57 protein-coding genes, 2 tRNA genes and 2 pseudogenes (1 of these 61 running past the window's edge) are annotated in these 54,570 nt (G+C 59.1%); 31 read left to right on the top strand and 30 right to left on the bottom strand.

Annotated elements, in window-relative coordinates; all coding sequences use genetic code 11:
* On the bottom strand, positions 1 to 1,309 hold the 5' portion of the coding sequence (locus BFP89_RS15130) for a VapE domain-containing protein (protein ID WP_065886250.1). Its footprint begins 1,034 nt before the window's first position; 1,309 of the gene's 2,343 nt are visible here — the first part of the coding sequence; the start codon lies at positions 1,307 to 1,309; the stop codon falls past the left edge of the window.
* 9 nt (positions 1,310 to 1,318) lie between these two features.
* Complete coding sequence (locus BFP89_RS15125) at positions 1,319 to 1,528, bottom strand: Cro/CI family transcriptional regulator (RefSeq protein WP_065886249.1); 210 nt, start codon at positions 1,526 to 1,528, stop codon at positions 1,319 to 1,321.
* A gap of 155 nt (positions 1,529 to 1,683) precedes the next feature.
* Between BFP89_RS15125 and BFP89_RS15120 the strand changes: the two genes are divergently transcribed.
* The 6 genes from BFP89_RS15120 to BFP89_RS15095 all read left to right on the top strand — a co-directional run bounded on the left by BFP89_RS15120 (position 1,684) and on the right by BFP89_RS15095 (position 4,858).
* A complete protein-coding gene (locus tag BFP89_RS15120; protein ID WP_083208063.1) occupies positions 1,684 to 2,439 on the top strand; it encodes a S24 family peptidase in 756 nt (251 codons plus the stop codon).
* Positions 2,440 to 2,583: 144 nt separating this feature from the next.
* Positions 2,584 to 2,778 carry a hypothetical protein gene (locus tag BFP89_RS15115; RefSeq protein ID WP_065886247.1) on the top strand — a complete coding sequence of 65 codons (195 nt, stop codon included), beginning with the start codon at positions 2,584 to 2,586 and terminating at the stop codon, positions 2,776 to 2,778.
* Positions 2,779 to 2,825: 47 nt separating this feature from the next.
* Positions 2,826 to 3,089: a pyocin activator PrtN family protein gene (locus BFP89_RS15110; RefSeq protein ID WP_065886457.1), complete on the top strand. Its 264-nt coding sequence runs from the start codon at positions 2,826 to 2,828 to the stop codon at positions 3,087 to 3,089.
* A gap of 10 nt (positions 3,090 to 3,099) precedes the next feature.
* Complete coding sequence (locus tag BFP89_RS15105) at positions 3,100 to 3,414, top strand: hypothetical protein (RefSeq protein WP_065886246.1); 315 nt, start codon at positions 3,100 to 3,102, stop codon at positions 3,412 to 3,414.
* On the top strand, positions 3,411 to 3,626 hold the full coding sequence (xisR, locus tag BFP89_RS15100) for an excisionase family protein (RefSeq protein WP_065886245.1): 216 nt from the start codon (positions 3,411 to 3,413) through the stop codon (positions 3,624 to 3,626). The genes BFP89_RS15105 and xisR overlap by 4 nt, the downstream gene beginning before the upstream one ends.
* Positions 3,623 to 4,858: a tyrosine-type recombinase/integrase gene (locus tag BFP89_RS15095; protein WP_065886244.1), complete on the top strand. Its 1,236-nt coding sequence runs from the start codon at positions 3,623 to 3,625 to the stop codon at positions 4,856 to 4,858. Before xisR ends, BFP89_RS15095 begins: the two co-directional genes overlap by 4 nt.
* A 21-nt stretch (positions 4,859 to 4,879) precedes the next feature.
* Here BFP89_RS15095 and BFP89_RS15090 read toward each other — a convergent pair whose 3' ends face one another.
* From BFP89_RS15090 to dapA, 6 genes are all read right to left on the bottom strand, one after another.
* Entirely contained in the window at positions 4,880 to 5,431 is a 552-nt protein-coding gene (locus BFP89_RS15090; protein WP_065886243.1) for a YfbU family protein, read from the bottom strand.
* A 248-nt stretch (positions 5,432 to 5,679) separates the two neighbouring features.
* Positions 5,680 to 5,769, bottom strand: a tRNA-Ser gene (locus BFP89_RS15085).
* 83 nt (positions 5,770 to 5,852) lie between these two features.
* Positions 5,853 to 6,566 (bottom strand): phosphoribosylaminoimidazolesuccinocarboxamide synthase, encoded by a 714-nt coding sequence (purC, locus tag BFP89_RS15080; RefSeq protein ID WP_065886242.1) that lies wholly within the window; start codon positions 6,564 to 6,566, stop codon positions 5,853 to 5,855.
* Positions 6,567 to 6,593: 27 nt separating this feature from the next.
* Positions 6,594 to 7,352 carry an MBL fold metallo-hydrolase gene (locus BFP89_RS15075; RefSeq protein ID WP_065886241.1) on the bottom strand — a complete coding sequence of 253 codons (759 nt, stop codon included), beginning with the start codon at positions 7,350 to 7,352 and terminating at the stop codon, positions 6,594 to 6,596.
* Positions 7,353 to 7,356: 4 nt separating this feature from the next.
* The gene (gene bamC, locus BFP89_RS15070) at positions 7,357 to 8,472 is read right to left on the bottom strand and encodes an outer membrane protein assembly factor BamC (protein WP_065886240.1); all 1,116 of its coding nucleotides are present in this window, start codon (positions 8,470 to 8,472) and stop codon (positions 7,357 to 7,359) included.
* Positions 8,473 to 8,489: 17 nt separating this feature from the next.
* Positions 8,490 to 9,368, bottom strand: a complete 879-nt coding sequence (dapA, locus tag BFP89_RS15065; RefSeq protein ID WP_065886239.1) for a 4-hydroxy-tetrahydrodipicolinate synthase — start codon at positions 9,366 to 9,368, stop codon at positions 8,490 to 8,492.
* A gap of 262 nt (positions 9,369 to 9,630) precedes the next feature.
* Here dapA and BFP89_RS15060 point away from each other — a divergent pair, with 262 nt between their 5' ends.
* Together BFP89_RS15060 and BFP89_RS15055 are read left to right on the top strand one after the other, a co-directional pair.
* A complete protein-coding gene (locus BFP89_RS15060; protein WP_003189463.1) occupies positions 9,631 to 10,191 on the top strand; it encodes a glycine cleavage system protein R in 561 nt (186 codons plus the stop codon).
* Between the two features lie 10 nt (positions 10,192 to 10,201).
* On the top strand, positions 10,202 to 10,675 hold the full coding sequence (locus tag BFP89_RS15055; protein WP_065886238.1) for a peroxiredoxin: 474 nt from the start codon (positions 10,202 to 10,204) through the stop codon (positions 10,673 to 10,675).
* An 18-nt stretch (positions 10,676 to 10,693) separates the two neighbouring features.
* On the opposite strand, the gene BFP89_RS15050 is transcribed toward BFP89_RS15055, so the two are convergent.
* On the bottom strand, positions 10,694 to 10,933 hold the full coding sequence (locus BFP89_RS15050) for a sulfurtransferase TusA family protein (protein ID WP_065886237.1): 240 nt from the start codon (positions 10,931 to 10,933) through the stop codon (positions 10,694 to 10,696).
* Positions 10,934 to 11,028: 95 nt separating this feature from the next.
* Here BFP89_RS15050 and BFP89_RS15045 point away from each other — a divergent pair, with 95 nt between their 5' ends.
* On the top strand, positions 11,029 to 12,462 hold the full coding sequence (locus BFP89_RS15045) for a M48 family metalloprotease (protein WP_065886236.1): 1,434 nt from the start codon (positions 11,029 to 11,031) through the stop codon (positions 12,460 to 12,462).
* 64 nt (positions 12,463 to 12,526) lie between these two features.
* Here the strand turns inward: BFP89_RS15045 and BFP89_RS15040 are convergent, their stop codons facing one another.
* The 4 genes from BFP89_RS15040 to rpoE all read right to left on the bottom strand — a co-directional run bounded on the left by BFP89_RS15040 (position 12,527) and on the right by rpoE (position 16,378).
* Positions 12,527 to 13,966 carry a DegQ family serine endoprotease gene (locus BFP89_RS15040; protein WP_065886235.1) on the bottom strand — a complete coding sequence of 480 codons (1,440 nt, stop codon included), beginning with the start codon at positions 13,964 to 13,966 and terminating at the stop codon, positions 12,527 to 12,529.
* A 234-nt stretch (positions 13,967 to 14,200) separates the two neighbouring features.
* Entirely contained in the window at positions 14,201 to 15,160 is a 960-nt protein-coding gene (locus BFP89_RS15035) for a MucB/RseB C-terminal domain-containing protein (protein ID WP_065886234.1), read from the bottom strand.
* A gap of 16 nt (positions 15,161 to 15,176) precedes the next feature.
* Complete coding sequence (locus tag BFP89_RS15030; RefSeq protein WP_057723059.1) at positions 15,177 to 15,764, bottom strand: sigma-E factor negative regulatory protein; 588 nt, start codon at positions 15,762 to 15,764, stop codon at positions 15,177 to 15,179.
* Between the two features lie 32 nt (positions 15,765 to 15,796).
* Positions 15,797 to 16,378, bottom strand: a complete 582-nt coding sequence (rpoE, locus tag BFP89_RS15025; RefSeq protein ID WP_003172477.1) for an RNA polymerase sigma factor RpoE — start codon at positions 16,376 to 16,378, stop codon at positions 15,797 to 15,799.
* A gap of 461 nt (positions 16,379 to 16,839) precedes the next feature.
* Here rpoE and nadB point away from each other — a divergent pair, with 461 nt between their 5' ends.
* Entirely contained in the window at positions 16,840 to 18,456 is a 1,617-nt protein-coding gene (gene nadB / locus BFP89_RS15020; RefSeq protein ID WP_065886233.1) for an L-aspartate oxidase, read from the top strand.
* On the opposite strand, the gene BFP89_RS15015 is transcribed toward nadB, so the two are convergent.
* Together BFP89_RS15015 and BFP89_RS15010 are read right to left on the bottom strand one after the other, a co-directional pair.
* Positions 18,425 to 18,871, bottom strand: coding sequence for a protein YgfX (locus BFP89_RS15015; protein WP_065886232.1), 447 nt, complete (start codon positions 18,869 to 18,871; stop codon positions 18,425 to 18,427). The genes nadB and BFP89_RS15015 overlap by 32 nt on opposite strands.
* Positions 18,855 to 19,109, bottom strand: coding sequence for an FAD assembly factor SdhE (locus BFP89_RS15010; RefSeq protein WP_065886231.1), 255 nt, complete (start codon positions 19,107 to 19,109; stop codon positions 18,855 to 18,857). Before BFP89_RS15010 ends, BFP89_RS15015 begins: the two co-directional genes overlap by 17 nt.
* Positions 19,110 to 19,249: 140 nt before the next feature.
* On the opposite strand from BFP89_RS15010, the gene BFP89_RS15005 reads away from it, so the two are divergent.
* Both BFP89_RS15005 and BFP89_RS15000 read left to right on the top strand, forming a co-directional pair.
* Complete coding sequence (locus BFP89_RS15005) at positions 19,250 to 20,191, top strand: CAF17-like 4Fe-4S cluster assembly/insertion protein YgfZ (RefSeq protein ID WP_065886230.1); 942 nt, start codon at positions 19,250 to 19,252, stop codon at positions 20,189 to 20,191.
* A 37-nt stretch (positions 20,192 to 20,228) separates the two neighbouring features.
* Entirely contained in the window at positions 20,229 to 21,050 is an 822-nt protein-coding gene (locus tag BFP89_RS15000; RefSeq protein WP_065886229.1) for an HDOD domain-containing protein, read from the top strand.
* On the opposite strand, the gene BFP89_RS14995 is transcribed toward BFP89_RS15000, so the two are convergent.
* On the bottom strand, positions 21,044 to 22,435 hold the full coding sequence (locus BFP89_RS14995) for a sensor histidine kinase (RefSeq protein WP_065886228.1): 1,392 nt from the start codon (positions 22,433 to 22,435) through the stop codon (positions 21,044 to 21,046). The two genes, BFP89_RS15000 and BFP89_RS14995, sit on opposite strands and share 7 nt — an antisense overlap.
* Positions 22,428 to 23,099 carry a response regulator gene (locus tag BFP89_RS14990; RefSeq protein WP_057723066.1) on the bottom strand — a complete coding sequence of 224 codons (672 nt, stop codon included), beginning with the start codon at positions 23,097 to 23,099 and terminating at the stop codon, positions 22,428 to 22,430. The genes BFP89_RS14995 and BFP89_RS14990 overlap by 8 nt, the downstream gene beginning before the upstream one ends.
* A 230-nt stretch (positions 23,100 to 23,329) precedes the next feature.
* Here BFP89_RS14990 and BFP89_RS14985 point away from each other — a divergent pair, with 230 nt between their 5' ends.
* The 5 genes from BFP89_RS14985 to BFP89_RS14965 all read left to right on the top strand — a co-directional run bounded on the left by BFP89_RS14985 (position 23,330) and on the right by BFP89_RS14965 (position 30,784).
* Positions 23,330 to 24,313 carry a Bug family tripartite tricarboxylate transporter substrate binding protein gene (locus BFP89_RS14985; protein WP_065886227.1) on the top strand — a complete coding sequence of 328 codons (984 nt, stop codon included), beginning with the start codon at positions 23,330 to 23,332 and terminating at the stop codon, positions 24,311 to 24,313.
* A 148-nt stretch (positions 24,314 to 24,461) separates the two neighbouring features.
* The gene (locus tag BFP89_RS14980; protein WP_065886226.1) at positions 24,462 to 24,920 is read left to right on the top strand and encodes a tripartite tricarboxylate transporter TctB family protein; all 459 of its coding nucleotides are present in this window, start codon (positions 24,462 to 24,464) and stop codon (positions 24,918 to 24,920) included.
* 1 nt (position 24,921) lies between these two features.
* Complete coding sequence (locus tag BFP89_RS14975) at positions 24,922 to 26,436, top strand: tripartite tricarboxylate transporter permease (RefSeq protein ID WP_065886225.1); 1,515 nt, start codon at positions 24,922 to 24,924, stop codon at positions 26,434 to 26,436.
* Positions 26,429 to 27,457 carry an AbrB family transcriptional regulator gene (locus tag BFP89_RS14970; protein WP_065886456.1) on the top strand — a complete coding sequence of 343 codons (1,029 nt, stop codon included), beginning with the start codon at positions 26,429 to 26,431 and terminating at the stop codon, positions 27,455 to 27,457. The genes BFP89_RS14975 and BFP89_RS14970 overlap by 8 nt, the downstream gene beginning before the upstream one ends.
* Positions 27,458 to 27,625: 168 nt before the next feature.
* Positions 27,626 to 30,784, top strand: a complete 3,159-nt coding sequence (locus BFP89_RS14965; RefSeq protein ID WP_065886224.1) for a hypothetical protein — start codon at positions 27,626 to 27,628, stop codon at positions 30,782 to 30,784.
* Positions 30,785 to 30,939: 155 nt separating this feature from the next.
* Here BFP89_RS14965 and BFP89_RS14960 read toward each other — a convergent pair whose 3' ends face one another.
* From BFP89_RS14960 to ung, 5 genes are all read right to left on the bottom strand, one after another.
* Positions 30,940 to 31,227: a chitin-binding domain-containing protein gene (locus BFP89_RS14960; protein ID WP_065886223.1), complete on the bottom strand. Its 288-nt coding sequence runs from the start codon at positions 31,225 to 31,227 to the stop codon at positions 30,940 to 30,942.
* Between the two features lie 151 nt (positions 31,228 to 31,378).
* Positions 31,379 to 33,577, bottom strand: coding sequence for an autotransporter outer membrane beta-barrel domain-containing protein (locus BFP89_RS14955; RefSeq protein ID WP_242527088.1), 2,199 nt, complete (start codon positions 33,575 to 33,577; stop codon positions 31,379 to 31,381).
* A 292-nt stretch (positions 33,578 to 33,869) separates the two neighbouring features.
* Positions 33,870 to 35,834 carry a hypothetical protein gene (locus tag BFP89_RS14950; RefSeq protein ID WP_065886221.1) on the bottom strand — a complete coding sequence of 655 codons (1,965 nt, stop codon included), beginning with the start codon at positions 35,832 to 35,834 and terminating at the stop codon, positions 33,870 to 33,872.
* A gap of 314 nt (positions 35,835 to 36,148) precedes the next feature.
* Complete coding sequence (locus BFP89_RS14945) at positions 36,149 to 38,092, bottom strand: hypothetical protein (protein ID WP_065886220.1); 1,944 nt, start codon at positions 38,090 to 38,092, stop codon at positions 36,149 to 36,151.
* A 190-nt stretch (positions 38,093 to 38,282) separates the two neighbouring features.
* A complete protein-coding gene (gene ung, locus BFP89_RS14940) occupies positions 38,283 to 38,975 on the bottom strand; it encodes a uracil-DNA glycosylase (RefSeq protein ID WP_065886219.1) in 693 nt (230 codons plus the stop codon).
* A 135-nt stretch (positions 38,976 to 39,110) separates the two neighbouring features.
* On the opposite strand from ung, the gene BFP89_RS14935 reads away from it, so the two are divergent.
* Positions 39,111 to 40,223 (top strand): enoyl-CoA hydratase/isomerase family protein, encoded by a 1,113-nt coding sequence (locus BFP89_RS14935; RefSeq protein WP_065886218.1) that lies wholly within the window; start codon positions 39,111 to 39,113, stop codon positions 40,221 to 40,223.
* A 4-nt stretch (positions 40,224 to 40,227) separates the two neighbouring features.
* Here the strand turns inward: BFP89_RS14935 and BFP89_RS14930 are convergent, their stop codons facing one another.
* Complete coding sequence (locus BFP89_RS14930) at positions 40,228 to 40,662, bottom strand: DUF3757 domain-containing protein (RefSeq protein ID WP_065886217.1); 435 nt, start codon at positions 40,660 to 40,662, stop codon at positions 40,228 to 40,230.
* Between the two features lie 144 nt (positions 40,663 to 40,806).
* Positions 40,807 to 41,160, bottom strand: coding sequence for a hypothetical protein (locus tag BFP89_RS29365; protein WP_082632001.1), 354 nt, complete (start codon positions 41,158 to 41,160; stop codon positions 40,807 to 40,809).
* Positions 41,161 to 41,443: 283 nt separating this feature from the next.
* Here BFP89_RS29365 and BFP89_RS29735 point away from each other — a divergent pair.
* The 8 genes and pseudogenes from BFP89_RS29735 to BFP89_RS14895 all read left to right on the top strand — a co-directional run.
* Positions 41,444 to 42,208 (top strand): annotated as a pseudogene (locus tag BFP89_RS29735) (MCP four helix bundle domain-containing protein); the annotation flags it as partial.
* Complete coding sequence (locus tag BFP89_RS29730) at positions 42,203 to 43,066, top strand: methyl-accepting chemotaxis protein (protein WP_370671218.1); 864 nt, start codon at positions 42,203 to 42,205, stop codon at positions 43,064 to 43,066. The pseudogene BFP89_RS29735 and the gene BFP89_RS29730, both read left to right, overlap by 6 nt.
* Positions 43,067 to 43,138: 72 nt before the next feature.
* On the top strand, positions 43,139 to 43,351 hold the full coding sequence (locus BFP89_RS14920) for a cysteine-rich CWC family protein (protein ID WP_065886215.1): 213 nt from the start codon (positions 43,139 to 43,141) through the stop codon (positions 43,349 to 43,351).
* Positions 43,341 to 44,033 (top strand): pseudouridine synthase, encoded by a 693-nt coding sequence (locus tag BFP89_RS14915; protein WP_065886214.1) that lies wholly within the window; start codon positions 43,341 to 43,343, stop codon positions 44,031 to 44,033. The genes BFP89_RS14920 and BFP89_RS14915 overlap by 11 nt, the downstream gene beginning before the upstream one ends.
* 126 nt (positions 44,034 to 44,159) lie before the next feature.
* Positions 44,160 to 45,044 carry an alpha/beta fold hydrolase gene (locus BFP89_RS14910; protein ID WP_065886213.1) on the top strand — a complete coding sequence of 295 codons (885 nt, stop codon included), beginning with the start codon at positions 44,160 to 44,162 and terminating at the stop codon, positions 45,042 to 45,044.
* A gap of 135 nt (positions 45,045 to 45,179) precedes the next feature.
* Positions 45,180 to 45,253 (top strand) — tRNA-Gly (locus BFP89_RS14905).
* A gap of 231 nt (positions 45,254 to 45,484) precedes the next feature.
* Positions 45,485 to 45,790: a DUF6482 family protein gene (locus BFP89_RS14900; protein ID WP_065886212.1), complete on the top strand. Its 306-nt coding sequence runs from the start codon at positions 45,485 to 45,487 to the stop codon at positions 45,788 to 45,790.
* Positions 45,791 to 45,928: 138 nt separating this feature from the next.
* Positions 45,929 to 46,429, top strand: coding sequence for a methylated-DNA--[protein]-cysteine S-methyltransferase (locus BFP89_RS14895; RefSeq protein WP_065886211.1), 501 nt, complete (start codon positions 45,929 to 45,931; stop codon positions 46,427 to 46,429).
* Here BFP89_RS14895 and BFP89_RS14890 read toward each other — a convergent pair whose 3' ends face one another.
* Complete coding sequence (locus BFP89_RS14890; RefSeq protein ID WP_065886210.1) at positions 46,430 to 47,212, bottom strand: GNAT family N-acetyltransferase; 783 nt, start codon at positions 47,210 to 47,212, stop codon at positions 46,430 to 46,432. It lies immediately after the preceding gene.
* A 180-nt stretch (positions 47,213 to 47,392) separates the two neighbouring features.
* Here BFP89_RS14890 and BFP89_RS14885 point away from each other — a divergent pair, with 180 nt between their 5' ends.
* The gene (locus tag BFP89_RS14885) at positions 47,393 to 47,818 is read left to right on the top strand and encodes a low affinity iron permease family protein (protein ID WP_065886209.1); all 426 of its coding nucleotides are present in this window, start codon (positions 47,393 to 47,395) and stop codon (positions 47,816 to 47,818) included.
* 55 nt (positions 47,819 to 47,873) lie between these two features.
* On the opposite strand, the gene BFP89_RS14880 is transcribed toward BFP89_RS14885, so the two are convergent.
* Both BFP89_RS14880 and BFP89_RS14875 read right to left on the bottom strand, forming a co-directional pair.
* On the bottom strand, positions 47,874 to 48,401 hold the full coding sequence (locus BFP89_RS14880) for a DUF4142 domain-containing protein (protein ID WP_065886208.1): 528 nt from the start codon (positions 48,399 to 48,401) through the stop codon (positions 47,874 to 47,876).
* Positions 48,402 to 48,521: 120 nt separating this feature from the next.
* Positions 48,522 to 49,163 (bottom strand): LysE family translocator, encoded by a 642-nt coding sequence (locus BFP89_RS14875; RefSeq protein WP_065886207.1) that lies wholly within the window; start codon positions 49,161 to 49,163, stop codon positions 48,522 to 48,524.
* Between the two features lie 198 nt (positions 49,164 to 49,361).
* Between BFP89_RS14875 and BFP89_RS14870 the strand changes: the two genes are divergently transcribed.
* Together BFP89_RS14870 and BFP89_RS27515 are read left to right on the top strand one after the other, a co-directional pair.
* Positions 49,362 to 49,601, top strand: coding sequence for a CopG family ribbon-helix-helix protein (locus BFP89_RS14870; protein WP_065886206.1), 240 nt, complete (start codon positions 49,362 to 49,364; stop codon positions 49,599 to 49,601).
* Positions 49,591 to 49,874, top strand: a pseudogene (locus BFP89_RS27515) (type II toxin-antitoxin system RelE/ParE family toxin). Before BFP89_RS14870 ends, BFP89_RS27515 begins: the two are co-directional and overlap by 11 nt.
* A gap of 7 nt (positions 49,875 to 49,881) precedes the next feature.
* Here BFP89_RS27515 and BFP89_RS14865 read toward each other — a convergent pair.
* Positions 49,882 to 50,799: a LysR family transcriptional regulator gene (locus BFP89_RS14865; protein WP_065886205.1), complete on the bottom strand. Its 918-nt coding sequence runs from the start codon at positions 50,797 to 50,799 to the stop codon at positions 49,882 to 49,884.
* 68 nt (positions 50,800 to 50,867) lie between these two features.
* Between BFP89_RS14865 and BFP89_RS14860 the strand changes: the two genes are divergently transcribed.
* Positions 50,868 to 51,356 carry a DMT family transporter gene (locus BFP89_RS14860; RefSeq protein ID WP_065886204.1) on the top strand — a complete coding sequence of 163 codons (489 nt, stop codon included), beginning with the start codon at positions 50,868 to 50,870 and terminating at the stop codon, positions 51,354 to 51,356.
* On the opposite strand, the gene BFP89_RS14855 is transcribed toward BFP89_RS14860, so the two are convergent.
* Together BFP89_RS14855 and yiaY are read right to left on the bottom strand one after the other, a co-directional pair.
* Positions 51,357 to 52,031: an NAD(P)H-binding protein gene (locus tag BFP89_RS14855; RefSeq protein WP_065886203.1), complete on the bottom strand. Its 675-nt coding sequence runs from the start codon at positions 52,029 to 52,031 to the stop codon at positions 51,357 to 51,359.
* An 83-nt stretch (positions 52,032 to 52,114) separates the two neighbouring features.
* A complete protein-coding gene (gene yiaY / locus BFP89_RS14850; RefSeq protein WP_065886202.1) occupies positions 52,115 to 53,263 on the bottom strand; it encodes an L-threonine dehydrogenase in 1,149 nt (382 codons plus the stop codon).
* Between the two features lie 123 nt (positions 53,264 to 53,386).
* On the opposite strand from yiaY, the gene BFP89_RS14845 reads away from it, so the two are divergent.
* Positions 53,387 to 54,403, top strand: coding sequence for a DUF4917 family protein (locus BFP89_RS14845; RefSeq protein WP_065886201.1), 1,017 nt, complete (start codon positions 53,387 to 53,389; stop codon positions 54,401 to 54,403).
* Positions 54,404 to 54,570: the final 167 nt, after the last annotated feature.

Genomic DNA, 54,570 nt, shown 5'->3' with positions numbered 1-54,570 from the left:
CCAGCGTCTTGCTGGCATCGACATCCTGCCACGGGCCTTTTTCACCGTCGGGCGTAGGAGGAGGCTTGAGTTTGTCGATGCGGTCGGCGAATTCGTTGTAGGCAAGGACGCCCTGCCATTCGGGTGTGTGCTTGAGGATCAAGTAAGCATTGGCGAGTTGGGACCGTAAGGCGCCCTCCTCGGTACGCCGTAGAAGCGCTCTCCAGTCATCACTTTCGGCGGGGACGGCGCTCGGGCGCTTGCGCGATCTTGGAGCTTTTTCTGTAGGAGTTAGACCTAACAGCTTCGCGGCTGCTTTCACCGCCCGCGATACATCACCGTCATGCTCCAGCAAGCAATACACCGCGAAGGCATCGTTCTGGTGACCATTGGCGAGTGAGTCTGACGCGTGATGTGAATACACGCGGCCCTCAGTTACGGTAATACCGGGTAAGCCTGTGCTGCTATGGGGGCAGAGCCACTTTCGGCCATGTTTGGTGTAGCCGTGATCGGCCAGCATTGCCTCAACGTCATGGGCGCGGTTGAACTCATCGATCACCGACGGGTGCTTTCCTGGCTCAGTTTGCTTCGGTTTGCGCACAGGCGGTTTAGGTGTCGGCTTCCACGGGCAACTTGCGTCAGCATCACGCTTGAACAGCTCCCAGTTCTGCCAGGCTTTGAGTAGCTCGGGCAGCAACACCGGAAAACCTTCTGCCGACGGTGGGTTCTTCCAGGTGTAAGGCTTGCCTGTTCCGGGATGAATGGAGGGCGGCAGCACGTCCTGAACAAGCCCGGCTCGGAGCTCGAAAACCGTGAATGCCTTGTACTTGTCCGCCAGCGTTCTCGCTGCTGCTTCAGCAGCTTGATCACCAGAGGCCTTGGCCTCTTTCGCCATCGCGATGGCGCTTTTGAATTTCGAACTATCAGGATCACTTTCACGTGGCCACGCTAACGCGTGTCGGCTGAGTTCCACTTCGTCCGGCACACGAAACAGAATCCTCATACGTGCAGGGTTACCAATTACGCACGGGAAGGCGTTCGCCATCTCATCCAGATCAAGGCCCAACTGATCGAACAAAACTTGCCGCGTCCACTGCACATCATCCACGTCCAACGAACACAGACAGCTCGGCCCCAGAACCACGCCCATGTTGTGTTTTGGATGGTCACGCCAGAAGGCCGCAGCCTGCTCGGCGTCGGTGAGATAGCCACCCGGCTGATTCCAGGCATTGCCCTTGGGCGCTTTCTGACGGGGTTCAATGGGGACGAGCGCCAGGTTGAACAGTTCAACGTAGCGCTTTGCCCAGTCAGAGGATGTTGGCCGTTGCATCGCACAACCCTACGCGGCCGTAGACTTTCTACGGCCGCCGACAGGTCGAATCTCGTAGGCCAAGTAACGGCCCTGCTCATCGACCTGAATGCGGATATCACGACCCGAGCTCAGCATCTGGGACACTGCGCTTTGCGAAACACCCAGCAGTTTTCCGAGTTCCGGCTGGGTGCGACCGTGAGCAAAATCCTTCAGCGAAATACCAATATCATCGTCCATTCCTTGATACCTCGAATGGTTTTGGACTATGGATATTAGTAATCCTTCTTTTGCATCTCAACCGCCAAGATGTAAAAGTATGCTGAAATAAGCCGCCCTTATATTTTCAGCCTATGTCAGATCAGCCACCGCATATCCTTGAAGAAGCTGCACGCTTGCTGGCGATTTACAAGGATCGCAAGGACCTCTATCCAGCTCTGACTCAGAAAAAACTTGGGGAAGAATGTCGCTGGAAAGGGCAAAGCATCGTCAGCCAGTACATGACAGGGAAGATTCCTTTAAACATGCCTGCGCTGCTGAAATTCGCCACCCTGTTGGAGTTTCAGCCCTCCGACGTTAGCACCCGCCTCTTCTCCGATTTCCCAATTGAAGGTTTCAACGTTGGCTCCCAGCCGACTACCATCGGCACCTCTTTCCTTCGTGCCCTGGGTGAAACCAACGTGAGCTCACCCCCACCTTCCGACTTGAACAACAAGATTCCAATGGCTCCTGGCGACATTGAAGTCGACCTCTATCACGAGGTTGAACGCCCCGACGGCAAGGGCACGAAGGTGAAGTTAGGTGGCGGAAGGACAATGCCGTGCAGTCGTAGGGACTTGTACCTCAAGAACATCAAGCCTGAAGTGGTTGCAGGTGTTTTAGTCGAAGGAAGCAGCATGGACCCCGTGCTACCCGAGGGTAGCCGCGTTGCCATTGATACCTCGGTAACGCAGATCCAGGACGGGAAGATGTACCTCCTCGATTACAAAGGCCAACTCCGACTATGCCTGCTCTACAAACTGCCAGAAAACGGATTGCGACTGCGCAGTTACAACAGCGATGAGTATCCTGAGGAAAATCGAGACGGTGATTTTGTTTCGAAAAATATCCAAATTCTCGGCAAAGTGTTTTGGTATTCAGCGTTGATTTAAAGCCTCCCTCAGAATTTCCTGTCAGCTGTATCCGCATCACTCCATCACTACTTATACACCCCACTCAGAAAGTGCAGTTGACACACAAAATTAGTGATCCTAATTTTTAATCGTCATCACTTCGCTGCATGAGGTGTAGCGACCATGAAAGTCAGAAAACTAAATGCACAGCCGGTATACCTCCATCCCGCCGTCTCGCAACGAGCCGAGATTGAGGCCCTTCAAAAGCGTATAGGCCAATTGCTGATCATCATCGGTCAGCGCTCAAGTGCGCCAAAACCACCCGAGCCCATCGCCTATCACGATGACACCAATCCATGGGGTGGCGACGCCGCCTGAACCATCGCACGTCAACGCCCAGGAACGCGATGACGGGAGGTAACTACATGAACTCGACCCTCGACCAACTCCGCCGTGAATGGAGCACACCCTGCCCCACGCTGTCGGCTGTGCGTCAGCGGTACTTTCCGCACATCAAGACAGACAGATACATGCTCCACGAAATCAACGCGGGTCATATCCCGATCAGATACACGCGGTTGCATGGCTCGATCAGGTCTGCACCGGTGATCTATCTGCATGACCTCGCTGACTATCTGGATGCCATGGGCACATCGATAGAACGCCCGTCGCCAACCCTGACTACATGAGGAGAGCGAAATGTCTCACTCACAGATTAAATCCGAAGCTGTCGCCACCAGCGCACAGAATGATTTCGTGCAACTGCTGCCGCCCGAGCAAATCCACGAGCGCTTCCTGAGCCATCTGCGCTGGCGTATCAACGAAGTGCGCCTGGGCGACAAGAAAATGCGTCAGGTCAATTACTGGATCGTCTACGGGCAGATTGAGATGGGCCTTATGGCACGCTGGATCAGCATCGACGAAACAGAAGGCCTCTACGAAGAGTTGAGCGACGCGAGCTACGCCAGCCGCACTGCGGGCCATGGCCCGGAGGCTAAGGAGGCGACAGCATGAACACCGCCGAGAAATTGGAGATCAGCGTCACACCGGGAACCTGGTTTCGCCAAGACCTGCTTTTCCCCGTTTTTGGCCTGAGCACCGAAGCGGTCCGCAAATACCGCTCTAGGGGTATTTGGCTGGAAGGCAAACATTGGCGATGGGACCCTGCCCACGTAATCGTCTACAACCGTGACGAAATCGAAAAGTGGATGGCAGGCCAGCCATGAGCAGGAAAATGCCAACGGGTGTGGAGCTGAACGGCAAGCAGCTCCGCATCTGCTTCATGCTCCACGGCCAACGCTGCCGAGAGCCCCTGGAAGGCGTTGTAACGGTCAACAAGGCCTCTATCGCCTACGCGGACAACAAGCGGCGGGCGATCCTTGCAGAGATCAAGGAGAACCGCTTTGACTACGCCGCACACTTCCCCAACTCCCCGAGGGCAAAGACGCTCTCGGGGAGCGCCGGGCATTCAGCCAAACGAACCGTGAAAGAAGGCATAGACCGTTGGCTGGAGGTGCAGCGCGCGCTAAAGGCTGCCAGCACGGTGATCAACTACGAGAGCAAGGCTGTGCACGTCGAGAACAAGTTTGGAAAGTCTCGGATCGTCGACGTCAGCAAGAGCGACATTGAGCTGTTCCAGGCTCAGCTATTGAAGCAAAAGCTGGCACCGAAAACGGTGAACGACATTTTTACCGTGGTGCGCGGGGTTTGGGCTGATGCGTTTGGTGATGGGATTCTGAAAACCAACCCGCTGGAGAGAATCAGCAACGTCAGCACAGACTCCGATGACGAACATGCCGACCCTTTCAGCCGGGAAGAAATCGAGCGTATTGGTGCAGCAGACACAGAGCGAATGGCCGATGCCAGGATGATTGTTTTCAACTGCTGGACTGGACTTTCACTCTCCGAGTTGATTGCGCTTGCCGTTGAAGATGTGGATCTGAAGGCTGGCACTGTTCACGTTCGTCGTGCGTTGGTGGTTGGGAAGTTCAAGGTGCCCAAGGAGCGCTCCAGGGTGCGGGTGGTGGAGCTGATTGATCCCGCTCTGGAATTGATGCGGGAGATCCTGGCAGCGGCCAGCGATGAGCCGTACGTCGATATCAACGTCACACAGCGGGATAACATCACGACAAAGCCTGCGAGGGTCAGGTTTCTTTTCCGAAGCTCTGCCAGCGGACTGCTATGGAACGGCAAGATTTTGAGTAAGTGGTTTACTGCTCATCTGAAGAAAGCTGAGGTAAGGCATCGAGGGGCCAACCAATGCCGGCATACGTTTGCCAGTCAGATGCTGTCGAGCTATGTGCCGGTCGAGTGGGTGGCTCGGCAGCTTGGTCATGCGGATACGACGATGGTGAGGAAGCACTACGGCAGGTGGATACCGAGCGACACCAAGAGCATGGCTGGGATTGTTTCCAAAATGCTTGGGTTTCGAAAAGAACAAATCTGCGCGCCCCGCTAAGGAGGCGCAGATTTTCTAACCTTACCGATTATCAGGATGAACCGAGGCTCTTAACACCTCGGCGATCTCAGCGAAGTTCATTAAGCGGCCCACGAGGTTTATCCTAATAGGCTCAAACGCCTCAAACATTCGCGCGTACATTTCTACGACGGGAAAATGAGAGTTCACTGCTGCGACCGTTTTCATCGACTCAAACCGATCCAGATCCTCGACTAGATACCTGGCAGTGGAGAGATATTCAGTCTCGTTATTCCCGTCATAACCCGGAAATGAAATCTTGCCGCGCGCATGCGGAACAGCTTCCTCCAGATTCGCTTTCTCAGCCTCTCCCAACGCAGCGTAGCTATCGCGCAAGAATGCATACATGTCCAAGGTATCGACAACCGCAGTTACGTGCGGAGGGGTTTCCGCACCTTCATCCTTGATCCCGTACTTCCAATCTAGAACCCACATGTCATCCGAACTGATCACTTGGCTGACCAATTCAGGGTCAAAACTGTCTTTGATTTCGAGTTTTTTGTAGATATCGCACAACATCAATACTGTGAGTTTCTCAACGGCCGTAGGCTGCATTTCCTTGCTCCTAATGTGATTACCCGAAATTACACCCAATAATTATGCGGATACCGGGTTTGCACATACTGGCAAAGTGCTCGGCTAGGTGGAAGCCATATTTGTTTTTCAGAATGTGGCTTCCAACGTCTACGTAAATGAAACTCCAAACACTTATCTTTGCCCTAAATTTGCCCTAAACCAAACCCCAACAACGAAAAAGCCCCTGAAATGTTCAACCATTTCAGGGGCTTAGTCGTATCTAATAATGGCGGAGAGATAGGGATTCGAACCCTAGGTACCGGTGAAGGTACAACGGATTTCGAATCCGTCCCATTCGGCCACTCTGGCATCTCTCCAACGGCGCGCATCATAACAGTGTGTTTCACGGAAGCAAACCCCAAAGGCGATTTTTTTCCGTGCTATCAGATGCTTGCGTCGATTAAAGCGGTACGCCGAGGCGCTTGGCGACTTCTTCGTAGGCTTCGATGACGTCACCGAGGCCCTGGCGGAAGCGGTCTTTGTCCATCTTCTTCTTGGTGTCCTTGTCCCACAGGCGGCAGCCGTCCGGGCTGAACTCGTCGCCCAGGACGATGGAGCCATCGTGGAATACACCGAATTCGAGCTTGAAGTCCACCAGCAGGAGGCCGGCGTCGTCGAACAGCTTGCTCAGCACGTCGTTGACCTTGAGGGACAACTCTTTCATGCGTGCCAGTTGTTCAGCGGTGCCCCAACCAAACGCCACGACGTGGGATTCATTGATGAACGGGTCGCCCTTGGCATCGTCCTTCAGGAACAGCTCGAAGGTGTAAGGGTTGAGCTTGAGGCCCTCCTCCACGCCCAGGCGCTTGACCAGGCTGCCGGCGGCGTAGTTGCGCACAACGCATTCGACCGGAATCATGTCGAGCTTCTTGACCAGGCATTCGTTATCGCCCAGCAGTTTGTCGAATTGGGTCGGAACACCGGCTTCTTCGAGTTTCTGCATGATGAAGGCGTTGAACTTGTTGTTCACCATGCCCTTGCGATCAAGCTGTTCGATGCGCTTGCCGTCGAACGCCGAGGTGTCGTTGCGAAACAGCAGGATCAGGCGGTTGGCGTCGTCGGTCTTGTATACCGACTTGGCTTTGCCGCGGTAGAGTTCTTCACGTTTTTCCATGATGGGCTCCGCTTTGAGTGAGGTGGGCTAGGCGATGTGGCGCCAGTCGAGCCCTGAATCTTGATCGGCCAGTTGCAGCCAGTCCGGGTCGCACCCGAGGGTGTCGACAAAACATTGCCGGGCAAGCGTCGGCAGGTTGTTCTTGCTGCTCAGGTGGGCCAGGACCAGGTGTTGCAGGTCTTGCCAGCCCAACTCATACACCAGGTACGCCGCCTGATGGTTGTTCAAATGTCCCAGTTCGCCGCCCACCCGCTGCTTGAGAAAGTAGGGGTAATGACCGCGAGCCAGCAAATCTCGGCAGTGGTTGGACTCGATCATCAAGGCATCGAGGTCGCGGTAACCGTCCAGCACCTTGGCGCAGTAGGAGCCCAGGTCGGTCAGTACGCCGAAGCGTCGCTCACCATCACTGAATACATATTGCGTCGGCTCCTGGGCGTCGTGAGCGACGGCTACGACACTGATGCTCAGGGCACCGATCTGCAGTTGCTCACCACCGGCCAGGAAACCTGCGGGTTCAATGGGTTTGCGCATCCCGCGCAATGTGCCGCGACTCAAATACACCGGAAGATTGTAGCGTCGAGACAGCAAACCCACGCCATGCACGTGGTCGGCATGTTCGTGGGTCACCAGAATCGCGCTCAGCTGCGCGGGGTGAACCCCCAGGCGCAGCAGGCGCCGCTCGGTTTCTCTTAACGAGAAACCACAATCGACCAATATGTACGTGTCGTCATGGGCGACCAGCGTGCCGTTCCCTTGGCTACCGCTACCGAGAACAGCAAAACGCATCGGATCAGCCCAGGTTGTCCTGAATTACACCCAATACTTTGCGCGCTGTTTCAGCTGGCGCGACAGTGTTGATGTTTTTCTCGACGGTGACTTGCACGCTCTCGCCGACCTTGCTCAAACGAACCTGATAACGCTCGGCGCGGGTCTCGACTTCTTCCTTGGTCGGCTGGCTGCCGAACAACTTGCCGAAGAAACCTGGCTCGTCGTCTTTTTTCTCGGCTTTTTCAGCCACGTTGATGTAGTAAAGACCCAGGCTGCGGTTGATGTCCTCAACACGCCAAGGGCCTTGCTCCAGTGCGCGACCTACGCTGGCCCAGGCACGGTCCAGGTCTTCACCCAGGTTCAGCACCACGTTGCCGCTGCCATCTTCGGTGAGGCTGACGCGGCTGGGCGTGTCGTAATCACGTGCGGCGAGCAGGGAAACCGAGCCGCCCTTTTCGGAGATGCGGCTCATGCTGGCCAGCATCTCGTCGACCAGCGCGGCGTCGACGCCGGTATTGACCGAGCGCGGCGTGAAATCGACGCTGGCCGTGCTGCCGGCAGGGCGCTCGGCGCTGACCACATAGACTTCACTGGTATTGCGCTGTACGCCTGGCTCGATGCGCACACGCACACGGGCCTCGCTGTCGGCGGCTACACCGCCAGCCAACAGGCGCTGGGCCATGTTGGCGGACAACTCACGGCCTTGCTGCCACGCCGTGGTGAACTCACCCGTCTGCGGGCGCTGCTCGTCGATGCGAAAGCCATTGTCCTGGAAGAACTGCACCGCCACCGGCCAGACTTCGGCGGGTGGGCGCTGAGCCACGATCCAGCGGTTGTCGCCACTCTTTTGCAGGCTGTAGTCGCTCGCATCGGCCACTGCCGTGATCGGCTGCGGACGTGGCACCACATATTCGCCCTTGACGGTGTCGTCGGCGACATTGCGCGGAATCGGCAGCAGCGGGTCGAGACGCTTGGCGACGTTCACGTCAGGCGGCAGTTGCATCGGTTTGGTTGCTTGCGCTTCCAGGTAATCGCTGCCACGGTCACGGAAGTAGCCTTCCGGGCCCCATACCCAACCGCAGCCACTGGTGCTGGAGATAATCAAGGCAAGTGCGGAAAGTCCGGCCAATCGCTTCATGCGTAGTGCTTCCTCAATTAAACCAGGACGCCGGACTGGCGCAGGGCCTGTCGCAGCGGTTCGTGAAAGGCTTCGCTGAGACGGGTGAGCGGCAGACGGATACCGTCCGGCATCATGCCCATTTCAGTCAGCGCCCATTTCACGGGAATAGGGTTGGATTCGGTAAACAGTGTCTTGTTGAGCGGCATCAGCTTTTCGTGAATCGCGCGGGCGGTCACGGCATCACCGGCAATGGCGGCGGCGCACAGGTCGCTCATGGCACGCGGGGCGACGTTGGCGGTCACGCTGATGTTGCCTTTGCCGCCCAGCAGCATCAGTTCCACAGCGGTAGCGTCGTCACCGGAGTACAACAGGAAGTCGCTGCTGACGCCGGCCAGGATGTCCTTGGCGCGTTGCAGGTCGCCCGTGGCTTCCTTGATGCCGATGATGTTCGGCACGGTGGACAGGCGGATCACGGTCTCGGCCTTCATATCGCACGCGGTACGAGCCGGTACGTTATAGAGAATCTGCGGGATCTGGACGGCTTCGGCGATGGCTTTGAAGTGCTGGTACAAGCCTTCCTGGGTCGGCTTGTTGTAGTACGGCGTCACCAGCAGGCAGGCGTCTGCGCCGGCCTTCTTGGCATTGCGGGTCAATTCGATCGCTTCACGCGTCGAGTTGGCACCGGTACCTGCGATCACGGCGATACGGCCCGCAACGCGCTTGACCACGAACTCGATCACCTGAATGTGTTCTTCCACGTCGAGGGTGGCCGACTCACCGGTGGTGCCGACCGCCACGATGGCGTTGGTGCCTTCTTGCAGGTGGAAGTCCACCAGTTTGCCCAGGCTGTCCCAGTCGAGATGACCTTGTGCATCCATGGGTGTGACCAGTGCCACCATACTGCCCGCAATCATGCAACCGCTCCTGCCGGAAAAAGAGAGCCGTAATGGTACTGGCGCCAAGATGCTTGTACAAGCGAAGTACCGTGCGAGGATGCGTTATGGCGCAACTAAACGACGGGCAATGCCACCATTGGGCCAAAGCAGCGTCTGAATCAGGTCGTTCACGCAATGAAAACGCCACCTCCTAGCCCTTGGCGACGCTTTTCGCTACCCTTGATCCTTTGATCGGTACCGCCCTGGCGGTATCGACCGCTCATCGCTTTAGGAAGGCTGCATGTCCACCCCCACAGTTCGCGAACAATTCCTTGTTATCAGTGCCCTCGGCGCCAACCCCATGGAGCTGACCAACGTCCTGTGCCGCGCCAGCCATGAGAACCGCTGCGCCGTGGTGACCTCGCGCCTGACCCGCCATGGCGAGTGCAGCGCTCTGGTGCTGCAGATTTCCGGTAGCTGGGACGCCCTGGCGCGCCTTGAGACCGGCCTGCCGGGCCTGGCCAAGAAGCACGACTTCACCGTCAATGTAGTGCGCAGCGCTGCCCTGGAAAATCGCCCGCAGGCCCTGCCTTATGTGGCGTATGTCAGCTCGGCCTATCGCTCGGACATCGTCAACGAGCTGTGCCAGTTCTTCATCGACCACAACGTCGAACTGGAGAACCTGACCTGCGACACCTATCAGGCGCCGCAAACCGGCGGCACCATGCTCAATGCCACCTTCACTGTGACCTTGCCGGCCGGCGTGCAGATCAGTTGGTTGCGCGACCAGTTCCTGGACTTCGCCGATGCCCTGAACCTTGACGCGCTGATCGAACCATGGCGCCCACAGAACCCAATGTAAGGAAGGACTCATGCCGGTAGCCATCGACACACCAGTAGCCGATTTCCAAGCCCAGTCCACCAGCGGCCAGACCTTCAGCCTCGCAACCCTCAAGGGCAAGCAAGTGGTGATCTACTTCTACCCCAAGGACAGCACGCCGGGCTGCACCACCGAAGGCCAGGGCTTTCGTGACCAGTACGCAGCGTTCAAGGCCGCCAACACCGAGGTGTTCGGCGTGTCGCGTGACAGCGTGAAATCTCACGAGAACTTCAAGGCCAAGCAGGCGTTTCCCTTCGAGTTGATCAGCGACAAGGACGAGGCGGTGTGCCAGCTGTTTGATGTAATCAAGCTCAAGAAGCTCTACGGCAAGGAATACCTGGGCGTGGATCGCAGCACCTTTCTGATCGACAGCGAAGGTGTACTGCGTCAGGAATGGCGCGGCGTGAAAGTGCCGGGGCACGTGGACGCGGTGTTGGCGGCGGCGCAGGCGCTGAACAAGGCCTGATTGGCGCTTATAAGGCGATCAGGCCTTGCGCAACCAGTAACGGTACACACCAGCAGCCTCTTCTTCCTGGACCAGCGTATGCCCCGCCAGCCTGGCAAAGGTGCGAAAGTCCCGCTGGGAACCGGCGTCCGTGGCGGTGACCTTGAGTACGGCACCGCTGGCCAGTCGATTGAGTTCCAGCTTGGCCTTGAGCAAGGGCAACGGGCAATTGAGGCCGCTGGCATCGAGTTCGGCGTCAAAGGCGACAGCGTCGATCATGGTGTTACTCCAGGCAAACATTTGAGCGGCTTAGAATATCTGGTCCGAAGCTCAGTGTCCGGCTACAGTAAGCTCTTTGTCGAAAGGCTTTGTGCATGAATTTTTTGCGCCCTACCCTGCTGACGCTGGCCTGCCTGCTGGCCTCCCCGGCCTTCGCTGATGAGCTGCCGTCACTCGGCGACGCCAGTTCTGCCATTGTCTCGCCGCAACAGGAATATCAACTGGGCCGCGCATGGCTGGCCTATCTGCGCGGCCAGGTCTCGCAGCTCAATGATCCACAGCTCAAGGATTACGTCGAAACCAGCGTGTACAAGCTGGTGGAAACCAGCCAGGTCAACGACCGGCGCCTGGAATTCATCCTGATCAACAGCCCGCAGCTCAACGCCTTCGCCGCACCCGGCGGGATCGTCGGGGTCAATGGCGGCCTGTTCCTCAATGCCCAGACCGAAGGTGAATACGCATCGGTGCTGGCCCACGAATTGGCGCACTTGTCCCAGCGCCACTTTGCCCGAGGCGTGGAAGCGCAGTCGCGCATGCAGATCCCGATGATGGCTGCCCTGCTCGGCGGCATCATTGCCGCCGCGGCCGGCGCCGGCGATGCGGGCATTGCCGCGATTGCCGGCTCCCAGGCCGCCGCGATCCAGGAACAGCGTCGATTCTCTCGCCAGAATGAGCAGGAAGCCGACCGTATCGGCATCCTCAATTTGGAGAAAGCCGGCTATGACCCGCGCTCCATGCCCACCATGTTCGAGCGCCTGATGCGCCAGTACCGTTTCGATGCCAAGCCACCGGAATTCCTGCTGACGCACCCGGTCACCGAATCGCGGATCGCCGACACCCGCAACCGCGCGGAACAAGCCAAGCCTGGCGGCAAGGAAGACAGCCTGCGCTATCAGTTGATTCGCGCGCGGGTGCAACTGAAGTATGAAGATACGCCGGGCCTGGCCGCCAAGCGTTTCCAGGCACAGCTGGATGAGAACCCGAAAAACGATGTGGCGCGTTATGGCCTGGCCATCGCCCAGATCAAGGGCACCCAGCTCAAGGAAGCACGGGAAAGCCTGGCGCCGCTGCTGGCCAAGGCGCCCAACGACATTACCTACAACCTGGCGCAGATCGAGCTGGACATCACCAGCAATCGCATGCCGGACGCCCAACAACGCACCGACCGCATGCTGACCCAGTATCCCAGCAACTATCCACTGAACCAGGTACGCGTCGATCTGCTGCTCAAACAAAACCGTACCGCCGATGCGGAAAAAGCTCTGGACGGCTTGCTCAAGTCCCGCCCGGATGATCCGGACGTGTGGTATCAGGTCGCCGAAACGCGCGGTTTGTCGGGCAATATCATTGGCCTGCATCAGGCGCGCGCCGAATACTTCGCCCTGGTGGGCGATTTCCAGCAAGCCATCCAGCAGCTGGACTTTGCCAAGCGTCGCGCCGGCAACAACTTCCCGCTGTCCTCGCGAATCGATGCGCGCCAGCGTGAGTTGATCGAACAGGAACGCCTGGTGAAAGGGATGATGAGCTGAACCCATCGCCCACAAAAAAGCCCCGCCATCCTTCAATGGCGGGGCTTTTTATTGGGCTGGAAGGTTACTCGGCCAGCTTGAAGGTGATGAAGCTGGCACGCCCCTGACGCAACACACGCATCGACACCGAACGATTCTTCGGCAACGCCTTGGCGATGTCGGTGAATTCCTTGGTGTTATCGATTGCCTGGTTGTTCAGGTGGGTGATCACATCGCCCGGCTGCAGCCCGATCAAGGCGGCTGGGCCATCCTGGACCTCCTTGATTACCACACCGCTCTTGAGATCGAAGGCCTTCTTCTGCTCAGGCGTCAGCTCAACCACGGCAATGCCCAGGCGATTGCTGCTGCGCTCGGCACCCGGCTTGGCGTTACCCAGGGCATCCAGGGTCGCACCCTCTTCCGGGATTGCGCCAACAGTGAGCTCGACATTCTGGCGCTTGCCGTCCCGAATCACTTCCAACTTGGCTTTGCTGCCCGCTTTCAGCGCGCCCACCAGATGCGGCAAGTCGGCCGACATGATGATCGGCTGGCCGTTCATGCTCAGGATAACGTCGCCGACCTGCAGGCCACCTTTGGCAGCCGGGCCGTCGTCCTGGATCTGCGCGACCAGCGCACCCGCAGGCTTGTCGAGACCGAACGACTCTGCGAGATCCTTGTTCACTTCCTGGATCACCACACCCAGCCACCCACGGCTGACTTTGCCACCGGCCTTCAGCTGATTGGAGACGTCCATGGCCACATCGATCGGAATCGCAAAAGACACCCCCATGAACCCACCGGAGCGGGTGTAGATCTGCGAGTTGATCCCTACCACTTCGCCAGCCAGATTGAACAGCGGACCACCGGAGTTGCCCGGGTTGATCGGCACGTCGGTCTGGATGAACGGTACGTAGTTTTCGTTTGGCAGGCTGCGACCGATGGCGCTGACGATGCCCTGGGTGACAGTGTGGTCAAACCCGAACGGCGAACCGATTGCCACGACCCACTGGCCCGCTTTCAGGTCCTGGGACTTGCCCAGTTTAAGCACCGGCAAGTCCTTGCCTTCGATTTTCAGCAAGGCAACGTCCGAACGTGGGTCGGTGCCGACCAGCTTGGCTTTCAATTCACTGCGATCGGCCAGGCGCACGAGGATCTCGTCGGCATCGGCAATTACGTGGTTGTTGGTCAGGATGTAGCCGTCAGGCGAAATGATGAACCCCGAACCCAGGGACTGCGCTTCACGCTGGCCACCGCCACCACCGCGCGGGGCGCGGGGTTGCGGCATGCCTCGCTCGAAGAATTCGCGCAGCATCGGCGGCAGGCCTTCCAGGTCCGGCATCTGCTGGTTCGACACCTTGCGATCCGGCAATTTCTGCGTAGTACTGATGTTCACCACCGCAGGCGAGGCCTGCTCCACCAGCTGGGTGAAGTCAGGCAGTTCGACCGCTTGCGCGGGCACGGCCTGACCCAGCACCAGCAGCGTGGCGACTATGGATAGGTAAGACTTCAAACGTGGTATCGACATACAGCTCCCGTTACGACGAGCAGGGTTGAGCGACAGGGTTCAAAAAACGCCGAAAACCGCGACCGACATTTTTTGTTCCGCGAACAAACAAGGCCAGGGCCGAGGAGCCCTGACCTATAAAAAACATAAGGATTTTTTGCAAGTGAAAATGCTGATCCAGACATTTCATGCTCTCGGCAGGCACCCTGGCATGGGGGCAGAGTGAAAGATCAGGATGAACACTGGATTAACGACTCACGGTTTGGCTGCGGTCTTTTCACCGCGAACCGACAATGCGACGCGCTCGGCGGTGCCGATCGGGATTTCCCCCACCACCGTCACCATTATCTCGCCGTCCACCGTATTCAAATGCCGGGACACCGCAACCGTAGGCCCAAGCTGAGTACGCGTCTGCGACACGCTCGCACCGTTGGTGGTTTCGAGAAACACCGAAAAACGTGCAAGCCCATCGTCATACATCAGGCTGTCGATGGTGGATTTTGTCTGAGGGTCTTTGCGCGATGCATTCCGCGTCAGCTCAAAGCCAGCTGGCAGCCAATCCAGGTGCCACGCATTCGAGGCAGGCGCTTGCATGGCGTTGCCATGGTCGATCGCGACCGGGGTGCAATCGCTGCTGGGCTGCAAATCATGCTCAGTGGGTGGTGCGGAGGTATTCAATCGCACAAACTGAAAGCGCTCCAGCAGTTGCCCTTGCTCACTGAGCAACAGCGACTTGAGGGGCAATGCAGTTTCACGGTCCAGGTGCAGCTCGAAGCCATAGCGGTCATGGTCACGCGGAGTAATCGACACGATAACCGCATTACGACCGGCCACGCGAGATTTGCCGATGACGGCCAGATCATAGAATTGACTGAGTTTTTGTGGGTCCAGCGAATGTGCCGCGGCGTCACGGGAACTGCCCAGGCCGGCCACAAGTGTGCCGCTGACGCACTGTGCATGCCCTTCTACCCGTACCACTTCCTGGGCAGAACCATCGAGCTGCAACAGACGCTCCCAGACCTGACCGTTCTGGACGAGATGCCAGATGTCGTGGGTAGAAAAACTGCCGTTACGCTCATAGATGAACGTACCTTGAAAGCTTTGCTGCCGCTCTGCACGCCCAAGTCGAGTCAGCCAGTCTTGGGCTTCATCGGCGTGGGCGGGTAGTGCAAACCAACTACTGAGCAAAAGCGTAAGGAGCGGTATGGCGCGCATAGGGCTCCTTAACGGTTCAGCGGTTTTCCAGGCTTGCTGCGCGAGCGTATGGCAGGGCACTTTCAGCGTTCTTGCCAGCTGCTTCCTGTGCATGTTGGCGCAGGTAGCCTGGTAGGCGCTGATCCTGCCAGCCGGATTGCCCTTGAAGCACACCGTTAGCCATAGGACCGGCGGTGTCAGAGCTTTCCTTGTAGCCAGCCAGTACAGCCGGGCCTTTGACTTGCGGACCGGCCATGACCGGTTGCTGAGTCTGCTGGGCCAGTTCGGCACCTGCGATTTCGTCCTGGTTGTACAGACGAACACCGGCCAGTACGGCGACGGTCACCGAAGCAGCGACTGCCAGACGACCCAGGCTACGCCATGGACCACGAGCAGCTTTTGCCGGAACGGCTTCATCGGCCAACGCGGCAGAAACGGCCGCAGCAATATCCAGACGAGGGATTAGAAGATCCTTGTGCATCACCGCCCGAGCGACTTGGTAACGAGACCAGGTATCACGGGTTTGGGCATCATCAAATGCGTTGAGCACTCGACGAAGTTCCAGTTCATCCGCTTCGTTATCCATCACTGCGGACAGCGATTCCTGCAGGGCATCACGACTCATGGCGGTTCCTCTCTTGGCTGTCGCCGCTGTCTTTAGTTTTCCTGCAACAACGGTTGCAAGGCTTTGTCGATGGCTTCCCGGGCCCGGAAAATCCGTGACCTTACAGTCCCCACCGGACATTGCATGACGCTCGCAATGTCTTCGTAACTCAGACCATCGAATTCACGTAAAGTTAACGCCGTACGCAAATCTTCTGGCAGTTGCTGAATCGTTCGATGAACGGTTCCCTCGATCTCGTCGCGCAGCAAAGCACGCTCCGGCGACTCGAGATCTTTGAGGCCGTGATCACCATCATAGAATTCAGCATCTTCTGAACTGACATCACTGTCTGGTGGGCGGCGACCGCGAGACACCAGATAGTTCTTCGCCGTGTTGATGGCGATGCGGTACAGCCACGTATAAAACGCGCTATCACCGCGAAAATTGCCCAGTGCACGGTATGCCTTGATAAAGGCTTCCTGTGCAACGTCCTGCGCTTCATGGGTGTCGTGCACAAACCGCACGATCAACCCGAGAATTTTGTGCTGATATTTCAGCACCAGCAGATCAAATGCGCGCTTGTCGCCGCGTTGTACGCGCTCGACCAGCTGCTGATCCTCTTCCTGGGTTAGCATGAACACTCCTCGTTGTACTCGAAGGAGGCTTGCATAACTAAACGATCAGGCTTGCAAACATAGACTCGGGCTTTTCGCAAAAGTTCTCCCCCTTCAAGCAAGTTTCCGGCACGCACTGATTTGGCACACACGAAAAACGCAGCTCAGGCAACGCCGGCTGCGCGAATAATCTTGTCGTCGGTCTTCTGACGCGTCCAATGCTCCCGACGGGCCAATAAACACAACGTCTTCCCAGCTTTCGGGCAACCTGCTATTGAGTCGGGGCCCATGCAAAAAGTTCCCGCTCGCTGACTGGCTGTGAAACCGAAGCTGTGCACCGTAATCTCACAATGCCACGAATGCCTGGCTATTGTGCCGCTCCACCCCTCTATATACTAGTGGCCTGTGTGCCCCTTTGATTCGCCGATCCAGGCGTCCTGCTTGCGCCTCCTCTCCGGATCGCTTTTTGCGGAATCCATTCAATGAGCCAACAGTTTCAACACGATGTCCTGGTGATCGGCAGCGGTGCCGCCGGCTTGAGCCTGGCGCTGACCCTCCCCGGCCATCTGCGCATTGCCGTACTGAGCAAGGGCGACCTGGCCAACGGTTCGACATTCTGGGCGCAAGGCGGCGTCGCGGCCGTGCTGGACGACACCGACACCGTCCAATCCCATGTCGAAGACACCCTCAATGCCGGCGGCGGCCTGTGCAATGAAGACGCGGTGCGCTTCACGGTCGAGCATAGCCGGGAAGCCATTCAATGGTTGATCGACCAGGGGGTGCCCTTCACGCGCGATGAGCATGCAGGCAACGACGACGGTGGATTCGAGTTCCACCTGACCCGTGAAGGCGGCCACAGCCACCGCCGCATCATCCACGCCGCCGATGCCACCGGCGCCGCCATCTTCAGGACGCTGCTCGACCAGGCCCGCCAACGGCCCAATATCGAATTGCTGGAGCAGCGCGTCGCCGTCGACCTGATTACCGAAAAACGCCTGGGCCTTGCCGGCGAGCGCTGCCTCGGGGCCTATGTACTGAACCGCGCCAGCGGTGAAGTCGACACCTATGGCGCACGCTTCACCATCCTTGCCTCGGGCGGCGCAGCCAAGGTCTACCTCTATACCAGCAACCCTGACGGCGCCTGCGGCGACGGCATCGCCATGGCCTGGCGCTCGGGCTGCCGAGTGGCGAACCTGGAATTCAACCAGTTCCACCCCACGTGCCTGTATCACCCCCAGGCCAAGAGTTTCCTGATCACCGAGGCTTTGCGCGGCGAAGGTGCGCACTTGAAGCTGCCCAATGGCGAACGCTTCATGCAGCGCTTCGACCCACGCGCCGAACTGGCGCCGCGCGACATCGTCGCCCGCGCCATTGACCATGAAATGAAGCGCCTGGGTATCGACTGCGTCTACCTGGACATCAGCCACAAACCGGAGGCCTTCATCAAGACGCACTTTCCCACCGTCTATGAACGTTGCCTGACCTTCAACATCGACATCACCAAAGGCCCGATCCCGGTGGTGCCTGCCGCGCATTACACCTGCGGCGGCGTGATGGTCGATCAGCATGGCCGCACCGACGTGCCCGGCCTGTACGCCATCGGCGAAACCAGCTTCACCGGCCTGCACGGCGCCAACCGCATGGCCAGCAACTCGCTGCTCGAATGCTTCGTGTACGCGCGCTCGGCAGCGGCGGACATCCTTGAACAACTGCCGCGCATCCCGGTACCGGCCGCCCTGCCCAGCTGGGATGCCAGCCAGGTGACGGATTCGGACGAAGACGTGATCATCGCGCACAACTGGGACGAGCTGCGGCGCTTCATGTGGGACTACGTGGGGATCGTGCGCACCAACAAGCGCCTGCAACGGGCACAGCACCGGGTGCGTTTGCTGCTGGACGAGATCGACGAGTTCTACAGCAACTATAAAGTCAGCCGCGACCTGATCGAACTGCGCAACCTGGCTCAAGTCGCCGAGCTGATGATTCGCTCGGCCATGGAGCGCAAGGAAAGCCGGGGCCTGCATTACACCCTGGACTACCCGCAGATGCTGCCCGAGGCCCGCGACACTATTCTGGTGCCAGCCACCTACGGCGACTGAACTTCAAGCGTACGCGCAGGCGCCGATGCATATCGGCGCTCTGCGAGTCGCGAGGCACACAAAGGGAGCGCACCCACCGCTCACCCTGCACGCGATAACGCAGCACCACCACCAGCGGCAGCGCCAGGCTGTCGGGCCGCAGTTGCACGCTGTGCCAGCCGCGCTCGGCGCTGAACAATTGCCAGCCATCGTCATCGCGGCGCAGGCCGCGAATCGACGAGCGATGAGTCAGCAGGATATGTCGCGGCAACACCCACGCGGCGTGGGCCAGGCACACCAGCAGGCCAAGGGAGGCAAAAGGCAGGTCGACCACCAGGCAGGCACCCAGCGCGAACAGCTGGGCGAACAGATACGCCGCCAGCAACAGCCGTGAGGCCTGCCAGCGGCATTCAAAACGGTTACTTGGGCTGGACACGGTCCAGGATCATCCGAACCATGCGCTGCAGCTCCGGATCTTCCGATTCGGCGCGCTCCATGAACCAGCCGAACATGTCCTGGTCTTCGCATGTCAGCAGTCGCACGTAAAGTTCGCGATCCACCTGGTTGAGCGTTGCGTAGACTTCTTTGGTGAAAGGCACCAGCAACACGTCCAATTCCAGCATGCCACGACGGCTGTGCCAGTAGAGGCGATTGATTTCTACATCTTCGACCATGGAACGCTCCTCAAATAGAGCGCAAGTATACAGGCCCGACGGCACCGGACCAGTCGGCTTTGGTCGCGCCCCATGGAAACTATGCATTTGCCGGGCGCCCCTCTATGATGCACCCATGACTTTTTAACCTGCGATGACCCATGGCCGACTCTGCTTTCTTCTGCTCCCTGACCCACGAAGGCGTTCTTGCCGTCCGCGGTGCTGACGCTGCCAAGTTCCTGCAGGGCCAGTTGACCTGCAACCTCAATTACCTGAGTGACACCCAGGCCAGCCTGGGTGCGCGCTGCACGCAAAAAGGCCGGATGCAATCCAGTTTTCGCATCCTGTTACAAGGTGACGGCGTGCTCCTGGCCATGGCCGGCGAACTGCTCGAACCGCAACTGGCGGACCTGAAGAAATACGCAGTATTCTCCAAATCCAAACTCACCGATGAAAGCGCCGCGTGGATGCGTTTTGGCCTGGCGCATGCCGATCAGGCCTTATCCGCCCTGGGCCTGACGTTACCGGTGGAGACCGACAGCGTGGTGCGCACCGAGACGCTGATCGCCATCCGTGTATCGCCGGGCCGCGCTGAACTCTGGGCACCCGCCGAACACGCCGAGAGCCTGCACAGCCAATTGGCGGCCACCCTGCCGCAAGCCGAGCTGAACGAATGGTTGCTGGGCCAGATTCGCGCCGGCATCGGCCAGGTGATGCCGCAGACCCGCGAACTGTTCATCCCGCAGATGCTCAATCTGCAAGCCGTGGGCGGGGTCAGCTTCAAGAAAGGCTGCTATACCGGCCAGGAAATCGTCGCGCGCATGCAGTACCTCGGCAAACTCAAACGCCGCCTGTACCGCCTGAGCCTGGTTGCGGCCCAATTGCCCGAGCCGGGCACCGCACTGTTTGCTCCCAGCCATAACAGTTCGATCGGCGAAGTGGTCATCGCGGCAAAAGCTGACCAGTCAATTGAACTTCTCGCCGTGCTGCAAGCCGAAGCTGCCGACAATGGCGACATCCGTTTAGGCAGCCTGGAAGGCCCTGGCCTGCAGTTGCTCGACCTGCCCTACGCGCTGGATCGCGATCGCGAGATCCAGCGTTGATCGCTGCACTTTTTTTGCGACACCCTAGAGAGCATGAATGAACCAGCTGGCGGAAAAAGTCCAACAGGCTTTGGTGAAGGCCATCGACAACGATGACCTGGTTCTGCCGACATTACCGGAGGTGGCCATGAAGATTCGTCAGGCCGCCGAAGACCCGGAGATCAGCATCAGCCACTTGAGCAAGGTAATCGGTCGTGATACGGCCCTGTCGGCGCGCCTGATCAAAGTGGTCAACAGCCCGTTGCTGAGGGCGACTCAGGAAGTCACCGACCTGCACACCGCCATCACGCGGCTCGGCACCAATTACAGCAGCAACCTGGCCATCGGCCTGGTCATGGAACAGATCTTCCACGCCCGCTCCGAGGTGGTGGAACAGAAAATGCGCGATGTGTGGCGCCGCAGCCTTGAAGTAGCCGGCGTCAGCTATGCCTTGTGTCGCCGGCACAGCCAGCTCAAGCCGGACCAGGCAGCCCTGGGTGGCCTGGTGCACCAGATTGGCGTGCTGCCGATCCTCACCTACGCCGAAGACCATTACGAGTTGCTGTCCGATCCGGTCAGCCTTAACCACGTGATCGACAGCATCCATCCGATACTGGGCGACAAGTTGCTCAGTGGCTGGGACTTCCCGGAAATGCTGGCAAAACTGCCGGGCCAGTACCTGAACCTGGAACGCGAAGGCGGCCCGCTCGATTACATCGACCTGGTGCAGGTCGCCGTGCTGTTCTGTCACCACAACACGGAACATCCATTGGCGAAAGTCGACATGGCGAGCGTGCCGGCGATGAAAAAACTGCGGCTCGACCCCTCCAGCGAGAAACTGCACCTTGAGCTGCATGAAGCACGCTCGATGTTCTATTGATCGCCGGCAATAAAGCTCACTCGCACTTTCAAGCCCGCCGACGCGCCATCATGCAGGCTGATCTGCGCCAGATGCGCACGGCAGATCTCGCCGACAATCGCCAGCCCCAGGCCGGACCCCATACCCTGCTGACTGCGTCGATAAAATCGTTCGAACACCCGGTCCCGCTCCTCCAGCGGGATACCCGGGCCATCGTCCTCGACTTCCAGCACCGCCGGCGCCGTCACCCGTAAAATCACGTTGCCACCCGGTGGGGTGTGGGCCAATGCGTTGTCCACCAGGTTGCTCAGCAACTCGTTGAGCAGCGTCGGTTCGCCACGCAGCCACACCGGTTCGTCCGCCTCCAGCGCCAGGGCAACGCCGCGCGCATGGGCCAGCGGCGCCATGGCCATGCCCAGCTCACGGGCCAGTTGACTGAGGTCGAGCAACTGCGCGCCGCCTTCGGCAATGGCCCGGGCACCGTTTTCAATGCGGGCCAGGGACAACAACTGATTAGCCAGGTGAGTGAGACGGTCGGTGCCCTGGGCGGCGGTTTCCAGGGTGCTGCGCCACGTGGCCGGCTCTTCGGCGCGCAGGCCGAGTTCCAGGCGGGCCTTGAGCGCGGCCAGCGGCGTGCGCAACTCGTGGGCGGCGTCGGCAATAAACTGCGCCTGGCGTTCGAACTGGCCGCGCAGGCGTTCGGTGAAATGATTGAGGGAGCGCACCAGCGGGCCGAACTCATCCTGCACCTCCACCAGCGGCAAGGGCCGCAGGTCGTCGGGCTGGCGCTCTTCCACCGCCGTGCGCAGGCGTTCCAACGGGCGCAAGGCCGCGCTGACGGCAAACCACACCAGCAGCAACGCACCAATGGCAAGCATGCCCAGGCGCAACAAGGTGTCGGCCATCAGGCTGCGCGCCATGGCGACACGGGCTTCGTCGGTTTCCGCCACACGCACCTCCGCCATGCCATTCATGTTCGGCTCGGAGACAGCCTTGAGCAGGCTCACCACGCGCACCGGCTGGCCCTGATACACAGCGTCGTAGAACCGCGCCAGGGCCGGGTAATCGTCAGTGCGCGGGGTGCCGGGTGGCGGCCCGGGCAGGTTTTCATAACCGGAAATCAGCTGCTTGTGGATGTCGTTGACCTGGTAATAAATACGCCCGGCACTGTCGTAGGCGAAGGTATCCAGGGCCACGTAAGGCACATTGGCGCTGAGCGTGCCGTCCACCTGGGTCAAGCCGGCGGCAATGGTGCGCGCCGAGGCCAGCAACGTGCGGTCGTAGGCGGTGTCGGCGGCTTCGCGACCGTTCCAGTAGGCGCTCATGCCGCTGGCGAGCATCAGCAGCACCAGCAACAGCGCAAGGTTCCACAGCAGGCGCCAGCGCAGGCTGCGGGGCTTATGCATCGCGGGCTTCCAGCAGGTAGCCGAGGCCACGGAAGGTGACAATGGCGATGGGCTGGCCATCGAGCTTCTTGCGCAGGCGGTGCACGTAGATCTCGATGGCGTCGGGGCTGGCTTCTTCGTCGAGACCGAACACCTGGGAGGCCAGTTGCTCCTTGCTCATCACCCGACCAGGCCGGGCAATGAGTGCTTCAAGCACGGCTTGCTCACGAGAGGTCAGGGTCATCAATTCACCACCGACCGTGAAGCGCCGCGTATCGAGGTCGTACACCAGCACGCCGCACGCCTGCTGGCGCTCGCCGCCCAACACGCTGCGCCGCAGCAGCGCCTTGACCCGCGCTTCGAGTTCCGTCAGTTCAAACGGTTTGGCCAGATAATCGTCAGCGCCCAGGTTCAAGCCATGCACGCGGTCCTTTACATCGCTGCGGGCCGTCAGCATCAACACCGGTACATTTTTTCCACGGGCGCGCAAGCGTGCCAGCACTTCGAAACCGTCCATGCGCGGCAGCCCCACATCGAGGATCACCGCGGCGTATTCCTCACTGCTCAGGGCCAGGTCCGCGGCCACGCCATCGTGCAGTACGTCGACGGTCAACCCCGTGCTCTTGAGCGCCTGGGCGACACTTTCGGCAAGTTGCAAATGGTCTTCAACCAGGAGGACGCGCATGGATTTCTACCTTATTCGGGGTGGTCGGCGCCACGCTTTGCGAGGCAGTTTACAGGCGCCGACTGCCCTGTGAAGCCCGAAAACCGTGAAAGGCAGTTGAAAGGATACTGAAAGCTTCGCCGGTTAGCATCGGGCGACGGCAGGTTACGACTGCCAAGCTATTGAGCGATAGCACCCGAAAAACGCCTCGAAGCGTTTTCGCCAAATAAGAACAATAAATGGAGACACACATGACGTTCCCCCTACGTAAGCTCGCCCTCGCCGCCGGCTGCATGCTGTTTGCCGGCCACCTGCTGGCCGCCGATGAACCCAAGCGCCCTGAATGCATCGCCCCGGCCTCCCCTGGCGGTGGTTTCGACCTGACCTGCAAACTGGCGCAAAGCGCGCTGGTCAACCAGAAGCTCTTGAGCAAGCCAATGCGTGTGACCTACATGCCAGGCGGCGTGGGCGCCGTGGCCTACAACGCGGTGGTTGCCCAGCGCCCTGCGGATGCCGGCACCCTGGTGGCCTGGTCCAGCGGTTCGTTGCTGAACCTGGCCCAGGGCAAGTTCGGTCGTTTCGATGAAAGCGCCGTGCGCTGGCTCGCAGCAGTGGGTACCAGCTACGGTGCTATCGCGGTGAAAAGTGATTCGCCCTACAAGTCTCTCGACGATCTCGTAAAAGCCTTGAAGAAAGATCCAGGCAGCGTGGTGATAGGTTCGGGCGGCACGGTCGGCAGCCAGGACTGGATGCAAACCGCACTGATCGCCAAGGCGGCCGGGATCAACCCGCGCGAGCTGCGTTACGTCGCACTCGAAGGCGGCGGCGAAATCGCCACCGCGTTGCTCGGTGGCCACATTCAGGTGGGCAGTACCGATATCTCCGACTCCATGCCGCACATCCTCAGCGGTGACATGCGCCTGTTGGCGGTGTTCTCCGAGCAGCGCCTGGACGAGCCGGAAATGAAAGACATCCCGACCGCCAAGGAGCAAGGCTACGACATCGTCTGGCCTGTGGTGCGCGGTTTCTACCTCGGGCCAAAAGTCAGCGATGCCGACTACGCCTGGTGGAAAGAGGCGTTCGACAAACTGCTGGCCTCCGACGACTTCGCCAAGCTGCGTGACCAGCGCGAGCTGTTCCCCTTCGCCATGACCGGCCCGGAGCTGGACACCTACGTGAAGAAACAGGTGGCTGACTACAAAGTGCTGGCCAAAGAGTTCGGCCTGATCCAGTAAACGCCCCCTCTTTTGTGTAATGGCCCTGTAGGAGCGAGCTTGCTCGCGAAGAACCCAAGGACATCCACGTGCGTCCAGACAGCACGCGTTATCGTTGACGTTTTTCGCGAGCAAGCTCGCTCCTGCAAGAGGGGCCTTGGAGTTTTCTATGCTCTTACAACGCATTTTCGCCGCCGTGCTGTTGCTGGCCTGCGCCGGCCTCGCCCTGATGGCCTGGCCGTATCAGGCGGCATTTTCCTACGAGCCGGTCGGACCGCGCGCCTACCCGCTGCTGATGCTCGGGCTGATGAGCCTGGCGCTGATCTACATGCTGTTTCGCCCGCAGCCCACCAAACACACCGAAGAAGACCCGGCGCTGGACCGCGACACCCTGATCAAGATAGGCATTTGCGTGGCGCTGTTGCTCGTGTTCGCCGCCACCTTCGAATCCCTGGGCTTCATCCTCAGCAGCATGTTGATCGGCATCCCGATGGCGCGCCTGTATGGCGGCCGCTGGATGCCCAGCGTGGTGATCGTTGGCCTCATGGCTATCGGCCTGTACCTGCTGTTCGATAAAGCCATGGATGTGCCGCTGCCCCTCGGCCTGCTCGACGTTCTGGAGAACTGATATGGATACTTTTGGCTATTTGGGCCAGGGTTTCGGCGTCGCGCTGAGCCCGTACAACCTGATCACCGCGTTGTGCGGCACGCTGATCGGCACCGTGGTCGGCCTGTTGCCGGGCCTGGGCCCGATCAACGGCGTGGCGCTGTTGATCCCCATCGCATTCGCCCTGGGCCTGCCACCCGAGTCGGCGTTGATCCTGCTCGCGGCGGTGTACCTGGGCTGCGAATACGGCGGTCGCATCAGCTCGATCCTGCTCAATATTCCGGGCGAAGCCTCCACCGTAATGACCACCCTTGATGGCTACCCGATGGCCCGCAAAGGCTTGGCCGGCGTGGCACTGTCGTTGTCGGCCTGGAGTTCGTTCATCGGTGCCTTTATCGCCACCTGCGGCATGGTGCTGTTCGCACCGCTGCTGGCCAAATGGGCGATTGCCTTCGGTCCGGCGGAGTACTTCGTACTGATGGTGTTCGCGATTGTGTGCCTGGGCGGCATGGCCGGTGACAAGCCGCTGAAGACCTTTGTGGCGGCGCTGATCGGCCTGTTCCTCTCGGCGGTGGGCATCGATGCCAACAGCGGCGTGTACCGCTTTACCGGCGACAACATCCACCTCACCGATGGCATCCAGTTTGTGGTGCTGGTGCTGGGCCTGTTCTCCATCAGCGAGATCCTGTTGCTGCTGGAAAAAACCCACCGTGGCCAGGAAGCGGTCAAGGCCACCGGGCGCATGATGTTCAACCTCAAGGAAGCCGGTGCGGTGTTCGTGGTTAACATCCGCTGCGGCTTGCTCGGTTTCATCATGGGCGTGTTGCCGGGTGCCGGTGCAACCCTGGCGTCCGCCGTGGCCTACATGACCGAAAAACGCCTGGCCGGTGCCAGCGGCAAATTCGGCCAGGGCGACATGCGTGGCCTGGCCGCCCCGGAAACCGCGATCGGCGCCTCCGCCTGCGGCGCCCTGGTGCCGATGCTGACCCTGGGCGTTCCCGGCTCGGGCACCACCGCCGTGATGATTGGCGCCCTGTCGCTGTACAACATCACGCCCGGCCCGCTGCTGTTCCAACAGCAACCGGACATTGTCTGGGGCCTGATCGCGTCGTTGTTTATCGCCAACATCATGCTGGTGATCCTCAACATCCCGATGATCCGCATCTTCACCCGTATCCTCGCCGTGCCGAACTGGGCGCTGGTGCCGGTGATCGCCATCATTACCGCGATCGGTGTGTACGCGGTTCACGCCACCACGTTCGACCTGTTCCTGATGGTCGGGATCGGCATCTTCGGCTACATCCTGCGCAAGCTGGACTTCCCGCTGTCGCCGGTATTGCTGGGCTTTATCCTCGGCGGCCTGATGGAACAGAACCTGCGCCGCGCGCTGTCGATCTCCAACGGCGCACTGGAAATCCTCTGGTCGAGCCCGATCACCTTTGGCGTGTGGGTACTGACCGCACTGATGCTGATGTTCCCGCTGGTGCGCATCTACCGCAAACGCGCCCTGCAGCGTCGTGCCGTGGCCGATGTCTGAGGTCACCTTCAAACATTGGTGGGGAACACCGCTGGTCGGCCTGGCCGGCGGTTACCTGGCCAGCCTCGTCGGCTGGCCTTTGCCCTACATGGTCGGCTCGTTGCTGGCGATCATCCTGGTGCGCTGCCTGACGCCGTGGCAGTTGGCGGAAATCCCCGGCGGGCGCAAATGCGGCCAATGGGTGGTGGGCATCGGCATCGGCCTGCACTTCACACCGGTGGTGATCGAGCAAGTGATGAGTCACTTCGGGCTGATCTTTTTCGGCGCGCTGGTCACCAGCCTGTCGAGTGTGGTCAGTGTGTGGCTGATGCGCCGCAGTGGCGAAGATCGCGCCACCGCGTTTTTCTCCAGCATGCCGGGCGGGTCCGGCGAGATGGTCAACCTCGGCGCGCGAAACGGCGCGGTGCTTAGCCGTGTTGCCGCCGGCCAGAGTTTGCGTGTGCTGCTGGTGGTGCTGTGCGTACCGGCGATTTTCAAGTATGTGTTGGGCGGCGGCGCGCCGCAGTTTCATCCGGCACCGGTGAGCTGGCCCTGGCTGTTGATGTTGTTTCCGATCGGCGCGCTGGTAGCCTGGGGCTGGCAGCGCTTGCGTCAGCCGAACCCCTGGTTGTTCGGGCCATTGCTGGTGAGTGCAACGGCCAGTGTGGTGTTTGACCTGCATATCGGGCTGCCCGATGGCGGTAGCCAGATCGGCCAATGGCTGATCGGCAGCGGTTTGGGCTGTCACTTCAACCGTCAGTTTTTTCGCCGGGCGCCGTCGTTCATGGCCCGCACTGTGATCGGCACAGTCTTGACCATGGTACTGGCGACATTGGCGGCCGTGGGCCTGAGTGCACTGACGCACCTGGATCTGCGCTCGTTGACCCTGGGCATGATGCCGGGCGGCATTGCCGAGATGAGCCTTACCGCCGAAACACTGCAATTGTCCGTCCCGTTGGTGACAGCCATGCAGGTGATGCGCTTGCTGTTCGTCCTATTCCTCGCCGAACCCCTTTTCCGTCACTGGAACCGCCAACCCTGATCCTGCGCAACGGTAATGGCCCGCCTTTGGGCCGTTACCACTTGTCGGCACTGTCAATTCTCACAGCTGGTTGCTCCCCGACTTCCGCGCTACACCTCTGCGCAGCTACTCCCACTCAGTAATTGGGCCGTAGACATGAGTTCCTCACTGACTGCAGAGGGTTCCACCATGGATAACGACAAAGAGCTTTCCAGAAATCCAGACCAGCAATTGATCCACCTCCCGGAGGGCCGCTCACTGCTGGCGCCCTACTCAAACACGCTGCCCCCGCAAAAGCCACCGCCAGTGCGACGTACGTTCATCGACCCTCTTTACCTGGTGCCACGCCCGTCCGACGTATCCCTGAACTCAACACAAGCCTTCAAAAAGGTTCCCCTCCAGGATTTGGCACTGTACATCCCCGCAAGCACCCAACCGGTGCAAGGTGTCGATGCCGGTATCAATCTTGCCGCGATAACATCGCATGAGGAGGGGTTGTTGATCGCCTTGCTGCCATTTCTGGAGATGGCAGCGCTGGATTTCGTGGAACTGTTCTTTGGCAACCTGAGCAATCCCGTCGCCTCTACCACCATCCACCCGCATGAAGTGGATAACGCTGAGTTGATTGTGCTGTTCGTACCGCCAAGTGTGATCACCGACGCAAATGTCTACCCGGTGTTCATCAGGGTGACACGCCTGGGCAATGCCGTGGGGGAAACAAGGAAGCTCGCGCTGAAGGTCGATAAGGTGAAACCCGGCGGGGACAACCCGGACGGAAACAGTTTTGTAAACACGAACCTGCCCAAGCCGAGCATTCCTCCGGAATTCCTCGAACTTGGCGTTACAGAGGAGGACGCCCGAAACGGCATAGACATTCGCGTCCCCTACTACCCCGCCGATACCTCATTGTCACCACGCACCTATCGAGCAGTGCGCGATGGTGTTCGCCTGAAAATCGGCGACGCCGTGTTCGAGCACACGGTGTCGCAGCCAGAAGCAGATGGCTATGACGACCTTGTCTTCAGGTTGCGCCTTGACGATTGGTACCAGATCGGCAGCGGCGCTCACGTCGTCGAGTGGAACGTGATTGACGAATGCGGAAACTATTCGGATGGCTGGTCGGTGCCCGAATTCCTCGAGGTATACCTGAACGATGGTTCAGAGCCATTGTTGCCCCATTGTTTCTTCGATGAGGCGCCAGAAGACATTCTCAACCTCGACGAGGTCAGTGGCGATAGCGTGACCATCATCGTTCCCATCGCGCGTAACGGCTACGCGTTGGGCGACGTGATCAAGGTGACCCTCACCGGCAGAACGGCAGATGGGCAAACGGTGAGGAAAACCTACAGTTCCCCTCCACTGGCATCCACCACGACGCGCCAGCTCAGGATCCCATGCCCGGTCAGCGACCTGGTACCGTTGATCGGAGGCCAGGCTCGACTTCGCTATGAGCGAGTCCGCTTTGGCGCGCCGAATAGAGGCTCGCTCATCACGCCGGTCAGCGTGATCGGCACCGCCATTCCCGGTGGGCTCCACGCCCCGATTTTCAGGGAGGCTGTCGATGGAACACTGCCTGCCGATACCCTCATCGTTAACATCGACATCCCTAAATATCACGGACAGGACTTCTTTGACCGCATCACGCTGAAACTGTTGGGGCGCTACCCTAACGGCAAGTTTTACTACCACGAAGAATCCAAAAATGCGGGCACAGGCAATGTGCTGTTCTCGATTATCAATGGCCCCGACGGTGATATTGCCAAGTTGGCAGATGGCAGCCTGACCGCCTCATATACCCGTCAGAATAGCGAGGGAACACGGCCATCCCCGGACACAACGGTTTATGTAGGCGCCTCCACGGCGGCACTGCCCGAACCGACGGTGCATGAGGCACCGCCGCCTCGTTACGTGTTTGATGCGAACCAATCCACTGGTGATGCCAACATTGAGGTCGACGCCCATAGCGATATCAAAGAGAGGGATACGATCACCCTCTATGCGCAAGGCAACGTCGTAAGCCCTGCACCTCAACCCTTCTATGTCTCAGGCTCCTGGAAAGACCGGCCGCTGCCCTTCACCCTTAAGCGCCAGGACATCCTGCCCAATCAAAATATGGATATTTTCTACGAACGCTCGCGCCCAGGCGTTGCAACGCGCTTTTCAAAAACCGTGCCTATGAGCGTCTTCGCATTACGGCATTTACCCGCACCTTTTGTCTTCAACAGCACGCCCGTGGACGACGAAAACGCTACGATTGATCCGAGGGTTGCCGACGGCACGCCAAATGTGACCGTTCGAGTACAGTTTGCAATGTCCGATAAGGACCTCATCAAGCTGGAATTGATAGGCAGGCCCGGTATCGCGCTGCCAACCATTGAGCCTCAATACGGCAACCCAAGTGTAGGCTATGTGCAATTTGTGTTTCCCAACTGGGTACTGGCCTACCACCTCGCAAGCGTTCTGCGCATTCAGTACCACGTAACAAACAACGGTCCCACCCGTGACTCAAGGGTATTGAACCTGCGAGTCCTGGGCTTCGATGAGATACCGGGCGGCAATCCGCTGCCGCAGCCCACACTCAACGGTTTGAAATCGGGCTCAGTCGTAGACCTTAATACAGTCAGCCCCTTCAACTGCTGGGTGGACCTGGCAAAATGGCTGCTCAGCGCGAAAGACCAACCGATCTGGCTCAAATGCCATAGCACGGATGCGTCAACACCGTTGACGCTGCTTAACGGCCACCTCATCACTCAAGAGCAGGCCGAACGCGGGATTATTCGCGAGCCGGCGCAAATCGGTTGGTTCACGGCACTCCCGGAGGGCAGCACGGTTAAGGTGACGGCTGCAGTGGGGTATACCCGCAGCAAATATGAAGCGGACGCGACGCCCTTTCCATCGAGTACTTACTCCATCAAAGCGCTGCGCCTCTCTGACTTCACGGATTTTGAAGTGTCCTTCTGGAATGGCTGGGCCAATTTGATCAATGGGCTCGGCGTGATCAGGAACTTCAATAACAATAATTACTGGTATGCAAAACTGCCCAGCGGCACGGCTCTGGCGCCGGGCGTGATTAAAACCTTTTTAATCAAAAGCGGCAAAACCTACCGTATCAGCTTCAAAATGAAAGTTGATCTGGCCCCTTACCAACCCCAGGTGTTCGTTGAGTTTGGTAGTCAGTCAAAAAACTTCGTCTATGTTCACGAGGGTAATTGGCACACCTACCAACTGGACTTTGCGTTGCCTACCGGGGCACCGTCTCAGTACTTGCCGATACGTATCTACTTCAAAAGCACATACTCACCGGCAGATTTTTCACTGGATGATATTTTCGTGGAAGAACTTAAATAGCTTCATTTTCAGAAACGGTGCCGAGTGGCGATGTTGCGCGGAACGTTCCCGGACGTTATCCAATACGCACTTCAACGCCACCCGGCGCCCTTGTACAGCAAACAAAAAAGCCTCTCAGCCGTAAGGAAGAGAGGCTTATTCAAGCATCATTTATTTTATTCGCACTTCTGTTTGGCTGGATTGAATTCCTGGCCGGCTGGGCATTGATACGGATACCTTTCCCAACGCTGGATACTTGTGCGATAGAGGCACCTGTAATACCAACCCGGCGAGACGCTTTTGAAGTAGCCCGCACTGGTGCAGGCTGGGTCCACACCTGGATAACCCTCCACGCCTATCTCTTCAGGACTGCTGGAACAGGCAGCGAGCAGCACAGCCACCCCTGCCGCCACTAACACCCCAGGTACGGCCCGCATTATTTTGCTCTTCAACGAATAACCCATGGGAATCTCCTTATAAAAGAATGCCCACCCAGTTAGCGTCAAAAAAAAATAACCGCCTACTGTCATATCTGACAGGTTTGAAACTTGACCGACGAACGGAATGCACCTCCTTCAACGCCATGGCGGCGCCCGCCCAGGTTACCCGCGCTACTTAGAATGCGTAGCGCAACCCGACGTTGATACCCAACGGCTGCTTGATATTCTTGCCCACGCTGCGCTCCAGGTCCGCATGCACGCTCAACTGCTGGGAGACCGACATCGCCACACCCGCGCCAAGCTTCAGCCGTGAGCCCGACAGGTCGTTGTTGAACGAGTTGTCATTGACGAACACTTTGTTGCTCTGGTCGAACTCATGGCTGACGGCGGCCTTCAAGTAGGGCTGCAGAATGCCGCCACTGTCGAGTTGGATGTTGTTGCCGGCAGTCACCCCCACTTCACCGATGACCGAACTTGAGCGGTCCCCCTTGGCTTTCAGGCCGTTGTCCAGCGTATAGCTCTGGGCCTGGGTGATCACCGCCGACAACTGGCCATAGGGTTCCACGAAGTAACCATCATCCAGTGTGATATGCCGGCCGAATTCCGCCGAAGCGCCGGTGGCATTCTGGGTGTAGTTGCCTTTGCTTTTCTTGCCGTCGCTCATGGCGACGTTGGATTCATTGTGCAAGCGGTTGAACTTGAGCACGCCGTCGAAGTAAAAGCCGCTCTCGCTGTCCAGCCAGGTTGCATAGCCACCCATGTAGTAACTGTTGATGGTCGCTTTGCTGCCCCGGTTCAGGTCCAGGTCCGATTGGCTGTGCCCGGCCATGACACCGATCAACCATTGCCCGTCGCCGGCCTCCAGCGGCGCATCCGCGCCCAGGGTGAACCCGCGCTGGCTCTGGTTATAGCCCAGGCCTGTCTTGTCGTTGGACACTTCATATTTGTTGCCATAGGCGCGGGTCCACAAGCCGGCGCTCTGGCCACCATTGAAACGCAGTTCACCCATGCGCGTGCGCAAGGTAGTCATTTCACCCAACAAGACGCTTGGCGCCGCGTTGAACAGCGCCAACACGGAGTTGGTGCTGGGGCTGATGACCTTGTTCTCCGGGTCGAGGTACCAGTCATGGTTTTGATTGTCGGCCACCAGGTCATACGAATAGGTGCCGAGGTCGACCCGCCCGCCCACGAGGCTGAAGTTCGCGACACCGTCGGCGGTGTGGACCATTTGCAGGCGCTCGGACAGCGGGTCCGCTCCCGTGCTGGCGATCAGCAGTTGATGATCGCCGGAAGAGGTGCCCGTCACATTCAGGAAGTCACCGGTCATCTGGCCAAAATCGGCCTTCATGATGAACGTACCGCCCGTGCCGGACAGGTTGTCCACATCCAACTTATAGAAGGCTCCCGAATCGCCGAACTTGACGTTGCCGCCATTCATCGACAGCGCATTGAGCGCCTGCTGCCCGTCGACCATCACCCAGGTGGCGTCGCTGTTGACCGACAGTTTGTCGACATTGTCCAGGCGCCCGGTCAGCACCGAGCCGTTGTTCAGACCAACGTTGGCGGTGCCGCCGCTGTTGACGATATCGCCATTCATGAAGGCGGCATCCATCTTCAAGTCCAGGACGCTGTCTTTGCCGACCTGAACGTTACCGCTCAGCGCACTGTTGAACACATTCACATCGGCTGCACCGCCATGGTCGATTTCGAGCATGTTGCCATTACCGCCGACCAGGGTGGTGCCATCGTTGATATTGATCTGGGTGCCGCCGGGATAGTCCACCAGGATTGCGGCGCCTGTGCCGCCCACCACCTCGGTCTGGTTGAGGTTCAACACCGAGGGGTTGTCCACCGTGGGCAAGCGATACGCCACGATCCCGTTCGTGCCGCCGTATATCCGGCCGCCCTGGGTGGTGAGTTGCCCGTCGTACGCGCTCAAGCCGGCTTTTGCACCACTGACCTGAGTGTTGTTCAAGAACAACGTGCTGGAGCCGCTGAGCAGGATGCCATCTGTGCCACCGGTTATCGTGCTGTCGGACACCTCCACCGTCGAGCCACGATTCGATTGAGTGCCGACAATCATGCCTGCGGCCCCGCTGCTGTATACAGAAGCATCGCGCAGCGTGCCCTTGCTGCCATAAAGCGCCACGCCAACTTCCTTGCCCGCGGTATTTTTGACCGTGCCGCCATTCATGATGAACGTGGAGTCATGCGCCTGGACGCCCACCATCGACGCCCCATTGGAGGTCAGGGTCGCCTCTTTGACGACATAGCGATCATTCTGCGAGGAGCCGTCTATCACCACGTTCTGGCCTGGGTTGATGTTCACTGCGTTGGCCTGTGTGGCCACGAACGCCATGGGCATCGCAGCCATCACTTTGATAGCCAGCGATAAGCGAGAAAGACAAAATGTTGTTTCAGTAATCATGATAAGTACCTCTAGTCGGTGACTGAACAAGCCAAGCGATTTAAGGACCATCGACTCAGGCTTTCAGAAGCGGCAAGGGTACGTATCAGACGGATAGGTTCATGTAGGTAAAGTCCCTGTAACCGTAGGACTAATCCTAAATATGCGTAGGTAGCAAGTTTAGAGCGGATAGGTATTTACAACGAGCGAAGGATACGAACCGTCAGTACTGCCAATGACGGTTCGTATATTGATGCCCTTACGGAGTAGCGGGCAGGGCGCCGCAAACGCTGTTATCGGCATTGCGCCGGCTCACATAAAGCACGGTCGTCGGTGACTTGCCCTGTGTGACGCCGTCAGCCTTGAGTATTGTGTAATAGAATTCAACACGGCCCAAAATCGCCGGTTGCACATAAGTGGCAAAATCCACGAGGAAATACTCCCCACCGCCGGGCAGGCTATGATCATTCGCGACGACAATCGGCGGCAATATTTCCGCTTCGACAAGCTTGTTGGTGGACGCCAGTCCTTCTCCGTAAAGGGTCCAGAAGCGCCTGATCGTGTCACCCTGTTTCAAGTTGACCGTGTCCACAATGCTCGTATCGATACCAAGCTCGACAAACTGTTTGCAACTGATCGAGCGAATCCCGCCGCCTGCATTGACAGACTTGGGGAACTCCGGCGCCGTCACGTTCTGCAGCTCACTGGCAAGCACATCGACCAGCGTCGCCAGGGAGGTGTCCACGTTGGAGTTAACCCCATTCGTCAGGCTGTACCACACCTTCTTGCCCAGTCCGTTTGCGCCTTGTGCGATGACGGCGGCAGTAACAATGACGGTGAATGTTCCAGAGTCTATGTCCGTCTGAGTCACGGTACGAGGGCTGGGGTAAATCGGTATACCATCCCAGTAAAACTGAAGCTGGTGTCCCGCGACCGCGCCCGTATACACGTCAAATTCAGCCGTCGCGTTACCCGTGTCGCCAGGCCCGATTTCATTGGTAAGTCCCTCGCTGGACGTCACGGTGACCAACGGCAGGTAATCCCTGACCGGGCCCGGATCGTCAGGGCGTCCGGCAGCGGAGCTGAAGTCCGCAGCCACCGTGATCGTGTTGGACCACGCTGAAGCGTTCCCTCCCTCTACCACGCGGTAGCGAAGGCTGGCAGTGCCCGGCCCGGTGATTCCATAGATCGCAAAGAGAACGAGCCAGGGAATTTCAATTTTTGCGGGGTCAGCGAGCGTAGGCTCGGTAAGCAATGTATGCGGGAATACCTGGCTACCGAGGGCACTATCGAGTTCGATTTGTACGATCTGGCCGGGTCTGAAATTGTCATAGCCAACAATATGCACTTCTGCCAATTTCAATTGCGCGTCCCGAAGATCCAACGGCGCCGCCGGTACCGCCGGATCGCTCAAATTCTCCGGTTGCGGTGTCAATATATACTCAATTTCTCTCAGCTTTGGCGGATAAATGGTTGAATTTTTTGAATAGTCAAAATAACGAAACGCCATACGATCTAACCGTGTACCGCCGACGACAACTTCATCTTTGGTCAGCGAAAATTCGACGGGCAATGTGTCCACCGGTAAGTTTGTTATTACTTTTATCGGCTCGGCATCCGTATAAGTTTTATAGATATGAAGTGAATCGAGCGGACGCGCAATCAAACGCCCCGGGGCACTGCAGGTCAACTGATCGCCATTGGCTGCCAGAGAACTCAGCGTAACCTTCCCGTCCACTGCACCCGCCAATAAGGTGATTGCGTCCAATAGAAGACCGCCGGCAGGGCCAACCGTATCGACGTTCACCAACGTGGTGCCGGACGGCTCATTACCACCTGTCGCCAAAAAAACCTCGTAACTTAAGCGATACTCCCCGTGATTGGCTACATCGTCGCCCTTGATGTTTGTTTCATAGGGCCACGTCAAGTCCGCCAATGGTTTGGAAAATTGGATGCGATTTCCGTAGGGCACACCATTAAAAGAAACCTGTAATTCATCCGGGTTAGTGCCAGGAAAAGGTAATGTATCCTCCCACATTTCAATCTCAATATTAACCCCTACGGTTTGCGCGACAATAGTTTCCATCAGATTAGGCGGCAGACCCGGTACGGCCGGCAGGGCATTGGTGACTCTAATGTCGTCCACAGCTCGCGATGCGGGAGGCGCAAGCCCATGAGGTACAGGCTCCGTTAATGGACTGATGCTTGGGTTCGACTTAGCCATTGCTACAAACTCCTTTGAGTAAGAGACGGTGCACATTGATCGCCAGCCGCACGAGACGATTGACCGGTTAATTAAACCCCCTTCTCCCACACGGCACAGCCTGTCAAACTTGACAGCTGCGTACTCATACAAAATATGCTTCCAATTAGAACGCATTAATTAGGCAGTGTTTTAATAGCCATCCCATAAAAAAAACCACACTATTAATTCCATTCAATCTAAACCTCTGGACCCGACTCACCCTTCATCCTGTAAAGGACTCTTTCATCCGCATAAAAAAAGGGGCTTTCGCCCCTTTAATAAAACACCATCATTCATACGCTGCCGTCATGTGGCCCCAGGCAAGTTCCGCCGCCACTTATTTTCAAGTCAATATAGATAAGTTTTCTGGGAGACAGGCCTGTGTCCCCCGTTCTCTTGAACAATCGGTACTGCACGACCGCCGAGCCAAATCCCGGCACCAATCCCGGCGCGGTGATCAAGTCGAAGGGCAAAATGCGAATTTGCGCATAGCCCCTGTCGCGATCATCGCTGGTCAGTTCATGCTCAAAAGATACGTCACTGCCTGGGAACGGCTTACCACTACCGTTAGTAGTCGGGTAACTTGCCCAATATAAATGCACGGAGTCGCCAGGCTCGAAATGCACCGCATGCCAGGGGATGCCGATATATACGCCCTCATAAGGTGCCGGCTTGGTACCGCATGCGATAAAGCCCAATTCGTTGTCATTGAGTAATAGCGGAGTTTTTAACCCTGTCAGCGTATCAAGACGTACCCGTACCGAAGCGGAAGGACTGCGCTGTCGGTTTATTCCATTGTCTGTCCAGTAATAGACCTCGGCCAAGGCAATGGAAGATGCCACTGCCCACGAAACCCATAAGGTGATCAATTTCCCGGCACTATCGCCCGGCTGCACGTCATAGTTCGCAACGATACGGTCATCGCTGTTCCAGCACAGTTCCAGGTGTTCGCCCACTGTGGGGTTTACAAATAAGAGCACTTCAACAGGCACGGGCCCCGGGCTGTCAGCGGAGGTCAGTATATTGTCGCCCGTCACGCCTTTCACAATCGGAAGAGCCAACTTGCGATTGATCGGTTCAGGCCCGCTTGGGTCAGGGCCGGCTACCCTTAAATCGACTTCATAGAAGCTGTCCGGCGAATCCTTGGAGGCAGTGCCTCGCTGATAAACGTAGCGCACACGCAATGGGTAGCGCGTCGAGAAACCGCCCACCGCAACAATAGACCACGGCACGCTCACGGGAATCGGCCACGTCTGCACTTCTCCAATCGGCTTGATTTCAAGGGCATGCGTATTCCAGAAGGGATGAATCTCGTCCCCCGCCTCTGCCTCACCTATGCGCGCGAGGGTGACCGCCAACCCCTGCCTGACATCTTCCAGAGTGACTAACCCGTCCAGTTCTGCCGACTCGATAAAGGGGCGTGGCAGATCCGGCAAAACAACCGGGGAGGCTTTGAGCGTGATCTCGTCGGAAAACTGCCCGACGTTCCCAGCCCGGTCTTCAAGCCGGCAGGAAGCGAACCTTTCACCCCGGCCACTGGCACGCACGTGCGCCTCGGGAATGACGTACCGGATGGGCGCGCCGAGGACGTGTGCTCTGGTGATGAACAGCGTGCCTGCAAAGCCCAAATTTGGCAGATCTGCGTAGAAGAAGTGGCACATATCCCCAATGCGCATATCGAACCAACGCGCCAGCTCGACAGGCAAGCCTCCATGCCTGACCAGATAGTCATCGGTAAGCTCATCACGAGCCTCGTCATCAATCTGCAACTGCGGGCCAGGGTTGCCACCGTTGGGCGGCGTTTTATCGACGTTGACCAAGGTCGGAAATGAGTCGGCTTCGCCGATCAAAGGCGCGCTGACCCTGACTGTCAGACGGCTGATACCGCCGCTCGACAGAATCGACATGGGTAGATACTGCACCAACGGAAATACCGTGTCAGGGTCGTATGGGCCGTGAATATAAAAGGTGTGCACCGGATCATCGTCCCAACGATATTCCACCGTCGTCTCCATGTCCTCCTCATGAAGATTGAATGGCCAGACCTTCGCAATCGTGACCTCCAGGTTCTGATCATGGAGCTTGAGCGGTAAGGTCCTGGCCGCTTCGTCCCATTCCAGGGGCAATGCCTGGGAAGGATTGGGAGCGTCCAGTTCCAGTATCGTCGGGTCATCTGCGCCTGGAGTTCGCGGCCGCAGAGCGTGCTGGTGTCGTGTGGGTGAGTTCGAATCAGACATATCCACGCCTCCTTGAACAATCAATCGGTAATCGACCGAGGCGGTCGGCACGCTCAGGTCTGGCTACTTATTGAATGCGCAAAAAAGTGCGGCGGATACTGTCAGATATAACAGGTACCCGGCGTGACCGATGGACTTACACGCCAGGGAGAGGGTCAAGCAAAGAACGATGCGCCACCGCGCGATCGTATCAAACGGGCGGCAACATCCAGTTGATCGGCGTCTCGCCGTTCTGCTCAAGGAATTTGTTGGTGCGACTGAAATGCCCGCAGCCGAGGAACCCGCGATACGCCGACAACGGCGACGGATGCACCGAGGTCAGCACCAGGTGCTTGGTGGCATCGATCAGCTTCTGCTTGCTCTGGGCATGGGCGCCCCACAACAGGAACACCAAATGCGGCTGGTGCTCGCTGACCACCTCGATCACCCGATCGGTAAAAAACTGCCAGCCCTTGCCGGCATGGGCGTTGGCATTGGCGCGCTCCACGGTCAGGGTGGTGTTGAGCATCAGCACGCCCTGGTCGGCCCAGCTTTGCAGGTAGCCGTGGTTGGGGATGTCGATATTCAGGTCACGCTTGAGCTCTTTATAGATATTGACCAGTGAGGGTGGCGCCGGCACGCCCGGTTGCACCGAGAAGCACAAACCATGGGCCTGGCCGGGGCCGTGATACGGGTCCTGCCCGAGGATCACCACTTTGACCTTGTCCAGCGGCGTGGAATTGAGTGCGTTGAAGATCAGCGGGCCCGGCGGATAGATCTCCTTGCCTGCGGCGTGTTCCTGGCGCAGAAACTCGCGCAGTGCGCCCATGTAGGGCTTGTCGAACTCCTCGCGCAGAGCGTGTTTCCAGCTGGGTTCGAGTTTGATGCGGTCGCCGTCGGTCATGATGAGGTCATCGAGTGAAAAACAATGGGCGAACCCTAGGAAAGCCGACCCCGCTTGTCAATTGATCTGACACACCCCCGGCACTTTCCCACGGAGCGATCATACTGACCCTTCACCTTCTGGATTGAGGTCACGATGAATCTGCACTTCGAAGAACTCACCGGCAACCACGGCGCCCGCATCGGCATCGCCAGCCTGGATGCGCAACAGTCGCTCAACGCCCTCTCCCTGCCGATGATCCTGGCCCTGGACGAACGCCTGGACGCCTGGGCCAAGGACCCGACGATCGTCTGCGTATTGCTGCGCGGCAACGGCCCCAAGGCCTTCTGCGCAGGTGGCGAAGTGCGCAGCCTGGCAATGGCCTGCCGGGAACAACCTGGCGTCGTGCCTACCCTGGCCGCGCAATTTTTTGCCGCTGAATATCGCCTCGACTATCGCCTGCATACCTATCCGAAACCGTTGATCTGCTGGGGTCACGGTTATGTGCTGGGCGGCGGAATGGGCCTGTTGCAAAGTGCGTCCGTACGCATTGTGACCCCCAGCAGCCGTTTGGCCATGCCGGAAATCAGCATCGGCTTGTACCCGGACGTGGGCGCCAGCTGGTTTCTGTCGCGCCTGCCCGGCAAGCTGGGTTTGTTCCTGGGCCTTACCGGTGCCCATATCAATGGCCGTGATGCCCTGGACCTGGGCCTGGCCGACCGTTTCCTGCGCGATGACCAGCAAGACGAATTGCTCGATGGCCTGCTGCAACTGAACTGGCAGGAACAGACCGCGATGCAGCTCAACAGTTTGCTCAAGGCCCTGGCCCAGGACGCGGTCGACCAGCTACCCGAGGCACAATGGATGCCGCGCAGGGGGCAGATCGACGAATGGCTGGATGTGGGTGACGTGGCCAGTGCGTGGCGCGCGTTGAGCCTGCTCAAGGATCACGCTGACCCACTCCTGGCCCGCGCCGGCAAGACCCTCAGTGAAGGCTGCCCGTTGACGGCGCACCTGGTGTGGGAGCAGATCCGCCGTGCCCGTCATTTGTCCCTGGCGCAAGTGTTCCAGATGGAATACACGCTGAGCCTCAATTGTTGTCGCCACCCGGAATTTGCCGAAGGCGTACGGGCAAGGCTGATCGATAAGGATCAGGCGCCTCGCTGGCATTGGCCGGATATCAATACAATTCCCGAGGCGGTGGTGCAGGCGCACTTCAACAAGGCATGGGAAGGTAGGAATCCTCTGGCAGATCTTTCCGATTACTGACAGCTTACCGCCGGTTATCCTTGACGTTGAAGGCACAGTTACCCGGTTGATTTTCCTTGCACAGATAAACCAGCTGGTCGAACGAAGTGTTATCGCGCTCCCAATGCAGGCTGTCCGCCAACGACATGCTGCTGGCCACGTCTGACAGGCACGGGCGCAATACCACGAGCTCGTCGCGCTGATTGGTGTACACACATTTTTCCACCAGCCCGCTGCGCCGATCATCACCCTTCTGCGGCGCAAACACCGCGCCCGAGAAGGCATGTATGAACTCGCCGGGCTCAACCTTGGGACCTTGCCACAGCACGCCGCTGGCCTGGTACTGGAAATAACCCGTGCCCGTCTGGATCTTCGACTTGTCTGGACAGAACTGGTTGCCCTGCGCCTGGCCAGCCATACAGACGACCAGTAAAAGCATGCACATCACGTGTTTGAGCATAGAGCCCCCTTCGATAACCACACTGCTTTTCCCGCAGTGAAATATATCTTTGGCCTCAACGCCAGCTGTTATTTATGACAGTACCGACAAACGGCGGGCAAAAAAAGCGGCGCATCATGCGCCGCTTTATTCAAAACATCTTTTTCAGCGGTGACCTCCGCGCCCACCGCCGTGATCGCCACCACGCCCGTGCCCGCCGTTGCCCCACCGATTGTCTCCCCATCCCTGGTTTGGATACGGCCGATAGGCAGACCTTGGGTAGTAACGTGGCGCAGGTTGGTAATAACGCGGCGCCGAATAATAACGGGGAGCCGGATAGTAGCGTGGCGCGGGTGTGTAGTAGCTGCGCCCGTAGTAACGAGGACCGCCGTAATAATAGGCCGGTGCCGGTGCGGTGTAGACCTCGGAGCGGTAGTAAGTGGTACCTCCATCGTAATAGGGCACGCAAGCTGACAGGGTCAGGCCGAGTAATGCAGTGAGCAGCAGTCGTCGATACATGGCGGCCTCCCGGACCGCGGAAGAGCACCTCCAGCGACGCTGGAGGGCGTCATTCAGAATTTACTTGAATGACAGAACGTATGACATCAAAAGCAGAATCTGGTGCGTTTCAGTAACAACTTGATACATCACCAGCGGTACGCCGGAATACCTTAGCTGTATCGATTCAGTATTTTATTCAGAGGCGAAACTTTGTCGCTTACAATGATGTCATTGTGATACTGCACAGTGCCACGGAGGCCTTGGTGTGCGCCTTCCCGTTACCTACCGCCGGATTCAAGTCATGAAAATTGCTACCAAGCTGCTGCTCTCGTTTTTACTCTGTGCCGTGATCACCCTCGGTGTCGGCCTGCTGGGTATCAAAGGGGTCGTGCGGCTCGCCGCAGCCCTGGAATCAACGTTTTCCAACAACCTGGTGTCGGTCAGCAGCACAGCCTCCACCCTGAATGGGCTGGTGGCGCACAACCGTGGTTTGTACCGCTTGCTCGATGCCGGTAACGGTGACGTCGCCCAGCAGGACCGCGACCGCGTGCGCCAGGATATCGCCAACGAAGTCAAACGCAGCCAGGCGGCGTACACCACCTACCGCGCCACGCCGTTGGAAGATGACGAGCGGGCGGCGGGTGACACCTTCGACCAGATCTGGCCAACGTACCTCAGTAGCTCGGAACGCATCCTGAGCCTGCTCGACAAGGGCCAGGTCGAGCAGGCACGCACCGAGCTCAATACCACCAACAATGAACTGTTCCGCCAGGCCCGCGAGCTGATCCGCGTGATGGTCGAATCCAACAACCGCCAGATCAAGGAAGGCGCAGTCGCCGCCGACGCCCTGCGTGACAGTGCGCTCACCTGGATGATCAGCGGCATCGTCCTGGCCTTCATCATCGCCATTATCGTCGGCGTGCTGATCACGCGCCTGATCACCCGCCCCATCGCTCAAGCGGTGGCGAGCGCGCAACGCATTGCCGACGGTGACCTGACCCAGACCATCAGCACCGAGCGCACCGACGAAGCCGGGCAGTTGCTGGTGGCGCTGTCGAACATGCAGGGCGGCTTGAAACACACCCTGCTGGAAATCGCCAACGCCTCCGACCAATTGGCCTCGGCCGCTGAAGAACTGAGTGCGGTCACCGAAGAAAGCACCCGGGGCCTGACCCGCCAGAATGATGAAATTCAACAAGCGGCCACCGCCGTCAACCAGATGACCGCAGCCGTTGATGAGGTGGCCGGCAACGCCGTATCGACTTCGCAGGCCTCGAGCCAGGCGACCACCGAAGCCGAGGAAGGCCGTGAGCAAGTGGCACAGGCCGTTTCCGGCATGAATTCGATGGTGGTAGAGATCAACGATTCGACGAAGTCGGTGGAAGGCCTCGCCAGCCAGGTCCGCGAAATCGGCAAGGTGATCGATGTGATTCGTGGGATTGCCGACCAGACCAACCTGCTCGCCCTCAACGCAGCAATCGAGGCGGCCCGTGCGGGTGAGCAAGGCCGTGGCTTTGCGGTGGTGGCCGATGAAGTGCGCGCGCTGGCCCATCGCACACAAGTGTCCACGGTGGACATTGAAAAAATGATCGGCGAAGTGCAAGTCGGCGCCGACGGCGCGGTAGCCGCGATGAACAAGAGCCTGAGCTGGGCCAACAACACCCAGGTGCTGGCGCAGAATGCCGGCGAAGCGTTGCAACGTATCACCGCCAGTGTGGCGAAGATCAACGAACGCAACCTGGTCATCGCATCCGCCTCGGAGGAACAGGCCCAAGTGGCGCGTGAAGTCGATCGCAACCTGCTCAACATTCAGGACCTGTCGACGCAGACCGCCGCCGGCGCGCATCAGACCAACGCTTCCAGCCAGGACCTGTCGCGCCTGGCCACCTCGTTCAGTGTGCTGGTCGGCAAATTCAAGCTGTAAGTAGCTTGGCGCCCATCGGCGCTGTATCGTGCAAGGCCACGCACACCTTGCCCGATACAGCCCGACCTGCCCATGACCACCCCAACCCTTTGCCCCGCCTGCGGTGCCCGTAACGACTGCAGCCTGGCCGACCCGCGCACGGCCGGCCAGGTCTGCTGGTGCTACAGCGTCACCATCGACCCTGCGGTGCTCCAGGCGCTGCCCGACGAACTGCGCAACCAGGCCTGCCTGTGCCCGCGTTGCGCCCAGGTGGACCAACAACTGCGCCGTCACGATGCGCCTTGATCGCTTCCTCAGTAACCTGCCACGGTTTAATCGCAAGCAAGTGCGGCTGCTGTTGGCCGAACGCCGGGTAACGGTGGATGGTGCCACGGTAAGCGACCCGCTTCACGAGGTGCGCACGTTCAGCAGCGTGCGCGTGGACGGTGAGGTGCTGCAGCCGGGCAAACCTGCGCGTTATTTCATGCTGCACAAGCCGCAGGGGTGCGTCAGCGCTACCTGCGATGCGCAACACCGCACGGTGCTCGATCTGCTGGATGAACCGCACAAGGACGCACTGCATATCGCCGGGCGTCTGGACTACAACACCACCGGGCTGATGGTACTGACCAATGACGGCCAGTGGTCGCGGCGCCTGACGCAACCGGCGACCAAGTTACCCAAGGTGTATCGGGTGGAAACCGAGCAGGACATCGGCCCGGACTATGCGGCAGTCTTCAGGGCGGGCCTGTACTTCGCCTTCGAAAACCTCATCACTCAACCCGCCGAACTGGAGTTACTGGGCCCCAGGACGGCGCGCTTGAGCATTATCGAAGGCCGCTATCACCAGGTCAAACGCATGTTCGGGCATTTTGATAACAAAGTGACTGCCCTGCATCGCGAGCGCATGGGGCCGCTGCAACTGGATGCAGCGCTTGCGCCGGGCGAATATCGGGCACTGACTGACGAGGAAATCCGTCTCGTCTGACGACCGCTGTCGGCCAGCCGCAATCGGACCGACATGGGCGCTCGGCTTCCAGGCGTATGCCTACCTGTCATAAAGCTCGTGCACAGTCATTTGCGCGCCCTACCCGCTTGCCAGGAGTCTTACGACATGAGGCCAGAAATCGCTGTGTTGGATATACAGGGTCAATACCGGGTTTACACGGAGTTCTATCGCGCCGATGCCGCTGAAAAAACCATCGTCCTGGTCAACGGCTCGATGGCCACCACAGCCTCTTTCGCCCAGACCGTGAAAAGCCTGTACCCGCAATTCAATGTGGTGTTGTACGACCAGCCCTATGCCGGCCGTTCCAAACTACACAACCGCCACGAGCGGATGCTGACCAAGGAAGTCGAAGGCCAGATCCTCCTGGAGCTCATCGACCGCTTTGCCGCCGAACACGTGCTCTCGTTCTCCTGGGGCGGCGCCGCCACGCTGTTCGCCCTCGCTCAACGCCCGCAATGCGTCGAAAAGGCCGTGATCAGCTCGTTCTCCCCGGTGATCAACGCACCGATGCGTGATTATCTGGAGCGCGGCGTCGACTACCTCGGCAATCTGGACCGCGACCGCGTCGGCCACCTGGTCAACAGTACCCTGGGCAAGCACTTGCCGTCGCTGTTCAAGCGCTTCAACCACAAGCACGTGAGCGGCCTGGCCGAGCATGAATACGGACAGATGCACTTCCACATCAGCCAGGTGCTCAACAGCGACCGGTCGTGCTACCTCAAGGCAGCCAGGCAGATCGACATTCCCGTGCTGTTCGTGAACGGCGAGTGGGACGAGTACACCAGCGCAGGCGATGCCAGGCTGTTCGGCCAGCATGTTAAAAACAGCAGCTTCAGCACGGTTCAGGCGACGGGGCATTTCCTGGATATGGAGCATAAAGCGGCGTGCCGGGACAGCCGGGACGCAGTGGTGGGCTTTTTGAAAGGGCAGCGGCCGGTGAGTCGCTTACGTTACCAGCCAGGTCAGACGCAACACGCCTTTGCGGTCTGACATCAGACCCACTGCAGGAGCGGGCTCCTGCAGTGGCGCCACCTATTCGGCAGGCGGCGCGAGCGCAACGTGCGATTTTTTCGAAGAAAAACTTCAAATCCGGGTGAACATCTGGTACAAAGTCAGCCGCTTTGAGCGGGTATAGTTTAGTGGCAAAACGAAAGCTTCCCAAGCTTTAGTTGAGGGTTCGATTCCCTCTACCCGCTCCACTCAAATGGATTCTCCTGTCATGCCACGGCTGACACGGGAAGCATAAAAAACCGGTCCCTGTGACCGGTTTTTTTATGCCTGGCGTTCAAGGGCCAATAACGGCTGTGTTCGCGCCGCCCCAGAAAACTGTACAAATATAAAATTCTGTACAAGTATTGTGCACTGGGTAGCAAAATACATTGATCAACCGGTCGATCACGCCCGGGTCGGCGTCCAATGAGGTGCAATTCATGAATGTGCACATGCTGACCGAGCTGGCCGCGAACGGCGAGATCCGCGAGCTGCAATTGCTGTCGCTGGAAGGTGGCTTGTATCTGGCACGGGTCCGGCTGGATCGCGATGAAAAAACGCTGCAGGGCGATGACGGGCAGCCACTGCGCATCCGCTCCACCACCCATTTGCGCGACCTGCTGCAAGGGGTGCCCGCGTTTCCCTGCGTGCTGGTGCAACACAGCGTGCATGACGAGATGTGCGGGGTACGCGAAGGGCCGATTGGTGGATTGCGCATTCCGTTTTCGCTGAACGCGACGCTCTAGGCTACATTTATTGTCGGACCCGTTTTCCGAGTATCAGCGACATTGATTTAAGCAGCGTCCTACCGACCGCAAGAAACCGGTTTCTCCCAGGGTTCACTGAGCGGATAGTTGCACCGGACAGCCTCAAGGATCAAGCCCATGTCATACGCCTGCAAATTCATGCCCTCCCCCGTCGGCCAACTCACCCTGGTAGCCCGCAATGGCAAGCTCGGTGCCGTGCTCTGGGAAACGGAACGGGAAAATCGGGTGCGCCTGGGTGAGTTGCACGAAGTCAACGACAGCCCGGTACTCCTGGAAACAGAGCGCCAGCTGGCGGAGTATTTCGCGGGTACGCGCAATCGTTTCGAGTTGGAACTGGATTTCTACGGCACTGATTTTCAGCGGCAAGTCTGGCAGGCTTTGCTGACCATCCCCTTCGGCGAAACCCGCAGCTACAGCCAGATAGCCCGGCAGATCGGCAACCCGAACGCGGTGCGCGCCGTAGGCGCGGCGAACGGGCGTAACCCCATCTCGATCATTGCGCCCTGTCACCGCGTCGTGGGGGCTTCGGGGGCACTGACAGGGTTTGCCGGCGGGCTTGAAGCCAAGCAGTATCTGTTGACGCTGGAGGATCGCGGCCAGGCAACACTGGCGTTCTGATCATGGGCCTGGCCAAGGCCCGCGAACAAAAGACACGCAGTCGAATAATCGTTGGAAACCCAATTTTTGATACAGCGGGACAGCCATCATCGACCCCTCGAGAAAACACCTGCGTGCCCCAAGCCCCGAGGCGTGAAGCAGGGCCGACTGGATCAATCGCGTGGCATGGCCTCTGGCACGAAAGCCGGTCAGCGTGCCGACGTCACTGAGCCTTGCCTGGCCCTCACACACTGACAAGGTCAACGCACAGCCCACCTGCCCCTCGACGGACAGGATGAAGTGATAAAGGGCTTCACCGGCATCCAGCGCCCGCTGGTGCCGAGCCTGATAATGGGCGACCGTCTCGGGCGATATCGAAAACGCACTGCCAAGCGGACTTGCCCACTTGTTCAAGTCACGCGTCAGGCTGATCTGCACGGCCTCCTCGCTAATCGATGGCGCGAAGCGTGCCAAGGGGTGAACCATCGTGGTGCTCTTTTCGGCAGGCTCAAAGCCAAGCCCGGTGAGCGCGTCGCGTAACCCGTCGACCTGTACCTCAGGCATCACGATGCGTATAGGCAATGCGGTACGGCGGATCAGCTGCAGAATCACCGGCGTCGTTTCGCGCAGGGGCGCGCAGCCCACGCGGATGAACAACGTATTCCACGGCGTGGAATTTTCCTCGGCAAGATAGGTATTGATACCGGCGGCATGTCGACGGTACACCGCGCAGGTCGCAGCGAAAAAATGATCTTCGGTCAAGTAATAAAGCGCGGGTATGTCACGAGCGGCCTTTGCGTACATAAGGACTGTCCAGGTCAAAAACCCAGTCTTGCGCCCATGGCTTCGCAGCGCCGTAGGCGCGCTCCTAAAACCCGGGCAGAAAAATGCCTGCTTTGGTCCGAAGGCCAAGTTGTAAAAAGAAATTTCAGCGACCCGTTGCGGTCAGTATTTTCATCACCCCCCTTTTGAGGAAAAACAGTCATGAAATTCTCCGCTGTCTCCCAAACTCTATCGCGCTGGGCCGGCAGCCCCCGTACGTTCTACGCGGCGGTGGCGTTGATTCTGGCGTGGAGCCTGAGCGGGCCGTACTTTCATTACAACGACACCTGGCAATTGATCATCAACACCTCGACCACCATCATCACGTTCCTGATGGTGTTCCTGATCCAGAACACACAGAACCGCGACAACGACATTCTGCATATCAAGATCGACGAGCTGTTGCGTGTGTCCAAGGATGCCCAGAACGCCGTGTTGAGCCTGGACGGCCTGGACCGTAAAGAGCTTGAAAAGCTGCGCCAGGAATATCGCGATATCGGCAAAGCCGGCAGCTTGAGCCTCAACAGCAGTTGTGGCCCCGCCGCCGACGACGCGGCGCCGCCGAAAACCGATTTGAACCAGGCATAAAAAAAAACGGCGGTTGGAGATGATCCAACCGCCGTTTTCATTTCAAGGGGCCACTTCAACCGTCGCCCTGGTGGTCCTTGCCGTAGGTCGATGCCAGGGCCCGGGCTTTTTCCAGGCGCTCCTGCAACTTGGGCAGCGTCTCGTCCACCAACGCTTTTATCTCAGGCACATCCGACGCCGCACCTTCCTGCTTGAACAGGGCGATGGCGTCTTCGTTTTCCTTGACCTGCTGCGCGATATAGGCGGCGTCGAAGGAGTCGCCGTCCTTGAGCTCGGGCATCAGGGTTTCGGCCTTGTCGACGATCTTCTCCCGGGGGGCCACCGGCAGGTCGAGCTTTTTGGCGATCGCCGCCAGATGCTGGTTGGCCAGGGTGCGCTCGTTGATCACCTCAATGGTGTAATCCTTGATTTCCTGGGACGAGGTCTTGGCGTGCGCCATACGACTGGTTTCGATATCGGCCATGCCTTTGGCTGACGCCTGCTCGATGAATTGGGCAGGCGACTGGGCGAAAGCATTGCTGGCGCCGAGGCCCAGCAGCATCGCGAAACTGGCGGTGCGTAACCGGATAGCCATGCGGCTCATGATGGGTTCCTCCAGGGCAAAAATAGGGGCAAGGGAACGGCTCCTTGCCCTGGATTCGAATTTTGCATGCGGCAAAGGTTTAGAAAAAACTTTGCAGTGCGACGAACGGTCGTTGCTGATTCAGGCGGGTTTGCTTGCAAACAGGCCTGGCAATGCGTGCGCCAGAGCGTTGATGGCGAACCCGATAAACATCACGCCGCACAGCTTCGTGATGAGGATTTCGTGACGTTGATACACCGTACGCACACGTTGGGCACCGACCACACCGATCAGGATCGCGTAGGCCAGCAGGCCGCCGATAAAACTCAGAAAAATCAGCGACGGCAGCATCGACCACGTCAGCAACTCGGCACGGCTGGAGAGCAATGCCGTGAAGGTCGCCACCGCCACCGGGTACGCCTTGGGGTTGGTCAGGCCGAACAGAATGCCGTGCCAGAACGGATGCCGCGCCGCGCCCTGAGGGGCATCGCTGCTACGGCGCTGGGTGCGGATGGCGCGCCAGCCGAGCCAGAACAGATAAAGCCCGCTGAGCACGCCGAGTACATCAAACGCACTGCTGCCGACTTCCCGCGCCCCCACAATCGCCACCAGGGCGGTGCTGCACCACACCACGTCGCCGAGCAAATGCCCGCCCAGGAAACCGGCACCGGCGCGACGGCCACGGGCGGCGCCGATGCCGAACACGGCCAACACGCCAGGGCCGGGCGTAATACCGTAGATAAACCCGGAAGCAAGGACCGCTAACAGCAGGGATGGGGTCATGGGCGGGGCTCTGGCAAATTCTGGCAAATTGTTGAAATAGACAGCGATTGTGCAGGTTCCGGGGCTACGGGTAAAACTTCATTTGTTGCGCCATTCCCTACGCCGGCAATCGTCCGCAATGCCCTGACGAACGGGACAAACGCTCCATCGGATGACGCTGTAGTATGGCGCACTACATATCACTACATCGAAGTTTGTATGTCTGTCATGTCTCTGCGGATACCGGAAGACGTCGCCGATACGCTTGCCAGTCTCGCCAAAGCGACCGGGCGCAGCAAATCGTTCCTTGCTGTTGATGCGTTGCGCCAATACCTGGCACGTGAAGCATGGCAAATCGAAGAGATTCAAAAAGCACTGGAAGAAGCCGATGCAGGAGATTTCGCGACGCCTGCCGAGGTAAAAGCCGTCGCTGATAAATGGCGCAACAATGCAGGTTGAGTGGCTGAGGGCAGCCCTCAGAAACCTTGATGACGAAGCGGGCTTTATCGCTGAAGAAAACCCAAAGCCGCCTCGGAGTTCGTCCAGGCGATGTTGACCGGGCTCGAACACATTGCGCAATTTCCCGCGCTGGGAAAAAAGGGCCGGGTCCCGGGGACGCGTGAATGGGTGGTGCCGCGATGGCCCTATATCGTTCCTTACCGTATTCGTGACGGGCGACTACAGGTCATGCGAATTTTTCATACCCGCCGTCAGCCACCTACCTCGTGGTAGCGACCGCTCAGCCCTCCAGCACACCTTGCACCCGCCCCCTCAGCCACTGCAACCCGGCATCCCCGCCCCGTCGCGCGTGCCAGGCCAGCTCGAACGCAAACGATGGAATATGAAACGGCGGCGGTACGCTTATCAGGTGCGTGTGATCGATATTGAGCAGGCCCCGGGATGAGACGGTCAGGATCAGGTCCGTGCCCTGAATCAACTGCGGTGCCACGCCCCAGTGCGGCAGGCTGATTGCCACATGACGCCGCTCACGAATCGCGCTCAACGCACGCTCGATTTCCGGCGTGCCGCTGCCGCGCATTTCCAGCAGGACATGGGGGCGTGACAAGTAGGCAGGCAGGTCCAGCACACCGCCTTGCGGCAGGCTGTCGCGGTCGACCAGGCAGGTGTAATGCTCCTCGAACAAGGGCGTCGTGCGCAGTTCGGCCGGCACGTCAGGGAAGACCCCGGCGGCGAGGTCCAGATCGCCATTGAGTACGCCGTCGACCATGCCTTCGCGGCTGGCCTGGATGATTTGCAAGTCGATGCCCGGCGCTTCATGGCGTAGCAGACGCACCAAGCCGGGCAGGAAAATCGCCGCGCTGTAGTCCGACATCGCCACGCGAAACCGGCGCTTGGCCGACGCCGGGTCAAAACGGTTCGGCGCCAGCAGCGCCTGCACCTGGGCCAGGGCCTCTGCCAAAGGCGTGGCCAACTCCAGCGCACGGGCGGTCGCTATCAATGCGCCGCCCTGACGCACCAGCAACGGGTCGCCCAGCAGGTCACGCAGGCGCGCCAGCGCATGGCTGACCGCCGGTTGGCTCAGGTGCAGGCGTTCGGCGGCGCGGGTGACGTGTTGCTCGCTGAGCAGAGCGTCGAGGATCACCAACAGGTTGAGATCGACGCGTCGCAGATCATTCATCAGCTGCATGCTCGGCATAAGAATTTGGAATTTAAATTTGCGCGACGAATAACCTAGAGTCCAGCAAAACCTCTGGGAGATTGGAAATGACAACGTTGCATTGGCTGGGTCTGTTGCTGCTGGCGGTAATCGCCGGCGCCGTGGTGCCGTTTCAGAGTGCAATCAACGCCAACCTGGGGCGCTGGCTCGGCCACCCGTTGTGGGCGACGCTGGCATCCCTGCTGGTAAGCATTATTGTGTTGCTGCCGGTGATCATCGCACTCCGGCTGCCCTTGCCGAGCCTGGCCTTTATCACCCGGGCGCCGCTGTGGATGTGGGCCGGTGGCGCATTTGGGGTGTGCTTCATTTCGCTGGCATTGATGCTGCTGCCCAGGCTGGGCGCATCAGGGTTTATCGCCCTGGCCATGGCCGGGCAGATTCTGGCGTCGTTGCTGCTCGACCATTTCGGGCTGTTCGGCCTGGCGCAGCGTCCAATGACAACGCCGCGGGCGCTCGGAGCGTTGTTGTTGGTGGCCGCGGTGGTGTTGATCCAGTTCAGCGCCACGCCGGTGCGGGCAGCGGCGACGGCGAGTTGATCAGCCGCGCTCGGCGGCCAGATGATTGATGTCGCGCTGCTCCACCACCGGTTGCGGCGCGCCATGGCTCACCGCCTGCAGCATCGCACGGCCGACGGTCTCGGTGCTGACAACCCAGCTCGGTTTTATCCGACGCAAAAACGAGAGCAACGGCCCGAGCACGCTGTAGAACGCCTGGTACACCGGCGTCTTGGAACGCACGCCGTGCAACGGTTGGATGATCCCCGGCCGGAACAGATAGACCGCCTTGAACGGCAAGCGCAGCAAGGCGTTCTCGGTCTTGCCCTTGACTCGTGCCCACATTGACTTGCCCCGCTCGGAGCTGTCGGTGCCGGCACCAGACACGTAGATAAACGTCATCTGCGGATTGAGCCGCGCCAGGGTGCTGGCGGCGACCAACGTCAGGTCGTAAGTGAGGTGGGTGTACTTGACTTCATTCACGCCCGCCGAGGAAACGCCCAGGCAAAAGAAGCACGCATCAAAGCCTTGCAGCAGGTTTTCCAGGGGTTGGAAATCCAGCATGTCGCCGTGCAACACCTGATGCAGTTTGCCGTGCTCCTGGGTCAATGGCGTGCGGCCGACCGCGACCACTTCCTGCACGTCGGGCGCCAGCAGGCACTCGCGCAGCACGCCCTGGCCGACCATGCCGGTGGCGCCGAATAACAGAACTCTCATGGGGAACCTCAGCCGCAAGCTTCACGCTCAAGTTGAACGCATTCAGCTTGTAGCTTACCGCTTGCAGCTCGAAGCTGTCCCTGTCAAAACGCGCTGCGAAAGATCTCCTCGATCTGGCGCTGATCCGCGCGCCGTGGGTTGGTCAGGCCACACGCATCCTTGAGCGCATTGCTCGCCAGCAGCGGAATATCCTGCAACCTGGCGCCGAGCTCACGCAGGCCGGCGGGAATTTCCACATCCTGGGACAAGGCGCGAATCGCGACGATAGCAGCCTGCGCGCCCTCTTCCGGGGTAATCCCCTTGATATCGGCACCCAACGCGCGAGCCACGTCACTCAAGCGCTTGGCACTGACACTGGCATTGAAACTCTGCACGTGGGGCAGCAGCACCGCATTGCACACGCCGTGAGGAAGGTCGTACAGACCACCGAGCTGGTGCGCCATGGCGTGCACGAACCCCAGCGATGCATTGTTGAACGCCATGCCCGCGAGGAACTGCGCATACGCCATGTTCTCCCGCGCGGCCAAGTCGCTGCCGTCACGTACCGCCAGGCGCAGATTGGCACTGATCAATTCGATGGCCTTGATTGCGCACGCGTCGGTGATCGGCGTGGCGGCGGTGGATACGTAGGCCTCAATGGCGTGCGTCAAGGCATCCATGCCGGTGGCGGCGGTGAGGCCCTTGGGCATGGCGACCATCAAGGCCGGGTCGTTGACCGACAGCAACGGCGTGACATTGCGGTCGACGATGGCCATTTTCACGTGGCGGGTTTCGTCGGTGATGATGCAGAAACGGGTCATCTCACTGGCCGTGCCGGCGGTGGTGTTGATCGCCACCAGCGGCAGTTGCGGCCGGCTCGATTGGTCGACGCCCTCGTAGTCGCCGATGCGCCCGCCATTGGTGGCGCACAGGGCGATGCCCTTGGCGCAGTCGTGGGGCGAGCCGCCGCCCAGGGACACGACAAAATCGCAGGCACTCTGTTGCAGCAACGCCAGGCCCTTCTCGACGTTTTCCACATTGGGGTTGGGCTTGGCGCCGTCGTAGACCACCGAGTCGATGTCCTGCAACGCCAGTTTCTCGGCAATCATGCTGGCCACACCGGCTTTGCACAGGCCCTGGTCCGTGACGATCAACGCTTTGCGAAAACCGTAATTGCGGATGGCGATCATGGCTTCGTCGAGGCAGTCGATGCCCATGATATTGACGGCGGGGATAAAAAACGTGCTGCTCATGGTCGATCCTCAGGGGTTTTATACCCACAGAATCCACCGGTACCGCTTGCCGTATCTTGACCAGGATCAATGCCGGCTCGTGATAAAGTCACCGTCCAGCCGATTTCGAGTAGACCCGCCGCAATGAAGGATTTCCAGGATATTGACGCCCACCTTGACGACTGGAGCGCACTGCGCGACGCCATCGACTTCAATGGGATTCTGATCGGCAACGGCGCAAGCCGCACGATTTGGGAAGACTTTGCCTACGACTCGCTGTTTGAAAACGCTCGCACAGTGGAAGAAAAGCCCCTGAGCCAATCCGAACTCAGCGTATTCGATGCGCTGCAAACCCGCAGTTTCGAGCAGGCCCTGGGCGCGCTGAAAACCACCAGCCGCGTCAACAAGGCCCTGGCGGTCAGCTCGGCGGCGCCACGTAATCGCTACTACGCGATCAAGGAAGCACTGATCAATACGATCCACACCGTGCATATTCCCTGGCGCCTGGTGCAGCCTTCGACCCTGGCGACCATCAACGCGGAACTGGCCCGCTACACCACGGTGTTTACCAGCAATTACGACCTGCTCAATTACTGGGCAATCCTGCACACGCCGGGTATCGACGACCTGTTCCGCAGCGCCGATTCAAGCTTCGACCTGCGCGACACCCGCACCGACGCCACGCGTATTCTGTACCTGCACGGCGGCCTGCACCTGGTGCGCAACCTCGACGGTACCGCGCGCAAACTGCCGTCCACCGACAGCACGTTGCTCAGCAGTTTCGCGATCAACAACACAATCAAGACGCTGGACGATGTGCCGCTGTTCGTCAGCGAGGGCAAGGTGGAGGAAAAGCTCAAGACCATCCGCAGTTCGGATTATCTGTCGTTCTGTTATGAGCAGTTGCTCACTCACGAAGGCGCGCTGTGCATCTTCGGCCATGACCTGGGGCCGCAGGATAAACACCTGGTGGATGCGATCCGCCAGGCCAACATCACCACCCTGGCCATTTCGGTGTCGGGGCGCAGCGATGGGTTTATTCGCCAGCAGAAGCAGCGGTATTCGCAGTTGTTCGAAGGTACCGGCATGGAACTGAAATTCTTTGCCGCGCGTACCCATCCACTGGGTAATCCGACGCTGTCAGTGCCTGTCGAACACTGATCCAGTGAACGAAGAAGACCAACTGTGGGAGGGGGCTTGCCCCCGATGGTGGCCTCTGGGCCGACCAGGATGTTGGATCAGATCGAGTACATATCCGTTTCTGCGGTAACGGCTACTTAGGGTTCCGCTTTTACAGCGGCTCACTTTTGAAAAGCGCAAAAGTAAGC

The organism is Pseudomonas sp. 31 R 17, from assembly GCF_900004915.1.
Classification (GTDB): domain Bacteria; phylum Pseudomonadota; class Gammaproteobacteria; order Pseudomonadales; family Pseudomonadaceae; genus Aquipseudomonas; species Aquipseudomonas orientalis_A.
The sequence above is the reverse complement of the archived record's forward strand: the minus strand, read 5'-3'. Positions and strand labels throughout refer to the sequence as shown.

What these genes read in the sequence shown, in the direction of transcription:
- BFP89_RS15125 (WP_065886249.1), bottom strand. Translation starts at nt 1,528, where the DNA reads ATGGACGATGATATTGGTATTTCGCTGAAGGATTTTGCTCACGGTCGC.
- BFP89_RS15115 (WP_065886247.1), top strand. Translation starts at nt 2,584, where the DNA reads ATGAAAGTCAGAAAACTAAATGCACAGCCGGTATACCTCCATCCCGCC.
- BFP89_RS15110 (WP_065886457.1), top strand. Translation starts at nt 2,826, where the DNA reads ATGAACTCGACCCTCGACCAACTCCGCCGTGAATGGAGCACACCCTGC.
- BFP89_RS15105 (WP_065886246.1), top strand. Translation starts at nt 3,100, where the DNA reads ATGTCTCACTCACAGATTAAATCCGAAGCTGTCGCCACCAGCGCACAG.
- xisR (WP_065886245.1), top strand. Translation starts at nt 3,411, where the DNA reads ATGAACACCGCCGAGAAATTGGAGATCAGCGTCACACCGGGAACCTGG.
- BFP89_RS15095 (WP_065886244.1), top strand. Translation starts at nt 3,623, where the DNA reads ATGAGCAGGAAAATGCCAACGGGTGTGGAGCTGAACGGCAAGCAGCTC.
- BFP89_RS15090 (WP_065886243.1), bottom strand. Translation starts at nt 5,431, where the DNA reads ATGCAGCCTACGGCCGTTGAGAAACTCACAGTATTGATGTTGTGCGAT.
- purC (WP_065886242.1), bottom strand. Translation starts at nt 6,566, where the DNA reads ATGGAAAAACGTGAAGAACTCTACCGCGGCAAAGCCAAGTCGGTATAC.
- BFP89_RS15075 (WP_065886241.1), bottom strand. Translation starts at nt 7,352, where the DNA reads ATGCGTTTTGCTGTTCTCGGTAGCGGTAGCCAAGGGAACGGCACGCTG.
- bamC (WP_065886240.1), bottom strand. Translation starts at nt 8,472, where the DNA reads ATGAAGCGATTGGCCGGACTTTCCGCACTTGCCTTGATTATCTCCAGC.
- dapA (WP_065886239.1), bottom strand. Translation starts at nt 9,368, where the DNA reads ATGATTGCGGGCAGTATGGTGGCACTGGTCACACCCATGGATGCACAA.
- BFP89_RS15060 (WP_003189463.1), top strand. Translation starts at nt 9,631, where the DNA reads ATGTCCACCCCCACAGTTCGCGAACAATTCCTTGTTATCAGTGCCCTC.
- BFP89_RS15055 (WP_065886238.1), top strand. Translation starts at nt 10,202, where the DNA reads ATGCCGGTAGCCATCGACACACCAGTAGCCGATTTCCAAGCCCAGTCC.
- BFP89_RS15050 (WP_065886237.1), bottom strand. Translation starts at nt 10,933, where the DNA reads ATGATCGACGCTGTCGCCTTTGACGCCGAACTCGATGCCAGCGGCCTC.
- BFP89_RS15045 (WP_065886236.1), top strand. Translation starts at nt 11,029, where the DNA reads ATGAATTTTTTGCGCCCTACCCTGCTGACGCTGGCCTGCCTGCTGGCC.
- BFP89_RS15040 (WP_065886235.1), bottom strand. Translation starts at nt 13,966, where the DNA reads ATGTCGATACCACGTTTGAAGTCTTACCTATCCATAGTCGCCACGCTG.
- BFP89_RS15035 (WP_065886234.1), bottom strand. Translation starts at nt 15,160, where the DNA reads ATGCGCGCCATACCGCTCCTTACGCTTTTGCTCAGTAGTTGGTTTGCA.
- BFP89_RS15030 (WP_057723059.1), bottom strand. Translation starts at nt 15,764, where the DNA reads ATGAGTCGTGATGCCCTGCAGGAATCGCTGTCCGCAGTGATGGATAAC.
- rpoE (WP_003172477.1), bottom strand. Translation starts at nt 16,378, where the DNA reads ATGCTAACCCAGGAAGAGGATCAGCAGCTGGTCGAGCGCGTACAACGC.
- nadB (WP_065886233.1), top strand. Translation starts at nt 16,840, where the DNA reads ATGAGCCAACAGTTTCAACACGATGTCCTGGTGATCGGCAGCGGTGCC.
- BFP89_RS15010 (WP_065886231.1), bottom strand. Translation starts at nt 19,109, where the DNA reads ATGGTCGAAGATGTAGAAATCAATCGCCTCTACTGGCACAGCCGTCGT.
- BFP89_RS15005 (WP_065886230.1), top strand. Translation starts at nt 19,250, where the DNA reads ATGGCCGACTCTGCTTTCTTCTGCTCCCTGACCCACGAAGGCGTTCTT.
- BFP89_RS15000 (WP_065886229.1), top strand. Translation starts at nt 20,229, where the DNA reads ATGAACCAGCTGGCGGAAAAAGTCCAACAGGCTTTGGTGAAGGCCATC.
- BFP89_RS14995 (WP_065886228.1), bottom strand. Translation starts at nt 22,435, where the DNA reads ATGCATAAGCCCCGCAGCCTGCGCTGGCGCCTGCTGTGGAACCTTGCG.
- BFP89_RS14990 (WP_057723066.1), bottom strand. Translation starts at nt 23,099, where the DNA reads ATGCGCGTCCTCCTGGTTGAAGACCATTTGCAACTTGCCGAAAGTGTC.
- BFP89_RS14985 (WP_065886227.1), top strand. Translation starts at nt 23,330, where the DNA reads ATGACGTTCCCCCTACGTAAGCTCGCCCTCGCCGCCGGCTGCATGCTG.
- BFP89_RS14980 (WP_065886226.1), top strand. Translation starts at nt 24,462, where the DNA reads ATGCTCTTACAACGCATTTTCGCCGCCGTGCTGTTGCTGGCCTGCGCC.
- BFP89_RS14975 (WP_065886225.1), top strand. Translation starts at nt 24,922, where the DNA reads ATGGATACTTTTGGCTATTTGGGCCAGGGTTTCGGCGTCGCGCTGAGC.
- BFP89_RS14970 (WP_065886456.1), top strand. Translation starts at nt 26,429, where the DNA reads ATGTCTGAGGTCACCTTCAAACATTGGTGGGGAACACCGCTGGTCGGC.
- BFP89_RS14965 (WP_065886224.1), top strand. Translation starts at nt 27,626, where the DNA reads ATGGATAACGACAAAGAGCTTTCCAGAAATCCAGACCAGCAATTGATC.
- BFP89_RS14960 (WP_065886223.1), bottom strand. Translation starts at nt 31,227, where the DNA reads ATGGGTTATTCGTTGAAGAGCAAAATAATGCGGGCCGTACCTGGGGTG.
- BFP89_RS14955 (WP_242527088.1), bottom strand. Translation starts at nt 33,577, where the DNA reads ATGGCTGCGATGCCCATGGCGTTCGTGGCCACACAGGCCAACGCAGTG.
- BFP89_RS14950 (WP_065886221.1), bottom strand. Translation starts at nt 35,834, where the DNA reads ATGGCTAAGTCGAACCCAAGCATCAGTCCATTAACGGAGCCTGTACCT.
- BFP89_RS14945 (WP_065886220.1), bottom strand. Translation starts at nt 38,092, where the DNA reads ATGTCTGATTCGAACTCACCCACACGACACCAGCACGCTCTGCGGCCG.
- ung (WP_065886219.1), bottom strand. Translation starts at nt 38,975, where the DNA reads ATGACCGACGGCGACCGCATCAAACTCGAACCCAGCTGGAAACACGCT.
- BFP89_RS14935 (WP_065886218.1), top strand. Translation starts at nt 39,111, where the DNA reads ATGAATCTGCACTTCGAAGAACTCACCGGCAACCACGGCGCCCGCATC.
- BFP89_RS14930 (WP_065886217.1), bottom strand. Translation starts at nt 40,662, where the DNA reads ATGCTCAAACACGTGATGTGCATGCTTTTACTGGTCGTCTGTATGGCT.
- BFP89_RS29365 (WP_082632001.1), bottom strand. Translation starts at nt 41,160, where the DNA reads ATGTATCGACGACTGCTGCTCACTGCATTACTCGGCCTGACCCTGTCA.
- BFP89_RS29730 (WP_370671218.1), top strand. Translation starts at nt 42,203, where the DNA reads ATGCAGGGCGGCTTGAAACACACCCTGCTGGAAATCGCCAACGCCTCC.
- BFP89_RS14920 (WP_065886215.1), top strand. Translation starts at nt 43,139, where the DNA reads ATGACCACCCCAACCCTTTGCCCCGCCTGCGGTGCCCGTAACGACTGC.
- BFP89_RS14915 (WP_065886214.1), top strand. Translation starts at nt 43,341, where the DNA reads ATGCGCCTTGATCGCTTCCTCAGTAACCTGCCACGGTTTAATCGCAAG.
- BFP89_RS14910 (WP_065886213.1), top strand. Translation starts at nt 44,160, where the DNA reads ATGAGGCCAGAAATCGCTGTGTTGGATATACAGGGTCAATACCGGGTT.
- BFP89_RS14900 (WP_065886212.1), top strand. Translation starts at nt 45,485, where the DNA reads ATGAATGTGCACATGCTGACCGAGCTGGCCGCGAACGGCGAGATCCGC.
- BFP89_RS14895 (WP_065886211.1), top strand. Translation starts at nt 45,929, where the DNA reads ATGTCATACGCCTGCAAATTCATGCCCTCCCCCGTCGGCCAACTCACC.
- BFP89_RS14890 (WP_065886210.1), bottom strand. Translation starts at nt 47,212, where the DNA reads ATGTACGCAAAGGCCGCTCGTGACATACCCGCGCTTTATTACTTGACC.
- BFP89_RS14885 (WP_065886209.1), top strand. Translation starts at nt 47,393, where the DNA reads ATGAAATTCTCCGCTGTCTCCCAAACTCTATCGCGCTGGGCCGGCAGC.
- BFP89_RS14880 (WP_065886208.1), bottom strand. Translation starts at nt 48,401, where the DNA reads ATGAGCCGCATGGCTATCCGGTTACGCACCGCCAGTTTCGCGATGCTG.
- BFP89_RS14875 (WP_065886207.1), bottom strand. Translation starts at nt 49,163, where the DNA reads ATGACCCCATCCCTGCTGTTAGCGGTCCTTGCTTCCGGGTTTATCTAC.
- BFP89_RS14870 (WP_065886206.1), top strand. Translation starts at nt 49,362, where the DNA reads ATGTCTGTCATGTCTCTGCGGATACCGGAAGACGTCGCCGATACGCTT.
- BFP89_RS14865 (WP_065886205.1), bottom strand. Translation starts at nt 50,799, where the DNA reads ATGCCGAGCATGCAGCTGATGAATGATCTGCGACGCGTCGATCTCAAC.
- BFP89_RS14860 (WP_065886204.1), top strand. Translation starts at nt 50,868, where the DNA reads ATGACAACGTTGCATTGGCTGGGTCTGTTGCTGCTGGCGGTAATCGCC.
- BFP89_RS14855 (WP_065886203.1), bottom strand. Translation starts at nt 52,031, where the DNA reads ATGAGAGTTCTGTTATTCGGCGCCACCGGCATGGTCGGCCAGGGCGTG.
- yiaY (WP_065886202.1), bottom strand. Translation starts at nt 53,263, where the DNA reads ATGAGCAGCACGTTTTTTATCCCCGCCGTCAATATCATGGGCATCGAC.
- BFP89_RS14845 (WP_065886201.1), top strand. Translation starts at nt 53,387, where the DNA reads ATGAAGGATTTCCAGGATATTGACGCCCACCTTGACGACTGGAGCGCA.